The organism is Microbacterium gubbeenense DSM 15944, assembly GCF_000422745.1.
Classification (GTDB): domain Bacteria; phylum Actinomycetota; class Actinomycetes; order Actinomycetales; family Microbacteriaceae; genus Microbacterium; species Microbacterium gubbeenense.
On sequence record NZ_AUGQ01000002.1, the window covers coordinates 56,840 to 112,993 of the forward strand.

The following is a 56,154-nucleotide window of genomic DNA, read 5'->3' on the forward strand; positions in this document are numbered from 1 at the left end:
GGCACCGGCCCCGACCTCGCGCTGTACAACGGCGGCACCCAGCTGAAGAGCCGTGCCGACTCTCTCGTGCCGATCACGGATGAGGTCGCCGACCTTCAGGATCAGCTCGCCGGCTGGCCCGCGTTCGAGGCCGACGGCGAGACGTATTCGGCGCCCACCTTCCTGCAGGGCTTCCCCATCTACTTCAACAAGGCGCTGTTCGAAGAGGCCGGTCTCGACCCCGCCGCTCCCCCGGCGACGTGGGACGACCTCAGCGCGGCGTGCGAGCAGATTCTCGCGAACACCGACGCGTCGTGCTTCGCCCTCGGCAACAAGGAGGGGCTCGGCATCGAGTTCTTCCTGTCGGGCTTCGGATCCGGCGTGTTCACGCCCGACGAGTACGACGCCTGGATCGACGGCGACCGCGACTGGACGAGCGAGCACGCGACGCAGATCCTGCAGATGTGGGCTGACAGCGCCGCCGACGGCTGGTACAACGACGGGGCCAACTCGACCGCGATGTTCAACGATTCGTTCGACATCTTCTCGGCGGGCGATTCGGCCATGGTCGTCGCGCTGATGAGCGGCACCGCGCACTGGAAGCAGTTCGACGAGTTCCTCGGCGACGACCTCGGGTTCATGATGCCGGTCACCACCAACGACGGCACGACGATCGCTCTGCCCGCCGAGGGCGGCATCGGCTACGGCATCCTGAATGAGGACAAGAAGGACCTCGGCGTGGACTGGATCCGCGCGACCGTCGACCACGACGCTCTCGCCGCCTACTCGCTGGCGGGCGGACAGATCACCTCCGACACGACGATCACGCTCGACACCGACATCGCGTCGGCCAACGACATCGTCGCCGAGCTTCCGGGCAGCAAGCCGCTGCTGCACACCGCGCTCGGAGCCGACACCCTCGACCTGCTGCACCGCCTCGGCCAGCAGCTGTTGAACGACGATGTCTCGGTCGAGGATGCGGTGTCGCAGCTCGACGCCTCGGAGGGCTGATCCGCCTTGTCGAACCTCGCCACGGCGACCCGGACGCTCGTGACCGGACGGCGGGACGGCGGGCGCACGCGCGCCGCGCGCCCCGCCGTCCGCAAGCGGCCGTGGACGTTCGAGCGCCTCACGCCGTACCTCATGGTGCTGCCGGTCATCGCGATCCTCGCGGTGTTCCGGCTGTATCCGCTCGTGCTCGGCATCAACTTCTCCTTCACGGGAGACGGCGACCTCAACGGGCAGTTCGTCGGGCTCGACAACTACGCCTACCTGCTGCAGGATGAGCGCTTCCAGGCGTCGGCGCGCAACGTCATCGTGGTGCTGCTGTTCGTTCCGATTCCAGGTGTTCTTCGCCGGCATCCTGGCGACGTTCATCTATCTCAAGGTGCCGGGACATCGGTTCTACCGCAGCGTGTACTTCCTGCCGGTCGTACTCTCGCCGATCATCATCGGTGCGATCTTCAACATCATCCTGGCCGCCAACGGACCCCTGAACGGTGCCCTGAGCGTCATCAGGATCCCGACGGTCGACTGGCTCGGGCTGCCGGAGACGGCGCTGCCCACCGTGCTCGTCGTGCACATCTGGGCGACGTTCGGCATGGCGTTCACGATCTTCCTCGCCGGGTTCGCCACGCTCGATGCGGAGCTGCTCGACGCCGCGAAGATCGACGGCGCGAACCTGTGGCAGCAGATCGTGCACGTCATCATCCCGAGCCTCAGCCAGACCATCCAGTTCGTCTTCGTCACGACCACGATCGGCATGCTGACCGGTCTGTTCGCCCTGCTGTACACGATGACGGCCGGGGGCCCGGGCGCCGCCAGCTACCTCCCGGAGTTCCTGATCTGGAAGCTCAACGGCGAGGCGCGCCCCGCGCTCGCCTCGGCGGCGTCGGTGTTCCTCTTGGCAATCGTGCTCGTCATCGGGCTCATCCAGATCCGCGTGCTCCGGCGCGCCACGAAGGAGGCATGATGCGCCGCGAACGCGCCGCCCGGTTGGCCATCGCCGTCCCGATGCTGTTGCTCGCCCTCGCGACGATCTATCCGATCCTGTTCGGCCTCAACGTCTCGCTGAAAACGCGCAAGGACTACGTGCTCGACCGGCTCGGTGCGACGCAGACGATCAATCTGCAGAACTACACCGACGCGTGGGTCAACGCCGACATGGGGCGCTACTTTCTCAACACGATCACTGTGACCGTCGTGTCCGTCCTGCTGATCCTTCTGCTCTCGTCGATGTGCGGCTACGCGCTCAGCCACCTGTCGTTCCGCGGCAGCAAGGTCGCGTTCCTCGTCATCCTCGCGATGATGATGATTCCGTTCCAGGTGATCATGGTGCCGACCGTCAAGGTCATGAACGACTTCGGCCTCATCGATTCCTTCCCCGGCCTGATCATCGCGTACGTCGCGCAGTACCTGCCGTTCACTGTGTACTTCATGACGTCCTACTACTCGGGGATCCCGAAGGAGATGACGGAGGCCGCGCGCGTCGACGGCAACGGGCTGTTCGGCGTCTGGTGGCGCATCATGGTGCCGACCGGCAAGCCGGCCCTCATCTCCATGGGGATCCTGAACGCGCTGTTCATCTGGAACGACATCCTGATCGCCCTGCTGCTCATGCAGTCGCCGGAGAAGCGCACCGTCATGGTCGGCGTCAGCACACTGCGCGGGCAGTACCCCGACAACGTGCCGACATACATCGCGGGCGTCATGCTCGCGGTGCTGCCGATCATCGTCATCTATCTTGTGTTCCAGCGGCAGATCACCGCCGGTGTGACCGCAGGTGCGACGAAGGGCTGAACATATGAGCACCGACCGCATCGAGGTCTGGGTCGCGCCCGACGGATCCCCCTTCGCCGACGGCTCGCACGGCTACCCCGCGAACGACCTCGCGCACGGGCTCGCGCTCGTGAGGCGTCGCCGCGAGGGCGGGCAGCGCGCCGTGATCTGGATGGCGGGCGGCGAGTACGCCCACCCGGATCCCGTCGAGTTCGGCCCCGCCGACTCGTTCACGTCCGTCGTCGCCGCGGATCCGCGTCACCCGCCCGTGCTGCGCGGGTCCGTGCGGATCACCGGATGGCGGCCCGTCACGGTGAACGGGCGTCGCGTGTGGGCGGCGGCCGCCCCGCGCGCCACGGGCCGACGGCTGTACGTGGACGGCGCCGCCGCGCCGCGCCCGCGCTATCCGCGCGAGGGGTTCCTGCGCGTCGAGGAGCAGGAGGGGCTCGACCCGTCCGGCAGCTTCGTCGGCACGCTGTTCGACGGATCCGCCGCCTTCCGGTACGCCGAGGGCGACATCCCGCAGCTCGCAGAGGAGACGAGCGTCGAGGTCGTCGTGCCGCACTACTGGGTGCAGGAGCGCATGCCGATCGCGCGGATCGACCGCGAAGCGCGCACGATCACGAGCGACCTCACGAGCATCTTCGCCCTGCGCGACGATGCCGCGGCGCTCTTCGCCCGGTACCACCTCGAGAACGTGGCCGAGTCGCTCGGCGAGGTGCCCGGCGAGTGGTACCTCGATACGACCGGCGCCGTGTCCGGTTCGGACGGACCGCAGATTCTGCTCGCGGTCGACGACCCCGCAGACCTCGACGTCCGATTCCCCGTGACGGACGCGTTCGCGATCCTCACCGGATCCACCGACGCCCCCGTGCGCGAGGTTCGGTTCGAACACGTGCGCTTCGCCGAAGCCGACTTCGCGGAGGTGCCCGCGGCGGTGCTGCCGTTCGGCGTGCGCGAGGATCCGCAGCTCCCCTCAGACGGGCGCTACGCCGCCGACGTCCAGGCCGCGAGCACCGTTCCCGCCGCGCTGTGCTTCGGTCACGCGCGGTCCTGCGCGGTGATCGGCGGATCCGTCGAGCGCGTCGGCGGGTACGGGATCTCGTTCGGCCCTGGCTCGCGCGGCAACCTCGTCTCGGGCGTCGCCCTCCGCGACCTCGGTGCGGGAGCCGTCAGATCCGGTGGGGACATCGATGCGTCGTCTCCGGGCTTCAACCGCGCGAATGAGGTCTCCGACTGCACTGCCGAGCGCGGCGGACAGGTATATCGCGGAGCGGTGGCAATGCTGTTCCAGCACGGTTCGCACAACGTCATCGCGCACAACGAGATCCGCGACTTCCCGTACTCCGGGGTGTCGGTCGGCTGGATGTGGGATTACCTGCCCAGCACGTCCGAGGGCAACCAGATCATCGGCAACCACATCCACCGCCTCGGACAGGGCCGGCTCAACGACATGGGCGGCGTGTATCTGCTCGGGATCGCGCCCGGCACCGTGGTGCGCGGCAACCACATCCACGACATCGAATGCCAGAACTACGGCGGCTGGGGCATCTATCTCGATGAGGGCTCGAGCCACGTCGTCATCGAGGGCAACGTCGTGCACGACACGTCGAGCCAGTGCTATCACCAGCACTACGGACGCGAGGTGATCGTGCGCGACAACGTCTGGGCGCGCGGCCGCAACGGCCAGGTCTCGATCACGCGCCCCGAGGCCCACACGTCGTTCACGTTCCTGCGCAACATCGTCGTCGGATCCGGCACGCCCGCCTTCGTCGGCGCGGAGGGCACCCGCGATGCGCGCCGCTTCGGCGTCGACAGCGATCTCAACCTGTTCTGGGATCCGTCTCCCGTACCCGGCGCCGTGCGCGCCGCGAACGCCGTGCGGCCCGTACGCGACGACGGATCCGTCGGCTTCGAGATCGCCGAGGCGCTCGACGACGAGTGGGCTGCCCTCGGGCGCGATCGTCATTCGGTGACGGCCGGCCCTCTCCTCACGGACGACTTCCGTGTGGCGGACGACTCGCCAGCGCACGCGCTGGGGATCCGCGTGCCCGATGTCTCGGGCGCGGGACCGCGCGAGTGTGCGGACCGCCGGCACCCTCTCGCGGCCGGAACCCGGCCGGATCCGTTCCTGCCGACGCAGGGGTGAGGCCGGCCGATCAGCCGACGAGGTCTGCGGCGCTCGCGTCGGCGGCGTCCAGCCACCGAGCCTCGGCGTAGCGCCGGAACCAGCTGACCTGGCGGCGCGCGTAGCGCCGGGTGAGCGACTGCGTCTCGGCGATCGCCTCGGCCTCGGTCTTGTCGTTCGTCAGCTGGGCGAGGGCCTGCGCGTAGCCGATCGCACGGCTCGCGGTCTTCCCCCGCTCGAGGCCCGCTTCGCGAAGCCACTCGGTCTCCGTGAGGATCCCGTCGCGCCACATGCGCTCGACGCGGCGATCCAGGCGTTCGACGAGCGCGGGCCGGTCCAGGCCGAGCGCGGCGATCGTCGTCTCGCGCCAGAGTGTGGGCTTCTCGGGGAGCGCGGCACCGTGCCCTGAGCTTCCGAGGCGCAGGACCTCGAGTGCCCGCACGACGCGGCGGCCGTTGCGCGGATCCACGCGTTCGGCCGTCGATGGGTCTGCCGCGCGGATCTCCTCGTAGAGGGCTCCCGCCCCCTCCGCCGCCAGGCGCGCCTCGAGCTCGGCGCGCAGCGCCTCGTCACGAGGCGGGAACTGGAAATCGTAGACCACGCTCGAGACGTACAGCCCCGATCCCCCGACGAGGATCGCGTGCCGGCCGCGCGCGATCACGTCATCGATCACGGCGCGTGCGCGCGGCTGATACGACGCGACCGCCGCATCCTGGGTCACCTCGAGCACGTCGAGCATGTGGTGCGGGATGCCGCGGCGCTCTTCCGGCGCGAGCTTCGCCGTTCCGATGTCCATACCCCGGTACAGCTGCATCGCGTCGGCGTTGACGACCTCGGCGGGCTCTCCGCGCGAGGCGAGTCGCTCGGCGAGATCGAGCGAGAGGTCGCTCTTCCCGGTTCCCGTCGCGCCGACGACCACCCAGAGACGGGGGCCGTCAGATCCCGTCACAGGCCGACGCGGAGCGACGGGATGCCGAGGCCGACCGATGCGTCTGCCGCGCCGACCGCCGTGGGAACCGCGCAGCTCGCGGAGAGGCTGCGGTCGTACGCGTCGCCCGCGCGGGTGCGGCGCACGACGAGCGGCGCACCGTCGATGCTGTCCGCGAGGAGGTGCGACGGCGCGGCGTGCGTGACCTCCACCGACACGACGTCGCCCGGCCGCGGGGTCTCGGACCCCTCCGGCACCTCGAAATGCACGAGGCGGTTGTCTTCGGCGCGGCCGGTCAGGCGATGCGTGGCCGCATCCTTCTTGCCCTCGCCCGTCGACACGAGGACCTCGAGGCGGCGGCCGACCTGCTTCTCGTTCTCTTCGAGAGTGATGCGCTTCTGCAGCGCCATCAGGCGGTCGTAGCGCTCGGTCACGACGTGCTTCGGCACCTGGTTCGGCATCGTCGCGGCGGGCGTTCCCTCGCGGATCGAGTACTGGAAGGTGAAGGCGCTCGCGAATCGAGCCGCCTCGACGACCCGCAGTGTGTCTTCGAAATCCTCGTCGGTCTCGCCGGGGAAGCCCACAATGATGTCGGTCGTGATCGCCGCGTCGGGCATCTTCTCGCGCACCCGGTCGAGGATGCCGAGGAACTTCTTCGATCGGTACGACCGGCGCATGTCCTTCAGCACCTTGTCGCTGCCCGACTGCAGCGGCATGTGCAGCTGCGGCATGACGTTGGGAGTCTCGGCCATGGCGTCGATCACGTCGTCGGTGAAGGCGGCGGGATGCGGACTCGTGAAGCGCACGCGCTCGAGCCCCTCGATGTCGCCGCAGGCCCGCAGCAGCTTGCTGAACGCCTGACGGTCACCGAACTCGACGCCGTAGCTGTTCACGTTCTGGCCGAGCAGCGTGACCTCGATCGCGCCGTCGTCGGTCAGGAGCTTGATCTCCTCGAGGATGTCGCCCGGGCGACGATCCTTCTCCTTGCCGCGCAGGCTCGGCACGATGCAGAACGTGCACGTGTTGTTGCAGCCGACGGAGATCGATACCCAGCCCGAGTAGTGCGAGTCGCGCTTCGTGGGAAGCGTCGACGGGAACACCTCGAGCGATTCGAGGATCTCGAGCTCGGCCTCGCCGTTGTGGCGCGAGCGCTCCAGAAGCTGCGGGAGGGAGCCCATGTTGTGCGTGCCGAACACGACGTCGACCCACGGCGCCTTCTTCGTCACGACGTCCTGGTCCATCTGCGCGAGGCAGCCGCCCACGGCGATCTGCATGCCCGCGTGACGCTCCTTCACTGACTTGAGGTACCCGAGCGTGCCGTACAGCTTGCCGGCGGCGTTCTCGCGCACGGCGCACGTGTTGATGATGACGACGTCGGGATCGTGCCCCTCGGGGGCGGGCAGGTAGCCCGCGCTCTCGAGCGACCCGGACATGCGCTCGGAGTCGTGCACATTCATCTGGCACCCGAACGTGCGCACCTCGTACGTGCGGGCGCGACCGGTGGCGTCGACTGCTGCGGCAGAGGGCGCGATGAGCGTGGGGGCTGAAGATGGCGTGGTCATAACACAGTCGATTCTACGTAACCGCGGATCATCGGGCGTGTGAGAACCCCTGATCCGTGAGAAACGACGCGACTCATCTGAACCGTACGCGCGAGGTGCCGCCCGAACCGGTCTCATCGAGCGCCTGCTTCGCGACGCTCATGGCGAGAGAGCCGCCGTACCCCCGTCGCGACAGCTGCCCGACGAGGCGGCGCAGCGCGGTGTCGCGATCGAGCCGCGCGAGGCTCGAGGCCTTGCCGCGAGCGAACTCGAGCGCACGCTCGTAGTCGTCGTCGGGAAGCGATTCCAGGGCGCGGTCGATGGCCTCCCGCGAGATGCCCCGCTTCGACAGCGTCTGCTCGACGGCACGCCTGCCCTGATTCTTGCGCGTCACCGACTGGTACACGATCTGCTCGGCGACCACGTCGTCGTCGAGAGCGCCGGCAGCCGACAGCCGCTCGGTGATCTCGTCGACGTCATGCGGGTCAACCCCATCGCGCCGCAACCGATCTCGCGCCTCGCGCTCGGAGAGCCCGCGGCTGGCGATCGACCTCGTCAGCCGCGCCTCGGCGCGACGCAGCAGCTCCGCATCGTCCGAGTCGTCGCCGGACGGCTCGGCGCCCGACGACGACTCGGACGACGGTGCATCACCGACCATGGGCGCGTCCGCGCTGATCGGGCGCGCCGGCTGCGCGTTCCACGTCGTGTGCCAGCTGTTCTCGTCGCTCGGGCCGTCGGCCTGTTCCGGGTCCGCAGGGGGCGGAGCAGACGGCACCGGACCGCCGAACAGCGGCACCACGGGGGCGAGCTTCTCCTCGCCCCCGTGCGCGTCGTCACTCATGATGGCGATTACGCCGTGCGGCGGGTCGCGATGTCGTCGACCGGCGCGGCCTCGTCGTCGGCTGCGGCATCGGGATCGTCGAGGAGGCCGAGCTTGACCTTGATCTTGTTCTCGATCTCGAGGGCCACGTCGACGTTCTCCTTGAGGAAGCGTCGGGCGTTCTCCTTGCCCTGGCCGAGCTGGTCGCCGTCGTAGGTGTACCAGGAGCCCGACTTCTTGACGATGTTGTGCTCGACACCGAAGTCGATCAGCGACCCCTCCCGCGAGATTCCGCTGCCGTACAGGATGTCGAACTCGGCCTGCTTGAACGGAGGAGCCATCTTGTTCTTGACGACCTTGACGCGAGTGCGGTTGCCCACGGACTCTCCGCCGTCCTTCATCGTCTCGATGCGTCGGATGTCGAGGCGCACCGAGGCGTAGAACTTCAGCGCCTTTCCGCCCGCCGTCGTCTCGGGAGAGCCGAAGAACACGCCGATCTTCTCGCGGAGCTGGTTGATGAAGATCGCGGTCGTCTTGGTCTGGCTGAGGCCACCCGTGATCTTGCGCATCGCCTGCGACATGAGGCGCGCCTGCAGGCCGACGTGCGAGTCGCCCATCTCGCCCTCGATCTCAGCGCGCGGCACGAGTGCCGCCACCGAGTCGATGACGACGACGTCGATCGCGCCCGAGCGGATCAGCATGTCGGCGATCTCGAGCGCCTGCTCACCCGTGTCGGGCTGGGACACGAGAAGCGAGTCGATGTCGACGCCGAGCTTCTTCGCGTACTCGGGGTCGAGGGCGTGCTCCGCGTCGATGAAGGCGGCGATGCCGCCCGCTGCCTGCGCGTTCGCGATGGCGTGGAGCGTCAGCGTCGTCTTACCCGACGACTCCGGGCCGTAAATCTCGACCACGCGGCCGCGCGGGAGCCCCCCGATGCCGAGCGCGACATCGAGCGCAATGGAGCCCGTGGGAATGACTTCGACGGGGGCGCGCTCTTCGCTGCCGAGGCGCATGACCGACCCCTTGCCGAACTGACGATCGATCTGCGCGAGGGCCGTCTCGAGTACCTTCTCGCGATCTGCCGATGCTGCCATGATGAACTCCTTTTCGCTCGTAATCCGCCGCCCATAGGCTGTCGCGACCCGCCTCTGAGGGGCGGGTTCTTCGACAGGGCGCGTAGCCTCTGCGGCTGATCGCCACGTTACGGAGAACCACTGACAAACGAAGCCGTCGGTCACCGCAATGTGGAGAACCAGTACAGATTCCACGTTGGGAACGACGTTACGCCGCGCTGGACAAATATTCGAACGCGACGCGCCGACGTCGACTGATAATTCGAACGATCAGTCAGGCGCGGGGTGGTTTGAGTCCCGCGCCGTATCGCGCGGCCTCGGGAAGATCGGCCTCAGCGCACAGCGCGACCCACACCTCGCGGGGCGGAACGCCGCTGTCGATCGCGGCGCTCGCCGTCAGGCCGATGCCCGGCAGAACGAGGTCAGCGAGGACCCACGTCGCGCGCGCGCCGAAGTACTCGTCGACCGCACGCAAGAACTCGCTTCGCCTCATGCGGAGCGGATCAATGCAGCGACAGCTCGGGCTCGACCTCGGCCACGAGGTCGTCCGGAACCACGTCCGGGAACGCGTCCTCGATGCCCTCGAGCACGGCGAGACGATCGCCCACGCGGCGCATCACGCTCGACATCGAGACGCCGAGGGCGTCGGTCACAGCGGCGAGGATCTCACTCGAGACCTCTTTCTGCCCGCGCTCGACCTCGCTGAGGTAACCGAGTGCGACGCTCGCACGGCTCGCGACCTGGCGGAGCGTCTGGCCCTGCTGCTGTCGGAAATCCCGAAGCACGTCGCCGATCTCTTGACGAATCAGAATCATGACGGGCCCTCCCCCTCGTTATTCGCGTCTGTCGATGTGGTTCGCGCGGGGCCGGGGCTCCGCGCCAGGTCATACCAGCGTAGTCGAGAATCCTGGGTGGTGGACGTCATATCTCGAGTGATCACATGGGAGAAACGCACATCGCGACCCGGTTTATTCCCGTGCGGACGTCAGCGCCTCGACGGCGAGAGCGATGACGCCATGCGCCGCTCCGCGGCGGATCTCGTCGCGCGTGCCCGCGTACACGTGCCGGCTCCCCCAGTAGCCCTCCGGCGTCGAGACGCCGAGGTGCACGAGGCCCACCGGCTGACCGTCGGGCGATTCGGGACCCGCGATTCCGGTCGTCGCCAGCCCCACGTCCGCGTCGGATCCGTCGACGCGCAGAGCGCGTCGGACGCCCTCTGACATCTGCCGCGCAACGTCGGCGTGCACGGCGCCGTGGACCGCGAGCAGATCGCCGTCGACGCCGAGGAGTTCGCGCTTGACGCGCGTGTCGTACGCCACGACGCCGCCGCGCATTGCGGCGGAGGCGCCCGGAACATCGATGATCGCGGCCGCGACCAGGCCGCCCGTCAACGACTCAGCCGCTCCGACCGACCACCCGCGCCGCCGGAGCTCGACGAGCAGCTGCGCCGCGGCGGATCCGTCGTTGCGCGGCATCAGCGGGCCCGGGACCCGCGTGCCTGCGCAATGACGTAATCAATGCCGCTGACGACGGTGAGCACCACGACGATCCACAAGCCGACGGCCGTCACGGTCGTCCACGCCGTGGCGCCGATCAGCAGACCGAGCGGCAACAGCGCCCATCCGAGCACGACCCCTTGCACGGCCGTCTTGACCTTGCCGAGCCACGCGGCCGCGACGTCGTGCGTGTGCCGAACGACCAGCCGGTGCGCCGTCACGCCCCACTCCCGCACGAGAATCACGACGACCATCCACCAGGGCATCTCCGCGAGAATCGCCAGACCCACGAACGCCAGCCCCGTGAGGAGCTTGTCGGCGATCGGATCCCAGAGCTTGCCGAAGTCGCTCACGATCTCGTACTTGCGGGCGAGGAAACCGTCGACCCAGTCGGTCGAGATCGCGATGATGAACAGGACGGCCGCGACCCACCGCACCGCGATGTTCGCGTCGCCATAGGTGCCCCCGATCAGGAGGAGCACCACGAAGACCACCGCGAGAGGGATGCGGGCGATCGTGATCGCGTTGGGAAGCTGAGGATGAATCGCCATGGGTCAAGTCTCGCAGGCGCGCTCAGTCGCGGCCTGTCAGGCCCCACGCATCTTCGTCATCGCTCTCGTCGACCACGGGAAGGCCCTCGTACTGCGCCTCGATCGGATCGGTGCCGTAGCGGTCGCTGGCGAGCGGCGCCGTCTGCGCCTCGGCCGGTGCCGCCGCCGCGGGCGTCGGGGCCGGAGCCGGAGACCTCGGCGGCTCCTCTCCCTTCAGCTGTGCGAGGACTGTCGCCAGCTGGTCGGGGGCCACGAGCACGTCGCGCGCCTTGGATCCCTCGCTCGGGCCCACGATCTCGCGGGACTCGAGCAGGTCCATCAGGCGGCCCGCCTTCGCGAACCCGACGCGCAGCTTGCGCTGCAGCATCGACGTCGACCCGAACTGGCTCGATACGATCAGCTCGGTCGCGGCCAGGAGCACCTCGAGGTCGTCGCCGATGTCCTCGTCGATCTCCTTCTTCGGGGCCTCGAGCGCCTCCGCGACATCAGCCCGGTAATCGGGCCGCGCCTGCTTCGTCACGTGCTTGACGACCTCATCGATCTCGGCCTCGGTCACCCATGCGCCCTGCAGGCGGAACGGCTTCGACGAACCCATCGGCGAGAACAGCGCGTCACCCTGGCCGATGAGTTTGTCGGCGCCCGGGCCATCGAGGATCACGCGCGAATCGGTGACGCTCGTGACCGCGAACGCCATGCGGGAGGGCACGTTGGCCTTGATCAGGCCCGTGACGACGTCGACGGACGGGCGCTGCGTCGCGAGCACGAGGTGGATTCCCGAAGCACGAGCGAGCTGCGTGATGCGCACGATCGAGTCTTCGACGTCGCGCGGGGCGACCATCATGAGGTCGGCGAGCTCATCGACGACGACGAGCAGGTACGGGTACGGCTTGAGCACGCGCTCGGAGCCGACCGGCAGCTGGATCTCGCCGGCCACGACCGCCTTGTTGAAGTCGTCGATGTGGCGGAAGCCGAACGACGCGAGGTCGTCGTACCGCATGTCCATCTCTTTCACGACCCACTGCAGCGCCTCGGCCGCCTTCTTCGGGTTCGTGATGATCGGCGTAATCAGGTGAGGAACCCCGGCGTAGCTCGTGAGCTCGACCCGCTTGGGGTCGACGAGCACCATGCGCACCTCGCTCGGCTTGGCGCGCATCAGCAGGCTCGTGATCATCGAGTTCACGAAGCTCGACTTACCGGACCCGGTGGAGCCGGCGACGAGCAGGTGCGGCATCTTCGCGAGGTTCGCCACGACGAAGCCGCCCGAGACGTCCTTGCCGACGGCGATCGTCAGGGGGTGCGTCGACCGCTGGGCCGCGGGCGAGCGCAGGATGTCGCCGAGCGCGACGGTCTCGCGATCGGCGTTCGGGATCTCGATGCCGATCGCGCTCTTGCCCGGAATGGGCGCGAGGATGCGCACGTCGTTCGAGGCGACGGCATAGGAGATGTTGCTCGACAGCTGCGTGATCTTCTCGACCTTCACGCCCGGGCCGAGCTCGACCTCGTACTGGGTGACGGTCGGGCCGCGCGAGAACCCGGTGACCCTCGCGCCGACCTTGAACTCCTCGAAGACCTTCTCGATCTGTGCGACCGTGCGGTCGTTCGCCTCGGAGCTGACGACGGCCGGCGGACCCGCCGCGAGCGCCGCCGGAGACGGGAGCACGTACGGCGCCTCGGGGGGCTGCGGACCGCGAGCGCCCGGGCCGTCGGTGCCGAAGCCCGAGATGCCGCCGAAGTCGCCGTCCGACCCGTCGTCGCCATCGCCGATCAGGCTGAAGCCGGTGTCCTCCGAGCCGCTCGAGCCGCGCAGCCGGTCGAGGGCCGGGCTGTTGAGCACCTCGGTGACCTGGTCGGCCGGCGCCGCGGCGGGCTCATCGAATGGCGCGAACGTGGGGTTCGTCGGTGCGTCGACCGCGACGACCGCGTTGTCGTAGCCGCGATCGGTCTGCTTGCCGAGCAGGTCGGTGAGGTGCTCGGGGTCGGTCACGACGTCGACGTCCTCTTCGCGACCGGAGGCGTTGCGCCGCCACCAGGGCAGTTCGTCGGCGCCGTCGAACAGCTCCGACTCGTCGGACTTCTTGCGGCGACCGCGACGACCGCGTGCGGGCTTCTCCTCGAGCACCTTCGTGGCCGTCTCGTCGGCCGACGCATCTGCCCGGTCGTCTGAGCGCGGGGTGTCGTCGAACATCCACGTGTACAGGTCGCCGAGGCGGCGCCCGATGCGGTTGGGCGGGGTCTTGGTGATGATCAGCAGACTGAGGAGCACGAATATGCCGAGCACGGCATACGCGCCGATCGGTGTGATCAGGAGCGCGAGCGGCTCGCCGAGCATCCAGCCGAATAGGCCGCCCGAGGCACTGAGCGCCGGCATGCCGTCGGCCGGGGCGGGGCGGTCGAGTGCGACGTGGCAGATTGCAGCCACCGAGATCGTGAAGAGCGCGAACCCGATGCCCACGCGACCGTTGTCGTTGACCGACGCGGGGTGGCGGAACAGCCAGCCGGCCAGGAAGAGCAGCAGCACGGGGAAGACGAACGCGGCGCGCCCCATCACGAGCCCGAACGTGAACGCGCTGATGTTGCCGGCGACCTCGTCGCCGATGAAGAACCACTCGGTGACGGCGCCCGCAATGGCGAGCAGCACGAGCAGGAACGGAAAGCCGTCGCGGCGATCGTCGCGCTCGAGGTCTTCGGAACCGAACGCGCGGAACACGCCGCCGACCGCGTGGGCCAGGCCGTTCCACATGCGCACCGGCACGGCCGGGCGCTCGGGATCGTCGATGTGTTTCTTCGGCGCGGGCGCGGCCTTCTTCGACGCCCCCTTGCCGGAGGCGCGCGAGGAGTTCTGACCGGCGCTCTTGGGCGCGGTTGACGAGCGTGCCATGGGTTATACCGTACGCGCGACCCCCGACATTCTCAGGGAGGACGCGCAAAGCCCGGGCGAACCCGCAGGTGCCCGGGCCGTGCGCTTCGGCGGCCTACGCCTCGATGACGAGCGGCACGATCATCGGGCGGCGGCGCAGACGCTGACCGACCCAGCGGCCGATCGTGCGGCGGATGATCTGCGACAGCGCGTGGTTGTCGCGCACGCCCTTCTGGCCGGCCTCTTCGAGCGCGGCCGCGATCTTCGGACGGATCTTGTCGAAGACCTTGTCGTCCTCCGCGAATCCGCGGGCGTGGATCTCGGGGCCGGTCACGATCTTGCCGGTCTTCGAGTCGACCACGACGATGATCGAGATGAAGCCCTCTTCGCCGAGCGTGCGGCGATCCTTAAGATCGGCGTCGGTGATTTCACCGACGGACGAGCCGTCGACGTAGACGAAGCCGAGGTCGAGCTGACCCGACACCCATGCCTCGCCGTCCTTGAGGTCGACCGACGTGCCGTTCTCGACGATGAAGACGTTGTTCTCGGGGATGCCGGTCTGCTGCGCGAGAGCGGAGCTCGCGGCCAGGTGGCGGTACTCGCCGTGCACCGGGATGACGTTCTTCGGCTGCAGGATGTTGTAGCAGTACAGCAGCTCGCCGGCCGCCGCGTGGCCCGACACGTGCACCTTGGCGTTGGCCTTGTGCACGACGTTGGCGCCGAGCTTGGTGAGCCCGTCGATCACGCGGTAGACGGCGTTCTCGTTGCCCGGGATCAGGCTCGAGGCGAGAATGACGGTATCGCCCTCGCCCGGCGTGATCGCGTGGTCGCGGTTCGCCATGCGGCTGAGCACGGCCATCGGCTCGCCCTGCGAACCGGTCGACATGTACACGATCTTGTCGTCGGGGATGTCGTGCGACTTCTTGTAGTCGACGAGCGTGCCGTCGGGAACCGTGAGATAGCCGAGCTGCTGCGCGATCGTCATGTTGCGCACCATGGAGCGGCCGAGCAGCGCGACGCGACGGCCGTTCACGACGGCCGCGTCGATGATCTGCTGCACGCGGTGAACGTGGCTCGAGAAGCTCGCGACGATGACGCGTCCGGCGGTCTTCGACATCACCTGCTCGATGACGGGGCCGATCTGGCTCTCGGTGGGCGTGAAGCCCGGAACCTCGGCGTTGGTCGAGTCGGGCAGGAACAGGTCGATGCCCTCCTCCCCCAGCCGTGCGAACGCGCGCAGGTCGGTGATGCGGCCGTCGAGCGGCAGCTGATCCATCTTGAAGTCGCCCGTGTGCAGCACGAGGCCGGCGTCGGTGCGGATCGCGACCGCGAGCGCGTCCGGGATCGAATGGTTCACCGCGACGAACTCGAGCTCGAAGCCCGCGACCTGGCGGATCTCGTTCTCGCGCACGACGTGCGTGACGGGGGTGATCCGGTGCTCCTTGAGCTTCGCGGTGATGAGCGCGAGCGTGAGCTTCGATCCGTAGATCGGGATGTCCTCCCGCATGCGAAGAAGGTACGGCACCGCGCCGATGTGGTCCTCGTGGCCGTGCGTGAGCACGAGGCCCACGATGTCGTTCAGGCGATCGCGCAGCGGCTCCATGTCGGGCAGGATCAGGTCGACGCCGGGCTGGTGCTCCTCGGGGAACAGCACGCCGCAGTCGACGAGCATGATCTTGCCGTCGAACTCGTACATGGCCATGTTGCGGCCGACCTCGCCGAGGCCTCCGAGAGGCGTGACGCGCAGGGCGCCGGATTCGAGTGAGGGCGGGTCGAAGACAGGGGTAGTCATTGTGCCTTTCCGCGCTGTCGCGCAGGGGTGGTCGTCACCGTGTGGTGCCAGGCACCTTGGGCAGCGCACCGCCCGCGGCCGCATTGCGGTCGGGGCGGAAGTTCGAGAGATCCACGCCTTCGATGTCCGTCACGAGGGCGAGTTCGTCCTCGATGACGGCGGCTTCCCACTCCTCGGGCCCCACGAGCGGCAGGCGCACGCGGGGACTCGAGATTCGGCCGAGGCCGTGGAGAATGTATTTCGCGGATACCGTGCCCGGCACGTGAGTCATCACGGCGCGGACGAGCGGCTCGAGCTTCTTGTGCTGCTCGGTGGCGGTTGTGAGGTCGCCGCGGTTGACCGCGTCGACAATGGTTCGATATGGACCGGCGGCAATGTTCGCCGTGACGCCGATGAGGCCCGAGGCGCCGATGGAGAGTGCCGGCAGCGCATTCGCATCGTCGCCGGAGAAATACATGAGGTCGGTCTGGTTCAGAACGCGACTGACCTCGCTGAAATCACCCTTCGCGTCCTTGACCGCGAGGATGTTCGGGTGCTTCGCGACGCGCAGGAACGTCTCGTAGTGGATCGGCACGCCGGTGCGGCCGGGAATGTCATAGAGGATGACCGGAAGATCGGTCGAGTCGGCGATGAGCCGGAAGTGGGTGAGGATGCCCGCCTGCGTCGGCTTGTTGTAGTACGGCGTGACGATCATGATGCCGTCGGCGCCGGCCTTCTCGCTCTTCTTGTACAGGTCGATCGCGTGGGCGGTCTCGTTGGATCCGCCGCCCGTGATGATCTTCGCGCGCCCCGCGGCGACGCTCTTTCCGACCTCGACGAGCTTCAGCTTCTCGGGGTCGGTCAGCGTTGAGGTCTCGCCCGTCGTGCCCGTGACGACGATGCCGTCGGCGCCGCCGACGATGACCTCGTCCATGAGCTTCTCCGTCGCGTCCCAGTCGACTTCGCCGTCGGCCGTCATCGGCGTGACGAGGGCGACGAGAACCTGACCGAACGGGTTAGCGGGTTGCGTCATTGCTCTAGGCTAGCGCGCGCGGCTGAATGCTCGTATCCGACGAAGCGATATCGCGTTCCCGTTCGGCTCGTATGCCACCCGGTCTCCGGGTCGCTCGAGGAGCGGATCCATTCGGGCCCGATCTGCGGCGCGCGGGTGTCGCCGGATACGTCCAGGTCGATCTCGGTGACGGAGATCCCCGCGAGGCGATCCATCGCCTGCGCATAGATCTGCCCGCCGCCGATCACCCAGGCGTCCTCGACCGCCATGCGGATCGCCTCGTCGAGGGATCCCGCGATCTCGCCGCCCGGCGCGCGGAAGGACGGATCGCGGGTGACGACGATGTTGCGCCGATCGGGCAGCGGACGGAACCGCTCGGGGAACGACTCCCACGTGCGGCGCCCCATGATCACGGCGGATCCGGCCGTCACGCGCTTGAAGTACGCGAGGTCTTCGGGCACGTGCCACGGCATGCCGCCGTTATCACCGAGGATCCCGCCGCGGGCCTCGGCCCAGATCGCCCGGAGCACCACGGGTCAGACCGCGACGGCGCCGCGGATCGCGGGGTGGTGCTCGTAGCCGACGAGGTCGAAGTCCGCGAAGGCGTAGTCGAAGATGCTGTCGGCGCGGCGCATCGCGAGCGTCGGGTACGGGTACGGGTCCCGCGTGAGCTGCTCCGTGACCTGCTCGCGGTGGTTGTCGTAGATGTGACAGTCGCCGCCCGTCCACACGAACTCGCCCGGTTCGAGACCCGCCTGCTGCGCCATCATCATGGTGAGCATGGCGTAACTGGCGATGTTGAAGGGCACGCCGAGGAAGAGGTCGGCACTGCGCTGGTAGAGCTGGCAGCTGAGCTTGCCGTCGGCGACGTAGAACTGGAACATCGCGTGGCACGGCGGAAGCGCCATGTCTTCGATCTCCGCGGGGTTCCACGCCGACACGATCATCCGACGCGAATCGGGAGTCTGCATGATCTGATCCATCACCTTCTGGATCTGATCGATGTGGCCGCCGTCGGGGGTCGGCCAGGACCGCCACTGCACGCCGTACACGGGGCCGAGGTCACCATTGTCGTCGGCCCACTCGTCCCAGATCTTCACCCCGCGCTGCTGCAGCCAGCGCACGTTGGAATCACCGCGGAGGAACCACAGAAGCTCGAGCGCGACCGACTTGAAGTGCACGCGCTTCGTCGTGACGAGCGGGAAGCCCTCCGACAGGTCGAACCTGAGCTGGCGGCCGAACACGCTCGTCGTGCCGGTGCCCGTGCGATCGGACTTGTGCGAGCCGTTCTCCATCACATCGCGGAGCAGGTCTTCGTACGGTGTTCGAATCGCAACGGCCATGTTCCCACTCTACGAGAATCGCATCGACGACTAGGTTGGATCCTGTCAGCTGACAGCGAAGGAGCAATCGTGGCAGAAGTCGTCATCGTATCCACCCCTGCCGATGCGGGCCGGCTCGCGGCTGAGAGCATCGAGCGCCGGCTCGCGGAATCGGAGCGTCCCGTCCTCGGCGTCGCCACCGGATCCACTCCCCTCGCGACGTATCGCGCGCTCGCCGAGCGCGGCACGGATCTTGCGGGTGCGACGGCGTTCGCGCTCGACGAGTACGTCGGGCTGCCCGACGGCCATCCGGAGGGCTACCGCGCCGTCCTCGAGCGCGAGTTCTGCGAGGTGACCGGATTCGATTCGGCGAACCTCCACGTGCCCGATTCGGATCCTGCACGGCTCGAGACCGCGGGGCCCCGCTACGAGGCGCTGATCCGCGAGGCCGGCGGCGTCGACGTGCAGATCCTCGGCATCGGCACCGACGGCCACATCGGCTTCAACGAGCCCGGGTCGAGCCTCGCGAGCCGAACCCGAGTGAAGACCCTCGCCACGCAGACCCGCCGCGACAACGCCCGGTTCTTCGACTCGATCGACGACGTGCCGATCCACTGCGTGACCCAGGGCCTCGGCACGATCCGCGACGCCGGGCACCTGATTCTGCTGGCGTTCGGCCCGTCGAAGGCGAACGCGATCCGGTCGGCGCTCGAGGGTCCCGTGTCGAGCTCGGTTCCCGCGTCGCTGATCCAGCTGCACCCGAGCGTGACCGTCCTGGTGGACGAGGCCGCCGCCGCGAAGCTCGAGCACGCCGCCTACTACCGCACGGCCTACGCCAACAAGCCGGCGTGGCAGAGCCTATGACCGAGAAGATCCTCATCGAGGATGCGGATCTCATCGATCACGACGGCCGGCGCCCGGGATGGCTGCTGCTCGCGAACGGCCTGATCGCCGATTCGGGATCAGGCCCCGCGCCGGGCGCCGACCGCGTGATCGACGCGGCGGGCGCCGTCGTGACCCCGGGCTTCGTCGACCTGCACAACCACGGCGGTGCCGGGGTCTCATTCGACGACGAGGCCGATCTCGAGCCCGCCCTCGCGTTCCACCGTTCGCACGGCACGACCAGGCAGCTGCTCAGCCTCGTGTCCGCGCCCATCGATCGCCTCGAGCGCGGCCTCGCGCGGATCGCCGCGGCGACGCGCGCGGATCCGCTCGTCCTCGGCGCGCACCTCGAGGGACCGTATCTCGCCGACGCCCGCCGCGGCGCGCACGACCCCGCGGCCCTTCGCGACCCGGAACCGTCGGACGTCGACCGCCTGCTGGCGGCCGGTGACGGCGCGCTGCGCATGGTCACGCTGGCGCCCGAGCGCGAGGGATCCGCCGCCTGCCAGACGATGCTGCAGGACGCGGGCGTCGCGGTCGCCGTCGGCCACACCGATGCGGGTTACGACGAGGCTCGGGCCGCGTTCGACCGCGGCGCGAGCATCCTGACCCACGCCTTCAACGCGATGCGCGGGATCGGGCACCGTGCGCCGGGCCCCATCATCGCGGCCGTCGATGCGGGCGCCGTGCTCGAGCTGATCCTCGATGGCATCCACGTGCACCCCTCCGTCGCGGGCGCGGCCTTCAGGATGGCGCCGGGGCGCCTCGCGCTCGTCACCGACGCCATGTCGGCCACCGGGTGCGCCGAGGGTGCATACGCGCTCGGCGGCCTCGACGTCGTGGTCGCCGACGGATCCGCGCGGCTAGCCGGGACGTCGACGCTCGCGGGATCCGTGCTCACGCAGGACGTCGCGCTCCGGCAGGCGATCGAGCACGCCGGCGCGGATCCGGTGGCAGCGGTGACCGCGCTCACGGCCACGCCCGCGCGGGCCGTGGGGCGCCCCGATCTCGGGTCGCTCCGTGCCGGATCGCGCGCCGACGTGCTGATCCTCACGGACGAGTGGTCGCCCGCCGTCGTGATCGCGGATGGCCATCGGCTGAACACGGTCCGCTGACGCCCGATGGTCGATAGGCTGGCCGAGACCCGCACATCTCAACCCCGTCGAGGAGTCACCATGTCTGTCACCAGCGAAGCCACATCCACCTGGTCGGGAAGCCTGCCCGAGGGCTCCGGATCCGTCACCGCCGCGAGCGGCATCGGCACGTTCCCCATCAACTGGAAGGCGCGCAGCGAGGGCGGCGAGCCGACAACGACGCCCGAGGAGCTCATCGCCGCCGCGCACTCGTCGTGCTTCAACATGGCGCTGTCCAACGAGCTCGGGCAGGCCGGGTTCACCCCCGAGAACGTGCGCACAACCGCGTCGGTCACGTTCGTGCCCGGCACGGGCATCACCGGCAGCCACCTCAATGTGTCTGCGTCGATCCCCGGCATCTCGGCCGAGAAGTTCGACGAGATCGCGAACGGCGCGAAGGCCGGCTGCCCGGTCTCGCAGGCGCTCGCGGGCGTCGACATCACGATCGAGGCCACGCTGGCGTAACGCGTCGAAAAGCCCCCACCGCGCTCGGCGCCGTGGGGGCTTTTTCCATCGCCGTCAGCTGATCCCTCGGCGCTCCAGACGGATAGCCTCGCGGGTCGCCGACCGCGCACGCTTGCGGTCGCCGGCGGCGTCGTAGACGACCCCGAGGCGGAACCACGCCCGCCAGTCCTCGGGCGCCTCCTCGACCGCCGACTTGTACGCCGGGAAGAGCGCATCGGCATCGCTCTGGAGCACGCGTCCCGACGGTCGCAGCTCGACCTCCTCGTCCGGGAGGAGGCCTTCGGCGCCGAGGCGCTTCGCGAGCTGCTCTCCGCGCCAGCCGAACCACAGTTCGCGTCCGAGCGCCCAGGCGCCGATGAACGGGAAGATGACCAGCGCGATGCCCATGATGAGCGCGACGGGCTCGCCCTTGTCGACCCCGACCCGGATGAAGGAGATCGCCAGTCCGCCGAGCAGCCAAATATACAGCGCGAACGCCAGCGCCATGACGACGACGCCGATGCGTGTTGCCATCAGGCGCCGAGGCCCAGGTCGAGGAAGTGCTCCAGGCCGACCGTGACGCCCGAGGCCGAGGCGGCACCGGCGAGCGCGACGCGGATGCCCGGCGCGTATGCCGACGCGGAGTCGGACGTGTCGTGCAGGATCGTGAGCGACTCCCCCGGCCCGGACATGATCGTCTGCTGCTGCGCGATCACTCCCGGGCGGCGGAGCGAGTGCACCGGCACTCCCGCGACGAGTGTGCCGCGCGCTGGCTGGTCGGCGTTCGGCGCGCTCACCGGCGTCTCGCGGGCGGCGCCGATCAGCTCGGCCGTGCGCACAGCCGTGCCGCTCGGCGAGTCGACCTTCGTGTCGCGGTGCGCCTCGATGATCTCGGCGGAGTCGAAGAAGCGCGACGCGGTCGCCGCGATCGCGGATCCGATGACCGATCCGAGCGAGAAATTCGGGACGAACACGACGCCCGTTCCGGCGCGCTCGACGGCGGGGCGGATCCGTTCGATGCGATCGGCCGACCACCCGCTCGTGCCGACGAGCACGTTCGCGCCGCGCTCGAGCGCGGCGGCGAGGATCCGTTCGCTCGCCTCGTAGTTCGTGGCATCGACCACGAGGTCGGCGCCATCGAGCTCGGTCAGCTCGCTCGCCGACGTCAGAACGGCCGACAGCTCGTACCCGGGCTCTGCCTCGATGACCGAGCGGATGATCCTGCCGAGCTTTCCGGTGCCGCCGGCCAGTGCCACGAGAGTCATGCTCTAAATCTTAGACCGGGGGAACCTCGGGGAGTCCGGTGCGCAGTTCGTACGGAAGGTGGGCGATGTCGTTGTGGCTCACGAGGCTCCACGGGCGGCCCTTCTTCTGGGCGAGCACCGTCAGGCCGCAGTGCGCCTGATTGAGAGTGAGCCACCGCCACTCGTCCGCCCCCATGATCTCGCGCACGAACCACGAGATCACGAAGTTGTGCGTGATGAGCAGCTCGTGCACGTCGCCTGGCTTGCGCACGAGGAACTCGTTGATCGCGTCGGCCATCTGAGCCTTGCCGGCCTCGAAGTCGTCGTCGCTGAAGCTGCCGAAGAACGGCTCGAACACCGTCGGGGTGTCCTCCGTCATGCCCGTGGGCACGCAGTCGAACAGCAGCGCGTTGGGCTGCGGGTCGATCGCCGGCATGCGGTCCGCGAGGATCCGCGCCGTCTCGGTGGCCCGCACGAGCGGCGAGTGCCAGACGGCATCGAACGGCAGTCCGGAGAGGCGGTCGGCGAGCAGCGCCGCCTGGCGCACACCGCGCGGAGACAACGGGCCGTCTTCCAGCCCATGCTCCGCGTCCTGATGCTCACCGTGGCGTACGAGATATAGGTAATGCGTCACAGCAGCCCGCTTCGTCGAGGTCATTCCGGGCGCGGAGGAATCTGACATACTGCGCCCTGGACAACCTTACCGTGACCCGAGGCCGGTGGGCTCGGGCTTCCTATGCGAAGCGCCCGCCGGCCCCGAGAACGGGATCGGCGGGCGCTTCGTGCGAACGACGAGAATCAGGCCTCTTCGGCAGCTTCCGTCGTCTCGCCCTGCTCCTGGACGAGCTCGAGCGAGAGCTTGCCGCGGTCATCGACCTTGGAGATCTTGACGAGCACCTTCTGGCCGATCGAGATCACATCTTCGATGTTCTCGACGCGGTTGCCGCCGTTGAGCTTGCGCAGCTCGGTGACGTGCAGCAGTCCGTCCTTGCCCGGGAGGAGCGAGACGAACACGCCGAACTTCGCGATGTTCACGGCCGTACCGAGGTACTGCTCGCCCACCTCGGGGTTGGTCGGGTTCGCGATCGCGTTGACCTGGGCGCGGGCGGCATCAGCCGTCGGGCCGTCGGTCGCACCGATGTAGACGGTGCCGTTGTCCTCGATCGAGATCGTGGCTCCGGTCTCGTCCTGGATGCCGTTGATCGTCTTGCCCTTCGGGCCGATCAGCTCGCCGATCTTGTCGACGGGGATCTGCACGCTGATGACGCGCGGCGCGGTCGGCGCCATCTCGTCGGGAGCGTCGATCGCCGAGTTCAGGACGTCGAGGATGCGCAGACGCGCGTCCTTCGCCTGGGTCAGCGCGCCGGCCAGAACCTCGGACGGGATGCCGTCGAGCTTCGTGTCGAGCTGCAGAGCCGTGACGAACTCGCTGGTACCGGCGACCTTGAAGTCCATGTCGCCGAGCGCGTCCTCGGCGCCCAGGATGTCGGTGAGGGCCGCGTAGCGCGTCTGCCCATCGACATCTTCGGACACGAGGCCCATGGCGATGCCCGCGACGGGCGCGCGCAGCGGCACACCGGCGTTGAGCAGCGACAGGGTCGAGGCGCAGACCGAGCCCATTGACGTCGAACCGTTGGAGCTGAGGGCCTCAGACACCTGGCGGATCGCGTAGGGGAACTCCTCGCGCGACGGCAGCACCGGCACGAGCGCGCGCTCGGCGAGGAAGCCGTGACCGATCTCGCGACGCTTCGGGCTGCCCACGCGGCCGGTCTCACCGGTCGAGTAGGGCGGGAAGTTGTAGTGGTGCATGTAGCGCTTCGACGTGACCGGCGAGAGCGAGTCGATCTGCTGCTCCATCTTGAGCATGTTCAGCGTGGTGACACCCATGATCTGGGTCTCGCCGCGCTGGAAGATGGCCGAACCGTGCACGCGCGGGATGACCTGGACCTCCGCGTCGAGCGGACGGATGTCGGCCAGACCGCGGCCGTCGATGCGCGCGCCCTCGGTGAGGATGCGGCCGCGCACGACCTCCTTGGTGACCGACTTGTAGGCACCCGAGACCTCGCCGTTGGCGGAGGCCGGCAGCTCGCCCGCCTCGACCTTCGCGGCGACCTCGCCCTTGACGCGATCCTTGAGCGCGTCATCGGCAGTCTGGCGCTCGACCTTGTCGGCGATCTGGTAGATCTTCTTGAGCTCGTCGAGGGCCGAGTCGCGAACGGCCTGGAAGACCTCGTCGCCGTAGGGCGGGAAGACGGGGAACTCGAGCGGGGCGCGCGTCGAGGACGCGGCCATCTCGGCCTGCGCCGCAACGAGCTGCTTGATGAAGGGCTTCGCGGCCTCGAGACCGCCGGCGACGATCTCTTCGTTCGGCTTCACGGCACCGCCGCGGATGAGGTTCCAGGAACCCTCCGTGGCCTCGGCCTCGACCATCATGATCGCGACCTCGCCGTTGTCGAGCACGCGTCCCGCGACCATCAGGTCGAAGACGGCCTGGTCGAGCTGCTCCACGTTCGGGAACGCGACCCACTGGTCTTCGTGCTGACCGAGACCCGGAACGAGCGCGAGGCGCACGCCGGCGATCGGGCCGGAGAAGGGCAGGCCGGAGATCTGCGTCGACGCGCTGGCGGCGTTGATCGCGAGGGCGTCGTAGAACTCGCCCGGCGCGATCGAGAGCACCGTGACGACGATCTGGACCTCGTTGCGCAGGCCGCTCCGGAAGGAGGGGCGCAGCGGCCGGTCGATCAGGCGGCAGACGAGGATGGCGTCGGTCGACGGGCGACCCTCGCGGCGGAAGAACGAACCGGGGATCTTGCCCGCGGCGTACGAGCGCTCTTCGACATCGACCGTCAGCGGGAAGAAGTCGAAGCCCTCGCGGGGGTGCTTTCCGGCGCTCGTGGCCGAGAGGAGCATCGTCTCGTCGTCGAGGTACGCGGCGACCGCGCCCTGCGACTGCTGGGCCAGGCGGCCCGTCTCGAAACGAATCGTGCGTGTACCGAAGCGGCCGTTGTCGAGAACGGTTTCGGCTGCGGTGATTTCAGGACCTTCCAAGAGGTCTCTCTCTTTCTGTCATGCTCGGCAGAGCGAGCGTGCGTCAAGAGCAGGAGAGGAGATACCTGCTGGCCACCAGGAGAAATCCACCGGAATATTCCGGGAGATCACTTCTAGAGACCAGCTCCTGCGTGCCTGCTCCATATTGATGTGAAGTTATTACCGCTGAGCCTATCAGTGCGGGGTGCAACGGGTCCTGGATAGACTTCCGGCCATGGGGACCACGCGGCGCGACGAGCTCGTTCGCGCCCTCGACGACTCCGATGCCCGCGCAGCCTCGCGTGCGGCCGCCGCGCTCGTCGAGTCGGGCGAGCCCGACATGGCGCTCGAGGCCCTCGCCGAGCGTGCGGCTGGCAGCCGCGCGGCGCTCGACGCCCTCGTGGAGACCCTCGACGCGTCGCGAGTCGTGCACCGCTTCGCCGGATCCATGCTGCTCGACCGTGACGCCATCGACGACGTCGCCCAGGACACGCTGATATCGGTCGTGCAGTCGATCGCCTCGTATCGGGGCGGCGGCAGGTTCACCAGCTGGGTGCATCCGATCGTCAGACGTCGCGTCGCGGACCATCTTCGCCGCCAGCGCGAGACGTCGCCGCTGAATGAAGAACTGCTTCCCTCGGCGCGGATGAGCTCGATGATCGCTACGCGTGCGACCGTGCAACAGGCACTGGCGGATCTGCCCGACCTCTACCGCGTCCCCGTCGTTTTGCGCGACGTGCACGGGCTCTCGTATGCGGAGGTTGCCGAGCGGCTCGAATTGAGCCTCGGCACCGTGAAATCTCAGATCAGCCGCGGTCGGGCGATGGTCGCCGGCATGCTGACAGAAGACGAGGACCATTCGTGACGTCGCGCCTTTCCCATTACCTGATCGAGGAGACGATCGGCGCGGGCTCGTTCTCGTCGGTCCACCGCGCCGTCGACGAACGCCTGGGCGACACGGTGGCAATCAAGATCCTCGCCGAGAACCACAGTCTGAACCCCGAGATCCGCGAGCGGTTCATCGCGGAGGGGCGGGCGCTCCGGCGGGTCGGCGGGCACGGCGTTCCCGCGGTCTACGACATCGGCGAGTCCGACCGGCAGCAGCCCTACCTCGTGCTCGAGCACGCCGACGGCGGATCCCTCCGCGTGCGCGTCGAGGCCCTGCGCGCCGGCGGATGGCGTGCCGAGCGCCACGACCTGCTCGCCCTGGCGCGTCCGCTCGCCGCAGGCATCGCCGACGTGCATCGCGCGCGGATCGTGCACCGCGACCTCAGCCCCGGCAACCTGCTGCTCGCCTCGCGCGCGTCGTCGGGCGAGGAAACGGGGCTCGGATCCCACCTCGTGCGAGACGACGAGCGGCTGCTCATCTCTGACCTCGGAATGTGCAAGGATCTCGCGCTGAACTCGGGCCTCACCGTCGCGGGAGGCACGAGCGGATTCCGGCCTCCCGAGCAGAATGCGCCCGGGACCGTCGACACGCGTGCCGACATCTGGGCGATCTCGGCGCTCATGAGCTGGGCCGCGGAAGGAGCCACGCTCCCGGCGGAGCTCACCCGGGTGCTCGCGCGCGGGCAGGCGAATCGGCCCGCGCGGCGCCAGCCGGACGCGGGCACGTGGCTTCGCGAGGTGGAGGCCGCGCTTGCGCCGCCCGAGCCCGCCCCCGTGGCGCCCCAGCCCGCTCCCCCCGCACGGTCGACGAAGCGGCGCCGGATCCTTGCGGGATCCGCCGCGTTGGTCGCGCTCGTCTGCGGGCTCGTCATCGGGCTGTGGATCGGACACGATCCTGCCCTGCCGTCTGCGGCGTCCGGCGCGTCGATCAGCATCTCCGGCCCCACGGAGATCTCGGTCGGCGAGGAGGCTGTATTCACGGCGTCGGTCGACGGCGTGGACTCGTGGTCGTGGGCGCTGCCGAGTCACCAGTTCGTCGCCGACCAGGCGGAGGTCACCGTGACGCCGACGAGCGCGGGAACGGGCGAGATCGTGCTGCGCTCGCTGGCCGGTGACGGCACGGAGCTCGAGGCGCGCCGCACCGTGCGCGTCGTCGAGTGAGAACTTTTTCGGATCCGTTGCAACCTTTCCGTCGCGGAGCGCGACATACATACGAACCATCCACGCATCGGAGGAAGAGATCATGACCTCAACGACCACCCGCACCCTGTTCATCCGCTCGGGCGCCGGCCTCGCCGCGCTGTCCATGCTCGCGCTCGCCGGGTGCGGATCCGCGAATGACGCCGCCACGTTCCAGACCGGCGCGGGCGGCGCTTCCGAGGAGATGTCGGCGACGCCTGCGCCGACCGAAGAGGCCGCGGCCGGCGGCGAGTCCGTCGAACCGGGTTTCGTGTACGACGACATCTCCAAGAACGTCACCTCGACCGCGAACCTCCGTCCGGAGAACGACCAGGTCGTGGTGCCGAACGGCACGCTGACCATCAACTCCGTGCAGGAGGTCTCCACAGTGAAAGGCGAGGATCTCGGCCTCGGTACCGTCGACGGCGGTTACGGCGCCCCAGAGGGCGAGGCTCTCCGCGTCGTGGATGTGTCATTTGCGCCGAACGAGGAGTTCCCCGACAGCGACGCGCCGACCTCCGACCTGTCGATCGAGGTCGGCGGCGCCCAGGAGCACCTGTACACCCTCGACGGAGAGCAGGATCACCGGATCCTCGTCTCGGCGGCCGAAGACGGCACGACCCAGCTCATCGTCTCGTCGGAGGGACACGAGCAGCAGGTCGACGTGCTCACCGGCGAGCGCGCCGATGACGACGTCGCCGCCGCCTACTACCTCTCCACGCCCCGCCAGGAACCGCACCACGAGTTTCCGATCGAGAGTGATCGCTTCCCGACGAAGTCGACCACCGGCCCCGACGAGGATGTGACGACTGCGTACTCGTTCCAGGTCGACTCGGCGACGCTGTCGGCCTGGACGGCGGAGGACGGGTGGGCCGAGCCCGACCAAGCGTGGCTCGTCGTGGATTGGAAGTACGAGGTCACGGCCGAGCACTCCATCATCTCGGGGCGCATCGACCGATTCGACGCGGCCCTCGCGATCAAGGTCGGCGATGACGTCACCCAGGACAAAGTGCACGACGAGGACAAGAATCGTCATGCCGAAGGCAACCGCTCGACGTCGGTCTCCGTACCGATCGAGACGACTGACGTGACCGTCAGCGTGTCGGGCGGCGTCGTGATCAGCATGTCCGGCGGTTCCGGCCTCCAGATGGCCGGCGAGACGACGGGCGAGTTCGCCTCGGACGAGCTGAAGCTGTCGTTCCCGCAGGAATAACCGGCTGAACCCGCTCCCGTGACGCAAACGGATCCTCGTACGAGCAGGAGCGTACGTTCGCGTCACGGGAACGGGTCAATCGGCGCGGCGCCCGGAGAACCCACCCGGTTCTCAGAGCAGTCGGCGTCAGGCTGAGGCGGGGTCGCGCTGGAGGTCGAGGCCGAACGCCCGGGAGCCCTGGGGCGCCGTCAGCTCCTCGAAGCCCGCCTTCGGGTAGAACGCCGCGGCGCCGACGTTCTCGGCCGACGCGACCGCGTGCACGCCCGGAACGCCGCGATGGCCGAGCGCGACCGCGAGGTACGAGATGAGGGTCGTTCCCCATCCCTTCCCCTGCGCGTCCGGCAGCAGGTCGATGTGCAGGTGCGCGGGATGCGTCCCCTCGTGCGCCCAGACCCCGGGGGCGCGGCTGTCGGCCGAGGCCACGAGATCCGCCTGGTTCTGATCGCGGGATGCGGCGTACGCGGCCCGCCTCGGCGGCCACCACTCGTCGCGGAACCATGCCTCGAACGCATCGGTGTCGTCCGTCGCGACGATGTAGCCGTGCGCGCGCCCGCCATCGTCCTCGACCACGAACGCGAGATCCGGGTGGCGCTCGAGGTACGGCAGCAGGTACAGCTCGGCCCAGAGCAGGTCGTCGTCCAGCAGGCCGGTGGCGTCTGAGCCGTTGTCGGCCGTGCCGATGCACACCTCGACGAGGTCATCGAGGTCGGAGGGATCGTACGGGCGAACGGTCATGCGCGACTCCTTCGACGGGTGAACGTCATGATACTCAGCTCGAGGATCCTTCGTCATCGGCTAGCGTAAAAACAATGTCTGACGTCGAGTCCTTCTTCATTCTGTTCGCGATCGGCGCGATCGCTGCGGTGATCTCCCTCGTCATCATCGCGATCGCGCACCCGATCGCTCGGCACATGCCGAAGGCGCCCGTGATCGAGTTCCTGCCGCCGCCCGGCGATATCATCACGCACGGCCTCGCGGTGCGGGCCGATCGCCGCGTCGTGACCGCGGTGATCATGCAGCTCGCCGTCGCGGGCAAGATCCGCGTGCTCGCCCCGCGCGGCACGCACGGTCCCGTCGCGATCGAGGCCCTGCCGGGCACCGGCCTGTCGGCCGACGATCACTTCTTCCTGCAGGCGCTGCGCCCTCGGAAGATGAACAAGCGCCGGACCCGCCGGTATCTGGCGGCCCTGCGCGAGATCGGCATCAGCGTCACGCGCATCGAGGACGCACCCGACATCACCTTCCTGCGCGGCCGCGGGGCCTTCCGCGGATTCCAGCAGCGCAGTCTCGCCGAGCACCTCGACCGCGCGCGCACTCGCGCGAAGACGGCCGGCCTCGCGCGCCGCTTCTCCGGCAGCGTGCACCTCTACCTGCTGTCGCTGTTGTTCCTGGTCTCGACCATCGCGACCCTGCTGTTCGCGCTCGGCGCCGTCCTCAACGGCGTCACCTGGGGCGCGCTCGGCGCGCTCGTCGGCATTGCGGCGATGTTCTGGGTGCTCGCGCTCGCCCCGCCGCCGATCATGCGCTTCACCCCCGAGGGGCACGCGCTGCGCGTGCGCCTCTCGGGTCTGCGCGACTACATGCGCCTCGCCGAGCAGGACCGCATGCGAGTGCTGCAATCGCCGCAGGGCGCGCTGCGCACCCCGGCCGGCGCCCTCACGCCGGGAGGTCAGGCCCTCGGCCTGCGCCCCGCACCGACGGCCGGCGACCCCGTCGCGCAGTCGGAGCTCGACCGCTTCGTGCTCATCGAGCGCCTCCTGCCGTACGCCGTCCTGTTCCGCCAGGAGCGCGAGTGGCAGCGCGAGCTCGAGCACCTCGGCGGCACCGTGGAGTTCTCACAGAACATGCGCGTGCTCGGGTCGACGCTCGAGGGCCTCATGGCGATTCTGCAGGTGCTCTCGGCGATCGGCCAGGTGCTGCGCGCCGTCGGCGCCGTGTTCTCGCTGTTCGCGCGGACTTGATCCGTCAGGCGTCCGCCGGCTCGCCGTCGAGGCGACCGCGCGGAATCACGACGTAGTCGCTGTGCTTGGCGAGGATCCCGTCGCCGGCGGTGCGCCCGTGGAGGCGTCGCCAGACCCACGGGATCGCGTGCGTCGTCAGCCACGGTCGGCGAGGATCCTCCCCCTCGGTGTGGAACGCATCGTCGAGGTCGCCGAGGTGGGCGGCGTCCGGCACACCCAGCACGTCGGCCGCGCGGTAGGACAGCAGCCGGTGGCCGCGGCTCGCGAGGTGCACCCTGTCGGCCGAGAACATCTCGAGCTCGCTCAGCTCCGGCAGCGCCTCGGCGTCGACCAGGTAGCAGCCCGTCTCCCGCGCGATGCGGCGCAGCTCATGGGCGAAGCGGGCGAAGCGCCGCGCGAACACGCGGGCGGCCCGCCGCCGCGGCAGGAACGGTGTCACGAGCAGCACATCGGATCCGGCCTCCCGCAGTCGCCGCACCCCGCTCTCCAGCTCGCGCGCGAGCCGCACGGGGTCCGCGCCGTGGCTGATCAGGTCGTTGGATCCCATGAAGATCGCCGTGAGATCCGGTCGCAGATCAAGCGCATCGGGGATCTGCACGTAGGTGAGGTCGCGCACCCTGCGACTGCGCACGGCGAGGTTCGCGTAGAGGAAGTCCTCGCCCGCACTCTCGGCGAGCATCGTCGCGAGGCGGTCGGCCCAGCCTCGGTACTGGCCGTCGAGCATGCGCGAGGTGTCGCAGAGCCCCTCCGTCAGCGAGTCGCCGAGCGCGACGAACCGTCGCCAGCGCGGGGCCGCGTCCGGGATCGCGGGCGCGATCGGGCGCGTCAGCGAGCGGACCACGAGACCGTCGTCGAACCGGCGCAGTCGCTCCGCCTCGACGTAGTGCGCCACGAGCTGCTCCGTGAGCGCGCGCCAGGTTCGCGGCGTGACGCTCTCGCGTGCGGCGGTGCCGAAGGATCCGCGCTTCGCGTCGTCGCCGAGCAGATCGAGCACGCGGGCGCGCATGTCGTCCAGATCGCCCGGCGCGTACAGCCAGCCGTCGATCGAGCTGCGCACAAGGTCGACGGGCCCGCCGGATCCCGTCGCCACGACGGGAACGCCGCTCGCGAGGGCCTCCTGCACGGTCTGGCAGAACGTCTCGGCCTCCCCCGGATGCACGAACACGTCGAAGCTCGCGACGGCGCGGCCGAGGTCGTCGCCGCCGAGGAAACCGGTGAAAACCGCGCCCGGCAGATCGCGCTCGAGGCGCTGGCGCTCCGGTCCGTCCCCGACGATCACGAGCCGCGCGCCCGGGATGTCGTTCAGCGCGCGCAGGTCCTCGACCTGCTTCTCGGGCGCGAGGCGGCCGACGTACCCGATGATCCGTTCGCCCGGGGCGACCTCGTTGCGCCATGCCTCCGAGCGTCGCTCCGGGGAGAAGCGGTCGGCGTCGACGCCGCGCCCCCAGCGCCACATGCGGTCGATGCCGAGCGCGTCGAGCTGACGCTCGGCCGCGCTCGAGGGCACGAGCGACATCGTGGCGCGGCGGTGCAGCCTGGCGACGTGGGACTCCGCGAGCGCCGCGATGCCACGCACGCCGTACTTCGCCGTGTACGCGATGACGTCCGTCTGATAGATCGCGACGGTGGGCAGGCCGAGCGCGTCCGCCGCGACCACGCCCTGCCAGCCGAGCACGGCGGGAGAGGCGAGGTGCACGACGTCGGGATCGAACGCCGTGAGGATCCGCTTCAGCTGCGCGACGGGGGCGAGCGCGACGCGCACGTCCGGATACGTCGGCAGCGCGACCGAGGCGAGCAGCGTCGTCTCGGGGATCGGGATGCCGACCACGTCGGCCGGCTGCCCCGGCGCCTTCGGTGCGATGACGAGCACCTCGTGGCCCAGGTCCCGCAGATGAGACGACACCTGCAGAACGGATCCGGTGACACCGTTCATGTGCGGAAGAAAGCTCTCTGTCACGATCGCGACGCGCATGCCTTCAGGATGCCCCCGAGGAGCGACCGCGTCGTGCCGTTTCGCCGCCTGTTCACGGAGTGCGCCGTGAGAGTTCTCCCCCCGTTCACCGCGGCGCGCGCGATGACGGCGCGCCGCACCCGATGAACTCGCGCCCCGGGCGGACTAGGCTGACGCCATGAGCGCATCAGATGAGGACGTCACCCCGTCCGACGCCATGAAACGGAAGTTCCGCGAGGCGCTGGAGAAGAAGAACGCGCAGCATCGCGAGGGCGAGGCCCACCTCGACGGCGATTCCGCGATCCACGAGAAGCACCAGGCCCACACCCAGCGCCAGTTCCGCCGCAAGAGCGGCTGACGCCTGAAAATGACTGTTGCGGCTCTAGATCGCGAGTTTTAGAGCCGCAACAGTCATTTTCGGAGCATTCGTGCCGGAGCGGCCTCAGCGACGGTACTTGGCCGCGGGGTGGTCGTCGCGCACGCGGCGCTGGCCCGCGCCGTACAACCGCTCGCGAGCGGTCGTCGACTCGTCGTAGTCCGTCCAATAGCGGCCGCGCGCCTGGAGCTCGGGCACCACGAACTCGATGAAGTCCTCGAACGTTCCCGGCGTCACCGCATAGGCGATGTTGAAGCCGTCGATGTCGGCTTCGTCCGCCCACCGCTCGAGCTCATCGGAAACCGTCTGCGGCCCGCCGACGATGACGGGCCCCATCGCGCCGATCCCGACGAACTTCGCGACCTCATCGGCCGTCCAGGTGCGGGACGGATCCGCCTTCGAGAAGATCTCGAGGGCAAATCTCGCGGAGTCGGTGTCGACGTACTCGAGCGGCTCGTGCGGGTCGAGCTGCGAGAGGTCGATCCCCGTGATCCCGGCGTAGAAGGCGAGCGCTCCCTCGTAGTCGGTCCACGTGAGCATCTCCTCGTACTTCTCCTGCGCCTCCGCGTCGGTGGCCGCCGTGACGATGCAGACCTCCGTGCACACCTTCACGCTGCGCGGGTCGCGGCCCGCCTCCGACGCGACGCGCCTGATGTCGTCGACGTAGCCTCGCAGGATCTCGGGTGTCGGGGCGACGGTGAACACCGACTCCGCGTTCCTGGCGGCGAACGCGCGCCCCTTCGTCGACGTCCCCGCCTGCCAGATCACCGGTGTGCGCTGCGGCGACGGCTCCGCCAGATGGATACCGGGAACGGAGAAGTACGTCCCCGTGTGCTCGATGGGATGGACCTTGGCGGGATCAGCGTAGATCTGGTTCTCCCGGTCCTCGACGACCGCGTCGTCCTCCCAGGATCCTTCCCAGAGCTTGTAACAGACGTCGACGACCTCCTGAGCGAGGTCGTACCGTTCGTCGTGAGACATCTGCCGGTCCATGCCGAGGTTTCGCGCCGCACCGTCGAGGTAGCTCGTCACGATGTTCCACGCGATGCGCCCCTTCGTGAGGTGGTCGAGCGTCGAGAAACGACGCGCCAGCGCATAGGGCTGCTCGTACGTCGCGGACACGGTGATGCCGAAGGCGAGCTTCGTCGTCGCGGCCGCCATCGCGGAGACCGGAATCACCGGATCATGCACGGGCACCTGCATTGCCCGACGGATCGACGCGTCGGCCGACCCTTGATACGTGTCGTACACACCCAGCACGTCCGCGATGAAGAGGCCGTCGAACTTCGCGTCCTCGAGCAGCTTCGCGAGATCGACCCAGTAGTCGAGGTCCTTGTACCGCGTCGATTGGTCGCCCGGTCTCGCCCACAGGCCCGGCGACTGGTGCATGATGCAGCTCGTGTCGAAAGCGTGGAACTGAATACGGCGCGACGTCATCGTTGTCCTCTCGTAGGGCGGTGCGTCGTCACCGTAGCCGCTGAGCGATCTGCCGCCCTGGCCCGTCCGTCACATGCCGAAACATTCGCTCACCGTCGACGCAGGATCTCGCGCAGGTCGGGCCGAGGAGGGGCGAACACCTCCGAGCGCAGGAGCTCCGGCATCACCTCGCCCGTGAACAGCTCGACGGCCTCCCAGGATCCGTACGGCAACGCGATGATGCCGTCGGCGGCACCCGCGCGGATCCGGCCGAGGATCTGCTGCGACGCATCGGCGGGCGTGCCGACGATCGTCCAGTGACGGGCGCCTCCGCCACCGCCCGCCGCCTCGAAGCGTTCCCATGCCCGGTCGCGGGTCGCGCCCAGGCAGAGCACGACGCCGGGGAGCACTCGCGGGGTCGCGCGCTCGCCGGCGAGTGCCGCGAGGCCTCGCCGGAGCTCCTCCCCCGCGGACGCGCTCTCCGTCATCGCGAAGACGGCGTCCGCATGGCGCGCGGCGAGGGTGAGCGAGGCCGGGGATCCGCCGGCGTGCAGCAGCGGCAGCGGTTCGTCGCGGACGGCGGGCACCGTGAGCGGGCCCCGAACGTCGAACCGTTCGGTCCGCTCGATCTCGGCGATCAGCGACGCGTCCGCGTACGCGCCCTCCCGATCCGCGAGCACCGCCCGCGCCGGATAGCTGGCGTGCAGCCGCCGCACGGTCTCGATGACCTCGCGGGCGCGCCCGTAACGTTCGTCGGCCGACGGCTGCTCGCCCGACATGTTCCGGCTGCCGCCGAGGGAGGTCACCGCGTTCCAGCCCGCCCTGCCGGCCGAGAGCTGATCGAGGGTCTGCAGCTCGCGGGCGACGAGATACGGCTCGGCGAACGTGGTCGAGTATGTCGGCACGAGTCCGATCCGGCGCGTCTCGCGCGCGATCGCCGACATCAGGACGAGCGGATCGGGGCCGGTCTGTCCCGGCCATTCGGTGAGCACGGACGCATCGAGCTCGAGGGAGTCGGGCTTGAACGCGAAGTGCACGCCCGCGCTGTCGGCGAGGCGCGCGGCGTCCACGAGCGCTTCGCCCGACGCGAGGTCCTCGATGCGGCTGCCGATCTCGCGCCAGGCCCCGCCCCGCCACCACGTCGGCGAGAGCGAGAGCCCGACCACCGCCGTGGTCATGTGCGCGCCCGGCTCGCGATCGGCACCACGAGCGGCGTGCCGAACACCGGGTCGTCGATCACCCGGGCCTCGAGCGCGAACACGTCGGAGAGCAGCTCCTCCGTGAGGATCTCGCCCGGGCTGCCGTGCGACGCAACCTCGCCGTCCTTCATCACGATGAGGTGGTCGGCGAAACGCGCCGCCTGATTCAGGTCGTGCAGCACGACGACGAGGGTTCGCCCCTCCTCGCGGTTCAGGCGCCGGACGAGATCGAGGATGTCGAGCTGGTGCGCGACGTCGAGGAACGTGGTGGGCTCGTCCAGGAGCATCACGGGGGCGTCCTGGGCCAGCAGCATCGCCACCCACACCCGCTGGCGCTGGCCGCCGGAGAGCTCCTCCACGCTCCGGCCCGAGAGCTCCGCGATGTGCGTCGCAGACATCGCGCGGTCGACGGCCCGTTGGTCATCGGCGGACCACTGCTGCAGCATCCTCTGGTGGGGGAAACGACCGCGGGCCACAAGATCTCCCACGGTGATGCCCGCCGGCGCCTGGGAGCTCTGCGGCAGCAGCGCGAGGCGGCGGGCGAACTGCTTGCCGTGCATGCGGCGCACGTCGGCGCCATCGAGGAGCACGGTGCCCTCCCGCGGCGTGATCAGTCGCGAGAGCGCGCGCAGCAGCGTCGACTTCCCGCACCCGTTGGGGCCGACGATGACCGTGACCCGGCCGTCGGGGATCCGCACGTCGAGGCCGCGCGAGATCGTGCGGGCATCGTAGGAGAGCGTGAGGTTCTGTGCTTCGAGGGCGGTCATACGCGCACCCGATCCTTCCTGGTGAGCAGCCAGATCAGATAGCAGCCGCCGATGATGCCCGTGACGCGGCCTATCGGTACGTTGGCGTCGATCGGCAGCAGTTGCGACACGATGTCGGACACGACGAGCAGGCACGCCCCCATCGCCGCCGCGCCGACGACTGGCAGGCTCTGGGATCCCGTGAGGCGCCTCACGAGCTGGGGCGCGGCGAGGGCGACGAACGCGATCGGCCCGCACGCCGCGGTGGCAGCGGCCGCCAGCAGCACGGCGGCGAAGATGAGGCTCACGCGCGTGCGCTCGGTGCGCACGCCGAGCTGGCGGGCGATGTCGTCGCCCATCTCCATCAGGCTCGCGCGCCGCGCGAGCACCGCGATGAGCGGAACCAGCAACGCGCACGCGGCGCCCGCCGTGACAACGTGCACCCATCCCCTCAAGTAGAGCGAGCCCGCGAGCCAGACGTTCGCCTGGATCGCCTGGTCGAGCCCGCCATAGGCGAGCAGGAACTCGTTGACGGCCTGCAGGATCGCCCCCACGCCGATCCCGGTGAGGATGAGCTGGTACCCGCCGCTCACGCGACCGCGCACGGAGAGCAGATAGACCACGAGCGCCGTCAGGACGCCGCCCGCAAGAGCGCCGATCGCGATCCGCACCCCGCCGGCGTCGTACAGCACGATCTGCATGATCGCACCGGTCGCGGCCCCGGTCGTGAAGCCGATGATCTCGGGGCTGCCGAGCGCGTTTCGCGAGACGGATTGGAAGACCGCGCCCGAGACGCCGAGCGCGGCGCCTGCGAGGATCGCGGTGAGCATGCGCGGCAGGCGCACGGTCTGTACGACCTTCACGGCGGCATCCTCGCCCGTTCCCCCGAGCGCACGCAGCACCTCGCCCGGGGTGAGCGCCAGCGTGCCCGTCGCCATCGCCACGACGGCGGCGGCGAGCGCGACGAGGATCAGTACCGCGGTCACGACCACCGCGCGGGGATGGATCACGAGGGCGATGCGCCCGATCCGGATCAGGCGTCCGGTGGGCGGGCGAAGGGCGGTCATAGGGCGTGGATCTTCCTGCTGCGCACGATCCATACGAAGAACGGGCCCCCGATGATCGCGATCATGATGCCGACGCCGATCTCGTGACTGGGTGAGACGACCCGCCCCAGCGTGTCGGCGACGAGGATGAGCAGCGCGCCGATCAGGGCGGAGTACGGCAGCACCCAGCGATGACTCACCCCCACGATCAGGCGGGCGAGGTGCGGGGCGGCGAGCCCCAGGAAGACGATCGGCCCCGCCGCCGCGGTGGCCGCCCCCGAGAGCAGCACGACCGCGATCCCGGCGGTGGCCCACACCCGCGCGGGATTCGCGCCGAGTGCCTTCGCGGCGTCCTCGCCGAGCACGGCCGAGTCGAGCACCCGCGCGAGGCTCGAAGCGACGAGGATGCCGACGACGCCGAGGATCGCGACGGCGCCGAGCACGGCGTAGTCGCGGCCGGACAGCGAGCCGATCATCCACGCGCGGTAACGGTCGTAGACGTCGCTCGTGGCGTTCAGCAGCACGGTCTGCGACAGCGCCAGGAGCACCGCCGTGACCGCCGACCCCGCGAGCACGAGACGCACCGGGTTCGTGCCGCGCCGGGCGCCGCCGAGCAGGAAGACGACGGCGCCCGCGACCGCGGCACCGATCAGCCCGAGCCACATGTACCCCTGCACATCCGTGATCCCGAAGAACGCGATGCCGCACGCGATCGCGCACGCGGCACCGCCGTTGACCCCGAGGATGCCCGGCTCGGCGAGCGGATTGCGCGTGAGCGCCTGCATGACCGCGCCCGCGAGCCCGAGGCAGGCGCCGACGAGCACGGCGAGGATCGTGCGCGGGACGCGCTGCACCTGCGCGAGCAGGTGCGCCGTGCTGCCGGGGTCGTACGCGACGAACGACTCCCACGTGTCGCGGACCGGGATGGTGACGACGCCGACGCCGACGCTCACGAAGCCCACCCCGACGATCGCCGCGACCATGATCGCGGCCCCCACCGCACGACGACCGCCGCGCCCCGTGCGGGGCGCGGCGGTCGCGACGTTCGTCACTTCTCGCTACTCCGCGAAGACGTCCGCGATGTGCTCGACGATCTCGGTGGCGCTGAACTTGTCGACGCGGAACGAGTTCGCGCCGAGGCCGTACACCTGGCCGTTCGCGACGGACGGAACGTTCGCGAGCACCTCGTCGGATCCGAAGCCCTCCTCGGCCGCCTGGTCGTCGGCCGACAGGACGAACGTCGTGTCGGCCGTGAGCTCGGTGAGGTGCTCGTAGTCGGCGAAGACGAAGTCGGCGCGGGGCTCGGGCTGCGTGTGCCAGTCGGCGTCGGGCTCCTCGATCGTGAAGCCGAGCGCCTGCAGGATCGAGCCGTGCGGGCCGTCGGCGTGGCCGATCGGGTTCGAGCCGCCCGGGCCGTTGTACGAGACGATATTCGCCTCGCCCTCCGGAACGGTGATCTTCTCGGCGGTCTCGGTGACGAGCGCGTCGAACTCGTCGATCGCCGACTGCGCCTCGGTCTCGAGACCGGTCGCCTCGCCGAGCTCGAGCGCGAGCTCCTCCCAGGTGCCCTCGCCGTAGTCGATGACGATGGTCGGGGCGATGTCCTGCAGGTCGGCGACGGCGTCGGCCATCGCGTCCTGGCCCGTCATCGCGACGACGATGAGGTCGGGCGCCGCAGCGATCGCGGCCTCGATGTCGGGGGCTCCGGCCGGCCACGCCTTCTCGACGCCCGCGGCATCGGCCGCGTCGGCCCACTGCGGGAAGAAATCGCCGTTCGCGTCGGTCGCCGTCACGGTCACCGGCGCGTCGATCGCCAGGAGCGTGCCGGTGGTGCTCACCGTCGTCGACAGGATGTTCTCGGGCTGCTCCGCGATCTCGGTCGTCGTGCCGTCGGCGTTCTCGAAGGTGCGGGGCCAGTCGCCCGAGCTGTCTGAGCCCGACTCCTCCGCGGGCGCGTCGCTCGCGGACGCGTCCGGTTCGTCGGATGCGCCGCAGCCGGCGAGCGCGAGCGCACCGGCGCTGAGGACGGCCGCGGCGAGCAGGGTGCGACGGGATCGGTGAGCGCGGGGCAGAGTCATGGTGGCCTTTCGGAGCACGTACGATGGGACGAGGTAAGCCTACCCTCACTTCATCGACCGGGAGAACCACGACGTGATCGACGCCGCCTTCGCCGCGCGCCCCGATTCCGCGGACCGACGCGCACTGACGACGCCGCCGCACACCCCGCGCCGGGTCGGCGTGGAGCGCGGCTCGTCTCCCGCCGTCGAGGCCGTCCGCGATGACCCCTCGTCCGCCGAGGAGTTCTGGGAGCGCATCGTCCGCGACGGAACGCCGCTCGTGGAGGGCACGGGATCCGTGCGGGAGTACACGTGGGCCCATCGCGGCGAGGCGGAACGCGTCGCGCTCGTGGCCGGCAAGCTCACGGACGACACGACGATGGACGACGTGATGTTCGAGCGCCTTCCGGGAACCGACCTGTTCGCGCTCACGCTGCGGATCCGCTCGGATTGGCGCGGGACCTACGCGCTCGCGGTCGACGACGGCTCGCCCGCGGAGCCGTCCCCCGCGCTCGCCGAGCGGCGCGCGCGGGCGCTCGGCGTCACGGACCCCGCGCGCCACGACCGCGTGACCGCCTGGTACGAGCTCGTGATCCGTTCTCGGCCCGACCCGCTCGCGCGCGAACAGTTCCGCGGGGCGTCCGTCGCATCCGGCCCCGACGCGCCGCCGCTCCCGGAGCGCGCCTCCTCCGACGAGGCCTGCCACATCTTTCCCGCCCGGATCCCGTCGGCCTCCGGCGGCGTCCGGGAAGCCGTGTGGTACCTCCCGCACGGCATCGCGCGCGCCGGGGGCGTGATCGTCATGCTCGACGGCGACCGGCGTCTCGCCGATGGCGAGGCCGAGTTCGCGGCCTGGGCCCGCGCGCATCTGGCCGCGGACACGGCCGTGCTGCTCCTCGGTCACGGATCCCTCGCCGAGCGCGACGCGGACCTGACCTGCAACCCGGCGCTCGTGGACGACCTCCGTGCGCTGCTCGCCGATGCGCCCATCGAGATCCCGGCGCATCCGGAGCGCACGGCGATCCAGGGATCCTCGCTCGGCGGCCTCTCCGCGCTCTACGCGCAGTGCGTCGCCCCCGAGGTCTTCGGCACCTCGATCTGCCAGTCGCCGTCGTTCTGGTGGCCGAACGCGAAGAGCGGGCACGATCCGGAGTGGCTCACGACGGCACTGGCGTCGTCCGCGGCGCGGCTGCGGAACGTGCATCTCTCGGTCGGAAGCGACGAATGGGTGCTCCTCGATCCCGTCCGGCGCATGCGGGATGTCGTGCGCACGCGCGCGGACCGCCTGGACTACGAGGAGTTCGCAGGCGGTCACGACGTGCCGTGCTGGGAGGCGTCCCTTCCCCGGGTGCTGCGCGCGTTCGGGGTCTGAGCCGGGCCTCAGCCGCGCTGCGGGAGATCCGTCAAGAGGTCCTCGAAGGATCCGCCGCCGAGGTAGGCCGCGGGGTCGTACGGGTCGGGCCGCTCGGTCGGCGCGGATCGCGTCAGGCGATCGGCCAGCTCGCGCGCGGCGCGATCGATGCGCTTCGCGAGCGGCGCGACCTGGTCGGCCTCCGCGCCCCAGTCGGAGCTGGCCGCGAACACGCCGGTCGAGATCGGCTCGGCATGCAGATACGTGAACAGCGGGCGCATCGCGTAGTCGATCGCGAGCGAGTGGCGCGCCGTGCCCGCCGTCGCCCCGAGCAGCACGGGCGTGCCGTCGAGCGCATCGCGGTCGAGCGCGTCGAGCCAGCTCTTGAACAGGCCCGAGTAGCTCGTCGAGAAGATCGGCGTGACGGCGATCAGCGCGTCGGCGCCCGTCACATACGCGTTGACGTCGGCGAGCGCCTTCGGGGCGAAGCCCGTCAGGAGGTTGTTCGTGATGTCGTGGGCGACGTCGCGCAGCTCGAACACACGCGCCTCCCGCTCCTCGCCGCGCGCGTCGAGCTCGGTGAACACCGCCTGCACGATCCTGTCGGCGAGCATGCGCGTCGACGACGGGTCGGATAGCCCCGCGGAGACGACCGCGATCTTCCTGGTCATCGGTCTGCCGCCTTTCCGAATGCGCTCTCGCTGTCTTGGTACGGGGATCCGCCGGTGACGTTGTCGCCGCGATTCGCGTTCGGCCGCGGCTGACGCGGTGCGGCGTCGCCGTACTTGGCGGTGACGAGCGCCGCGTGCGTCGGACCATCGGGCACATTCGCCGGCCGGTTCTTCTGCAGCTCGCGGCGCAGCACGGGCACGACCTCTTCGCCGAGGAAGTCGATCTGCTCGAGAACGATCTTGAGCGGCAGGCCGGCGTGGTCCATGAGGAACAGCTGGCGCTGATAGTCGCCGAAGGTGTCGCGCATGGCCGCATAGCGGTCGATCACCTGCTGCGGGGATCCGACGGTGAGCGGCGTCATCTCGGTGAAGTCCTCCATCGCGGGGCCGTTGCCGTAGACCGGAGCCGCGTTGAAGTACGGGCGGAACTGGTCGACCGCATCCTGCGAGTTCTTCGCCATGAACGCCTGACCGCCGAGGCCGACGATCGCCTGTTCGGGGGCGCCGTGGCCGTAGTGCGCGAAGCGCTGACGATACAGCGCGATGAGCCGCTGGTAGTGCTCCCTCGGCCAGAAGATGTTGTTCGCGAAGAAGCCGTCTCCGTAGTACGCGGCCTGCTCCGCGATCTCGGGCGTGCGGATGGAACCGTGCCACACGAACGGCGGCACATCATCGAGGGGGCGCGGGGTCGAGGTGAACCCGTTCAGCGCCGTGCGGAACTTCCCGTCGAAGTCGACGACGTCCTCCCGCCACAGGCGGTGCAGCAGCTGGTAGTTCTCGATCGCGAGGGGAAGGCCCTGGCGGATGTCCTTGCCGAACCACGGGTAGACCGGACCAGTGTTGCCGCGGCCCATCATGAGGTCCATGCGGCCGCCTGACAGGTGCTGCAGCATCGCGTAGTCTTCCGCGATCTTCACGGGGTCGTTCGTCGTGATGAGCGTCGTCGAGGTCGAGACGATGAGCCGCTCGGTCTGCGCCGCGATGTAAGCCAGCGTCGTAGTGGGCGACGACGAGAAGAACGGCGGGTTGTGGTGCTCGCCGATCGCGAACACATCGAGCCCCGCGTCCTCCGCGTGCTTCGCGATCGTGACAGCGTCGCGGATGCGCTGGGCTTCGCTCGGCGTCTCGCCCGTGACCGGGTTCTGCGTGACGTCGCTCACGCTCATCAGCCCGAACTGCATCGCCTGCGAGGTGGTGGTGTCGCTCATCGTGTCTCCCCTACTTTCCATGCAGCTGAATATACAAGATGAAACGCGCTCGCCGCTGAACTATTCCCAGGAACGCGAAAACCCGCCTCACACCGTGAGACGGGTTTTCGAGAAGTCGATTGAACGCTGGGCGCTCTGCTTCTGCTGCTACTGGTTCGTCGTTAGCGACGAAGGCCCAGGCGCGCGATCAGCGCACGGTAGCGTGCGATGTCGACGCGCTGGAGATAGCCGAGCAGACGGCGGCGCTGACCGACGAGCAGGAACAGGCCACGACGCGAGTGGTGGTCGTGCTTGTGCTCCTTGAGGTGCTCCGTCAGGTCGAGGATGCGACGCGACAGCATCGCAACCTGCACCTCGGGGGATCCGGTGTCACCGGGGTGCGTCGCGTACTCTTCGATGATCGACTTCTTGACTGCTGCTTCAAGTGCCATAGAAATTGATCCCCTCTCTGCTTGTTGCGCGGTGCCCTGCGCCTGATGCGCGAGCTCTCTTTATCCGCGGCCGTTGGACGGCAACCTCAGAAGTTTACCCTACGAACGCGCGCGAACACTCCACGCATGCAAAAGGCGGGGACCCGTGAGGATCCCCGCCTTTGCGCCTCGCGTCTTACGCGTCGATCAGATCGATGATGAAGATGAGGGTCTTGCCGCCGAGGAAGTGGCCGGACCCCGCGGGGCCGTATGCCAGTGCCGGCGGGATGGTCAGCTTGCGGCGACCGCCGACCTTCATGCCGGGGATCCCCTCCTGCCAGCCCTTGATGAGCATGCCGAGCGGGAACTGCGCGGCCTCGCCGCGGCTCCACGACGAGTCGAACTCCTCGCCGGTGTCGTACTCGACGCCGGCGTAGTGGATCGTGACGGTGGCGCCGGGCTTCGCTTCGGATCCATCACCGACGATGATGTCCTGGATCTCCAGCTGATCGGGGGCCGGCCCCTCGGGTGCGTCGAACTCGGGCTTCGTGCGATCTGCAGTCATGCCTCTATCTTCACCGAACGCCCGCTGAAGGTGAACCGAATGCGCTATGGGCGAAACCCGCCCCACAAAAGAACCAGCACCTGGGTCTCGGCAAGGCCGGAGAACCTGTCAGGTGCTGGTCTATGCCCAATACCATCGCCCATCCGCCGACGCGTGTCAAGAGCCCGCGATCGAAAGGTTATGTGCCGATCGGTGCCAACAGCTCGGCCCGCGTGAGCATCATGCGCTGCAGCAGCGCCCGTTCGTCGGCGGCCGCTCCCGGATCCTTGCCGGTCAGGGCGCGCTGGCGCGCCCATGCGAGGCGAGCGCCGTCGAAGATGAACTGCTCCATAATGGGGCGGCGGTCCCCCGGCAGCGAACGAGCCCACAGAAGGCCCGCCCTGCGCCCGTGCGAGGTGGAGAGCATGTCGGCCTCGTGAGAGGTGAACCACCCGGCATGCACGTAGTCCTGCAGCCGTTCGCGCCGGATCTGCAGCTCCTCGCTCCGGATCCGGATCGCGACGATCAGGAACACGACGAACAAGGGCACCTGCAGCAGAACGTACGGCAGGTAGAACCCCGCGAACTGCGCCGACGCGTTCCAGAACGCGTGCAGCGCGATCGCGACGAGCAGGCCGAGGAACCAGGGCAGCCACACAGGCCTCGCGCGGCGCACCGCGAGCCCGACGGCGAAGCCGCACGCCGCCGTGAACATGATGTGGGCGAACGGCGAGAGCACGGCACGGATGAAGAACACGGCGGTGAGCCCGCCAACGCCGCCTTCGGCGAGCGCCTCGATGAAGTACTTCACGTTCTCGCCGAGCGCGAAGCCTGCGCCGATGAGTCCGCCGTAGATGATGCCGTCGAGCGCCCCGTCGAGAGCGCGGCGCGCCATCGCGAGCACCACGAGGATCCCGGCGCACTTGAGCGTCTCTTCGACGATCGGCGCCTGCACGACCCCGCTGAACCACTCGATGTCTCGCACGATGGGGAACGAGCGCCACACGAAATCGCCGATGATGATCGTGACGATCACGGCGACGAACGCTCCCCACGCCGCGGCGACGAGCATCAGGCCCTTCGGTTCGGGCTCCCACCGATCGAGCCACATCAGCCCCATCACCACGCCGCCGAAAGGGACGAACGCGAGGATCGAGGCGAGCACCGGCGCGACCGCGCCGTAGACGGTGACGAAGAACCCGAGCGTTGCGAGGGCGAAGATGCCGACGAGGAGCCACACCCACGGCCACACCGTGCGCCCCTGACGCAGCAGGCGCGGCGGCGCGACCGGGAGGTGCGGCTCGCCGACCGGCGCATCAGAGATGAGCGCACCCGCCCGCCGACGCCGGCTGGAGAAAGCGCGCCCGTCGGATCCCGCATCGAAATAGGCCATCGGCTCGAATTCTATGGGGAAGCGACACCCTCTGCGATCAGCGCCGCCGATAGGCTGGATCCATGCGTTTCGCCCACGTCGTGCTTCCTGATTCAGACTCTCCCGTGCTCGCACACGTGACCGACGACGGCGTCGTCGCCGTTTCGTCGCTCGTGGCGGGAGGACCGTCGACGCTCGAGCAGCTGATCGCGGGCGGCGATGACCTGCTGCGCAGCGTCGAGCGCGCCGCGCAGAGCGCCGAGCGGATTCGCGTCGAGGACGTCGCGTTCGGGCCCGCCGTGCTCGCTCCCCCGTCGATCATGGCGGTCGGGCTGAACTACTCGGCGCACGCGGGCGAGCTCAGCCTCAAGAGCGACGACACCCCGACCGTCTTCACGCTCTGGCCGAACTCGCTGGCGGCACACGAGGGCACCACCACGTGGTCGCGCGCGCAGACCGAGTCGGTCGACTACGAGGCCGAGCTCGGCGTGATCATCGGCCGCGCCGCGAGGGACGTCTCGGTCGAGGACGCCCTCGACCACGTGTTCGGATACACCGTCGTCAACGACATCTCCGCGCGCAACATCCAGTACTCCGAGGCGCAGTGGTGCCGCTGCAAGTCGCTCGACGGCTTCACCCCCGTGGGCCCGTACGTCGTGACGGCCGACGAGATCCCCGACCCGCAGGCGCTGAAGATCTGGACCCGCATCGGCGACGAGATGCTGCAGGACGCGACAACGGCGCAGATGATCCGCTCGGTCGCGACGCTCATCTCGCACCTGTCGCGGGGCATCACGCTGCTTCCGGGAACGCTCATCTCGACGGGTTCCCCCGGCGGATCCGGGTACTCGCGCACGCCGCAGGTACTGCTCGCCGACGGCACGACCGTCTCGGTCGGCGTCGAGCACATCGGCGAGCTGACCACCCACTGCCGCACGACGGAGTAGCTCCGTACCGTGTCCCACTTGGTGCGGCTCTGAGCGCCCTGCTCCCGCGCCGAGCGGAACACGATAGAGGCGGGGTTACGGCAGGTCTTCGGGGGCGATGATCGGGATCGCCGTGGTCGCCGGCTCGAGGCCGATCAGGCGGCCGGGGCGCAGCCGCTTCGTGACCTCCGCGCGATCCATCAGCCCCGCCTCGACGACGAGGTCGGCGACGTCCTTGCCGGTCAGCAGCGCCGTCTTCGCGAGCGCCGCCGCCGAGGAATAGCCGATGTACGGCGTCAGCGCCGTGATGACGCCGACGCTCTGGCCGACCATGGCTCCGAGGCGCTCGGTGTTCGCGGTGATGCCGTCGACGCAGTTCACGCGCAGCGTGCGCATCGCCTGGCGCATCCAGGTGATCGACTGGAACAGCGCGTGCCCGATGACGGGCTCGAACGCATTCAGCTGCAGCTGACCGGCCTCGGCCGCCATCGTCACCGTCATGTCGTTGCCGACGACCGCGAACGCGACCTGGTTGACGACCTCGGGGATCACGGGGTTGACCTTGGCCGGCATGATCGAAGATCCGGCCTGCTTCGCGGGCAGGTTGATCTCGCCGAACCCGGCCTGCGGCCCCGACGACAGCAGCCGCAGGTCGTTGCAGATCTTCGACAGTTTGATGGCCGAGCGCTTGATCGAGCTGGAGAACGACATGAACGCGCCGGTGTCGCTCGTGGCCTCGATGAGGTCGCCCGCGGTGCGCAGCGGCAGGCCCGAGATCTCCGAGAGGTGGCGGCGCACCGACTCGCCGTAGCCCGGCGTCACGTTGATCCCCGTGCCGATCGCCGTCGCGCCCATGTTGATCTCGTGCAGCAGCACGGAGTTGTCGGTGAGCCGCTGGAGGTCCTCGCGCAGCGTCGTCGCGAAGCCGTGGAACTCCTGCCCGAGCGTCATCGGCACCGCATCCTGCAGTTGGGTGCGCCCGACCTTCAAGATGTCGTTGAACTCGCGCCCCTTGGCGCTGAACGCCTGGCTGAGTTTGTCGAGCTCCTCGAGCTGAGAGACGTGCGCGAGCAGGATCCCGATCTTCAGCGCCGTCGGGTAGACGTCGTTCGTCGACTGCGATCGGTTGGTGTGATCCGTCGGCGACAGGTAGGCGTAGTCGCCCTTCTCGCGCCCCGCCATCTCGAGCGCAACGTTCGTGATGACCTCGTTGGCGCACATGTTCGTCGATGTTCCGGCGCCGCCCTGGATCACGCCGACCGCGAACTGGTCGTGGAACTCACCGTCGATCACCCGCTGGCTCGCCCGGTCGATGAGGTCGGCGCGGTCGGCATCGAGCGCACCGACCTGCTTGTTGGCGCGCGCCGCGGCCTGTTTGACCATGGCGAGGGCCGTCACGAGCTCGGAGTAGACCGAGATCTCGCGCTTCGTGATGTCGAAGTTCTCTCGAGCTCGAAGGGTGTGTATGCCCCAATAAGCATCGGCGGGGATCTCCCGCGAGCCCAGGGAATCGGATTCTGTACGCGTCGTCGCGATGTGTTCCATGCCCTCAGGATAGGTGACGTTCAATGTCGAATCTCCTGCCGCGCGGGCCCGCGCGCCGGTGCCCGTCACGCGCGCTTGCGCGAGAAGAAGTCGAGCCGTTCTTCCGGCGTCATCGCCTCCAGGCGCTGGTACCACGCAGGGGTGAAGAACTCCGCGGGATCCGCGGCGGCGACCGGCACGACCGTACTGGTCACCTGATCGTCGTACACGTGCACGAGATGGAACGACTGCCCCGCGTCCATTCCATTGATCTGGCGCGAGGGTCGGGCCACGTCCATCGTGTAGCAGCTCGCCGCGGCCACGAACGTCGGGACACCCGCGAAGCTGCCGCTCATCGAGTAGTGCAGGTGCCCCGCGAGGATCGCGCGCACGTCGGATCCTTCGATCGCCTCGGCGAAAGCCGTTTGGTTCTGCAGTTCCAGGATGTCGAACATCGGCACGTGGCTCGGCAGCGGCGGGTGGTGCAGCGCGAGGATCGTGCCGCGCGGCGCGGGCTTGTTCAGCTTGTCGCGCAGCCAGTCGAGCTGTTCGTCGTCGATGCGTCCGTGGTGCCAGCCCGGGACGGTGGAGTCGAGGGCGATGAGTCGCAGGCCATCGAGGTCGAATGCATGGCGGATCGCCTTCTGCGAGTAGTCCTCCCCCAGCAGGTCGCGGCGCATCTCCGGGCGCTCGTCGTGGTTGCCCGCGATCCACATGATGGGGATCCCCATCCGCTCCGCGACCGGCTCGACCATGTCCTTCAGCGCGCGGTATGCGTCTGGCTCGCCGAGCTCGGTCAGGTCGCCGGTGATGACGAGGGCGCTGGCCCCCTCGACCCTCTGGATCCGGTCGAGCATCGCACGCAGATTCGCTCGGGTGTCGTACTCGCCGCCGAGCAGCCGATCGCCCGCCAACAGGTGTGTGTCGCTGATGTGGATGAGCGTGTGGTGCGCGGGTTCGTGCTGACCGAACTTCATGCCACCAACGGTAACGTGGACATGGTGACTGCACCGATTGCCCCGCGCGTTCCGACTGTACGAATCCACCACGGTCGAGAGTTCTCGGATCCGTACGAGTGGCTGCGCGACAAGGACTCGCCCCAAGTCATCGAGCACCTCGAGGCCGAGAACGCACACACCGACGAGCAGCTCGCTCACCTCGAACCGCTTCGCGACCGGATCTTCAACGAGATCAAGGGCCGAGTGCGCGAGACCGACCTCTCCGTGCCGCTGCGGCGCGGTGACTGGTGGTACTACGGCCGCTCCATCGCGGGCAAGGAGTACGGCGTGCAGTGCCGGGCGCCGATCACGGATCCGGACGACTGGACGCCGCCGACGCTGAGCACGGACGACGACGTGCCGGGCGAGGAGATCCTGCTCGACGCGAACATCGAGGCGGGCGGCAACGAGTTCTTCTCGCTCGGCGCGTTCGGCGTGACGCTCGACGGATCCCGCATGCTGTGGGGCGTCGATCTCGCGGGCGACGAGCGCTACTCGGTGCGGGTGCGCGACATCGCCACGGGCGAGGTGCTGCCCGATCTGCTCGAGGACATCTCCTCCGGCGCATCGTTCACGCCCGACGGGCAGTTCATCCTGTACTCGACCGTCGACGAGGCGTGGCGTCCGGATCAGGTGTGGCTGCACCGCGTCGGCGAGCCCGGCCGCGAGAACGACGTCATGCTGTTCCACGAGACGGACGAGGCGTTCTGGGTCGGCGCGGGCTTCACCCGCAGCCACGAGTTCTTCATGATCGTCTCCGGATCCAACACCACGAGCGACGTCTCGCTCTTCCGCGCCGCCGATGTCGAGCGGCTCTACGCCGGCGAGGAGGTCGAGTCGTACTCGGTGTTCGCGCGCGAGGACGGCGTGGAGTACTCGGTCGATCACGCCGTCGTCGACGGCCGCGACTGGTTCTACGTGCTGCACAACCAGGACGCCGAGGACTTCGCCCTCGTGCGCCTGCCCGTCGATGACCCAGCCGCAGCGCCCGAGACGGTGATCCCGCACCGCCCCGGCGTGCGCCTCGAAGACGCCGACTGCCTGCGCGACTTCGCGATCGTCGAATACCGCTCCGGCGGAATCGCGCGCATCGCGATCCTTCACTACCCGGGTCACGACGTGCGCGAGATCTCGTTCGACGAGCCGCTGTTCACGGCGGGAGCGTCGGGCAATCCCGAATGGGCGCAGCCCGTCGTGCGGCTGAACTACGACTCGTTCACCTCGCCCAGCACGGTGTTCAATTATCACGTCGCGACGGGCGAGCTGACGGCGCTGAAGCGCGCGGAGATCCTCGGCGGGTACGACCGCGACGAGTACGGCCAGGAGCGCGTGTGGGCGCCCGCCGCCGACGGCACGCAGATCCCGGTCTCGCTCGTATGGAAGCGCTCGTTCGGGGCGCCGGGCGAATCCGTGCGGCCCGTGCACCTGTACGGCTACGGGGCGTACGAGCACTCGATCGACGCCCACTTCTCGATCGCGCGGCTGTCGATGCTCGACCGCGGCGTCGTCTACGCGATCGCTCACGTGCGCGGCGGCGGCGAGATGGGCCGCGCCTGGTACGAGAACGGCAAGCTCGAGCACAAGCGCAACAGCTTCACCGACTTCGTCGACGTCGCGCGCCACTTGGTCTCGGACGGCATCACGACGGCCGACAAGATCGTCGCGGAAGGCGGATCCGCGGGCGGCCTCCTGATGGGCGCGGTCGCGAACATCGCCCCGGACGCGTTCGGCGGCATCCTCGCGGACGTGCCGTTCGTCGACGCTCTCACGACGATCCTCGATCCGTCGTTGCCCCTCACCGTGATCGAGTGGGAGGAGTGGGGCGACCCGCTGCACGACGAGGCGTTCTACGACCTGATGGCGTCGTACTCGCCGTACGAGAACGTGCGCGAGAACGCGACGTACCCGCGGATCCTCGCGATGACGTCGCTCAACGACACTCGTGTGTTCTACGTCGAGCCCGCGAAGTGGGTGGCGCGCCTGCGCGAGGTCGGCACCGACGTGCTGTTCAAGTGCGAGATGGTGGCCGGCCACGGCGGCGTCTCGGGCCGCTACAACTCCTGGCACGAACGCGCCTACCAGCTCGCCTGGATCCTCGACGTGATGGGGATCTCAGAGTAGAAGGTGCGGGCCTCGCCTTTCAGCTCCCTGCCGCGTCCCAGGGTCAGCCGAAGAGGGCGGAGGCCTCTTCGTAGCGGGCGTAGGGGACCTCGTTGAGCTCGCCCAGCGCGTCCTCGAACGTTACGCGCTCGATGTCCGTGCCCTTCATGGCGACCATCTCGCCCCAGGCTCCGTCGACGACCCCGTCAGCGGCGTGCAGGCCGAGACGGGTGGCGAGGACGCGGTCGAACGCGGACGGGGATCCGCCGCGCTGAATGTGGCCGAGCACCGTCGAGCGCGTCTCGATGCCGGTCGCCTTCTCGATCAGCGGAGCAAGGACCTCGCTGATGCCGCCGAGGCGCGGGCGGTTGAAGGCATCGAGCCCCTTGTCGGAGTATGCCTCTTCCTGGCCCTTGATCTTGAAGCCCTCGGCGACGACGACGAGCGGCGCGCGCCCGCGCTCGGAGGCCGAGGCGACCTGCTCGCAGATGTCGTCGAGCGTCAGCGGCACCTCGGGGATGCAGATGATGTGCGCACCCGCGGCCATGCCCGAATGCAGCGCGATCCAACCGACGTGACGACCCATGACCTCCGCGACCATGCACCGCTGGTGCGAATCGCCCGTCGTGCGCAGGCGGTCCATCGCCTCGGTGGCGATGTTGACGGCGGTGTCGAAGCCGAACGAGTAGTCGGTGGCCCGAAGGTCGTTGTCGATCGTCTTCGGCACGCCGAGCACCGGAACGCCGTCGTTCCAGAGACGGTTGGCCGCCGCCAGTGTGCCCTCGCCGCCGATCGCGATGATGCCGTCGATCTTGTGCCCGTACATCGTCTTCTTGATGTTCTCGGCGCCCCCGCGATCACCCTCGTACGGGTTCGTGCGGCTGGTGCCGAGGATCGTGCCGCCGACCTTCGACAGGCCCTTCACCTCGGTGCGCTGCAGCGGGAAGAAGTCGGCGTCGACGAGACCGCGCCACCCATCGCGAATGCCGACGAATTCGATGCCGTACTTCCGCGAGCCCTTCAGCACGGCTCCGCGAATGACAGCGTTCAGTCCAGGGCAGTCTCCGCCCGACGTGAGGATCCCGATCTTCATACTCCGAGACTATTGCCTGACGCCGACATCCGCATCGCGATCGCCCCGCGCGCGTCGCCGATTCGGGTTAGATTGACGGATCCCCTCGCTTTCGACGAACGGATCACCGCCATGACCGACACCGCCCACGCCTCCCTCGTCATCGGCGAGGCCCTGATCGACGAGGTGGCGCTGCCGGACGGATCCGTCTCGCGCACGCCCGGCGGCAGTCCCTTCAACGTCGCGATCGGGCTGTCGAGACTCGGGGTGAACACCGGTTTACTCGCGCACATGGGCGACGACGACGACGGATCCGTACTCGCCGCCCGCCTCGCGTCTGACGACGTGACTGAGATCGGGGCTCGGCACGGATCCACCTCCGTCGCGCACGCGACGATCGCAGACGACGGCTCTGCGGCGTACGACTTCCGCGTCGCGTGGGATCCGCGCCCGACGTCGGACTGGCTCGAGCGCCAGTGGACACACGTTCACGTCGGATCGTTCTCCGCCTACCGCGATGGAACGAGGCGGCTGCTCGAGCGCGCGCTCGACCGACCCGAGGCGCCGCTCGTCACGTTCGATCCGAACATCCGAGCCTCGCTGATCGGCTCGCGCGACGAGGTGCGGGCGCGCGCTCAGGAGCTCGCACGCCGGTCGCAGGTCGTGAAGCTGAGCGACGAGGATGCCGACTGGCTCTCCCCCGGTGTCGCGCTCGACGACGCCGCCGACCGCCTGCTCGCGATGGGACCCCGTGTGGTCGCCATCACCCGGGGCGGCGACGGATCCGTGCTGGCGACGCCCGATGCTCGGGTCTCGCTCGGCGCGCCGCGCACCGAGGTCACCGACACGATCGGCGCCGGAGACAGCTACATGGCCGCGCTGATCGCGCACCTGCTCGCCCACGGCCTGCCGGTGACCGCCGCCGAGCTCGAAGCCGCGGGATCCTACGCGCAGCGCGCGGCGGCGATCACCGTCTCGCGACGGGGCGCGAATCCGCCCACCGCGGCCGAGATCGCCTGAAACGACGCTGCGGGGCCCGCCTCACAAGAGCGAGCCCCGCAGCATGATCCGTCTACCCGCCGAGCGCGTCCCGCAGAATCGACTTGAGCGCCGACAGCTGCACCGACTCGACATCGCCATCCGGCACCTGAGCGCCGTCGAGGGCCCGCGCCGCGAGACCCTCCTTGCTGTCGATCAGCTCGGCGATCTTCTGGTCGATCGTGTGCGCGGCGATGATGCGCCACGCCGTGACCGGCTCGTCCTGCCCGATGCGGTGCACGCGGTCGATCGCCTGCGTCTGCTCGGCAGCGGTCCAGCTGAGCTCTGCGAGCACGACGTTCGACGCCGCCTGCAGGTTCACACCGACGCCGGCCGCCGTGAGCGAACACACGGCGACGCCGACCTCGGGATCGTCGTTGAACGCGTCGATCGCCTGCTGGCGCGCCGTCGCCGACTGCTCGCCGCGGATCGAGACCGACTTGATCCCGTCCTCCTTGAACTGGCGCTCGGCCTGATCCATGACGTCGACGTGCTTCGCGAAGAACACGACCTTGCCGACGGAGCGCTGCAGCTGAGCCGCATACTCCGCAGCGAGCGGGGCCTTGCCCTGACCGATGCGGCGGACCATCGAGAACACATTCGTGCCGTCGGTCCCGGCGGCGCGCGACTCTTCCAGCTCACCGTTCGCCACGAGGTTCACGATGTCTTCATCGATCTCGCCTTCGGCGAGGCCGCGGTCGCCGCGCGCCTCGATGATGCGGCGGTACCGGTCGGCCAGGCGGCGCGCGAGCTCGCGCTCGGCCTGCGCGATCGAACGGCCGAACTCGTCGTCGAGCTGCACCGGCATGTCGGCGATGAGCTTGTCCGGCAGATCCTTCGCAACGTCCTTCTTGCGACGGCGAACGATTCCCAGATCGATCACTGCCTGGCGCGCGGCCGGGTAGAAGCCCTTATCGGCCGGCGTGAAACCGGCCTCATCGAGGCGCTCCATCAGCTCGGGGCCGGGCTTGGTGCCGTCCGTCCACCCGAGGAAGCGCCAGATCGCGTCGAAGTCTTCGACGTCGTTGATGAGCGGCGTTCCCGTCAGCGCCATGAGCAGGGGGTCCCCGCCCGGCGCCGTCTCGATCACGCGCTGCGCGAGCGCCAGCACGTTCTGCGAGCGCTGCGACGACAGGTTCTTGATGAAGTGCGCCTCGTCGACGACCATGCCCCTGAGGCCGACCTCGCTCAGCCAACCGAGGTGGCGATCGAGGATCTCGTAGTTGACGATGAACACGTCGGCGAAGGCATCGACGTCCTTACCGTCGCCCATGATCACGCTCGCGCGGCGCTGCGGCGTCCACCGCTCGACCTCGCGCGCCCAGTTCATCTTCACGACGTTCGGGACGACGACGAGCAGCGGGTACGCACCGGCGACCGAGGCCGCCAGCACCGACTGCGCCGTCTTGCCGAGGCCCGGCTCATCGGCGAGGAGGAACCGGCGATGGCCCTCGCGGACCGACTCGAGGAAGCGCGACTGGTGCTTCATGACCTCGAGGCCCTTGGGCGAGAGGCGATCGAACTCAGGAAGCTCGGGAAGCGGCATCGTCGCGGATCCGCCGCCCGCGCCCTGCGCGAACGCCTTGTACAGCGGCCCCATCAGCTCCCAGCTGTCGAGCTGACGACGGGGCTGATCGGCGTCGTGGATGCGCGTGGCATCGGGCGCGAGGAATGGGTTCGACTCGATCCGTGCGTCGACCTGCACGGGACGCACGGCGCGCTCCGTCGCAACGGCCGGCACGATCGGCGCGCTCGCGACCTGAGGGGCGTCGTCGATCACGAGCTCCTCGGGCGGCAGATCCACCCCCGCGTCGAGCAGCCAATCACGACGCATGCGCCGCGCCACCGGGCTCGTCGCCTGGTCGGCCTCGAGCAGCTGGATCAGCGACGTGTCGCGGGCAGCGGTCTTCGCGAGGATCGTGGCCACGCCGTCGAGCCGCTTCAGCAGCTCGGCGCGCGAGCTGTCGCTGAGCGCCGTATCGGCCTTCACGCGCGCGCGCTCTTCGCGCACGAGGAAGGCGATGACCTGGAACTTCACCCGGTTCGTCGGTCCGAGCTTGTTCTTCTGGGCCTTCGCCTCGATCTCACGCACTTTGCGCGCAAGGATCGGAATGATCGGCGCCCCATCATCGCGTCGAGCGGACGAGGTCTTCTTGCGCTGTCGCGCGGGTGCCGTAGTCGGCATGCTCCTCCTGAGCCAAATCACCGCTGACGAGAGGCCAACGGCCGTGAGATCGTGCGTCGCGGGTCGTGGTGGCGAACCGAACCGGTGCGGGCGAATCGCCCTGCGCACCCGCCCCCGCGGATAACGAGCACTATTCTACGGCATCAACCCGCGAATCGCGCGTGGACGTGATCTGAGAAGCGACCACGCGGTCTCGACATCGTTCTGCATCTGCGCCTTGAGCGGCTCCATGCCGTCGAACGCGACCATTCCGCGGATCCGATACGAGAAGCTCACGTCGACCGTGCGATCGTAGAGATCGAGGTCATAGCGCCCGAGAACGTGAGCCTCGACGACCCGCTCCGGCACATCGTCGAACGTCGGATTCGTTCCCACGGAGATCGCCGCGGGGAACTGCGCCCCGATCGCGAGGTCGCCATCGGGCGGCATGACGGCCACCCACCCCGCATATACGCCGTCGGCCGGGACGAAGCCCGTGAGGTCGGGCGCGAGGTTCACGGTCGGAAAGCCCAGTTCGCGCCCGCGCTGCAACCCGCGCACGACGCGCCCGCGGACCGCGTGGGCATGGCCGAGGATCTTCGCCGCGCGCTCGACGTCGCCCTCGGCAAGAAGCTCGCGGATCCACGTGGACGACACGCGCCGCCCCGTCGCCTGGTCGCCGCTCGCGACGTCGGCGATGACCGCGACCGTGAACCCGTGCTCCTTGCCCATCTCGGCGAGCATGTCGGGGTTGCCCTTGCCGCCCTGCCCGAACCGGAAGTCTTCCCCCACGAGCACGCGCGTCGCACGCAGCCCGTCGACGAGGTAGCGCCGCACGAACTCCTCCGCGGGAACGGCCGCGAGGCGCTGATCGAACTCGAGCACGAGCGTCGCATCGAGCCCCGTCGCCGCGAGCAGGTCGATCTTCTGGCCGACGCCGACGACGGGCTCGGGGCAGTGCTCGGGGGCGATCGTCGCGAGCGGGTTGCGGTCGAAGGTCACGGCCACGGTGCGCGCGTCGCACGAGGCGGCATCGATCAGCAGGTGGTCGATGATCGTGCGGTGCCCCGCGTGCACGCCGTCGAACTTGCCGATGGCCACGACAGTGTCGCCGAAGTCGCTCGGCAGCTCTGATGGGTCGCCGACGACGATCATCGCATCTCCTTCTTCCGCTGTGAAGCCAGGTACCAGATGCCGAACAGCGGCAGTACGAGCGGGATCCACACGTAGCCGCTGCCATAGTTCGACCAGACAGTCGCGTCGGCGTGGAACACGTCGGGCAGCACGATGCTCAGCGTTCCCACGATGACGACGCCGGCGAGTTCGAACAGCACCGCGAACCACGCCGTGCGGTACCAGCCGCGGCTGCGCGAGAGCAGCAGGGCGATCGTCGCGAGGATGTAGACCACCGCAGCGGCGGCGCTCAGCAGGTACGGCACCGGCGCCTGCTCGAAGCGGCCGGCGATCTGCACGAACGAACGACCGGTCGCGGCAAGCGCCATCACGGCGTAGACGAATGTCAGGACCGTGCCGATCCCGGTGATGCGGCGCGACGAGCGGGTGTCAGTCATATCAGTCACAGTTTATGGCGTCACGCGAGCGGCATCGTCCAGATGACGTGCATGCGGTACGTCATCACGGCGACGGCGAGCGCGAGAACGCCCATCACAACGACGCTCCACTTGCCGCGATCGACGAACGCCCAGATGATGCCGGCGATCGGCAGCACCGCGGCCGAGACGAGATAGGTCCAGAACT

Annotated in this window: 53 protein-coding genes (2 of these 53 only partly in view); 16 read left to right on the top strand and 37 right to left on the bottom strand. The window is 69.0% G+C overall.

Annotation, left to right across the window (positions count from 1 at the left end):
• The 4 genes from G510_RS0102260 to G510_RS15105 form a co-directional block, all read left to right on the top strand.
• Window positions 1–990, top strand: partial view of an ABC transporter substrate-binding protein gene (locus G510_RS0102260; RefSeq protein WP_029152271.1) — the 3' portion only. Its footprint begins 285 nt before the window's first position; the window shows 990 of its 1,275 coding nt (coding positions 286–1,275); its start codon lies beyond the left edge, outside the window; it ends in the stop codon at window positions 988–990.
• A 271-nt stretch (window positions 991–1,261) separates the two neighbouring features.
• Entirely contained in the window at window positions 1,262–1,951 is a 690-nt protein-coding gene (locus G510_RS15100; protein WP_211219139.1) for a carbohydrate ABC transporter permease, read from the top strand.
• Window positions 1,951–2,778 carry a carbohydrate ABC transporter permease gene (locus G510_RS0102270; RefSeq protein ID WP_029152272.1) on the top strand — a complete coding sequence of 276 codons (828 nt, stop codon included), beginning with the start codon at window positions 1,951–1,953 and terminating at the stop codon, window positions 2,776–2,778. The genes G510_RS15100 and G510_RS0102270 overlap by 1 nt, the downstream gene beginning before the upstream one ends.
• 4 nt (window positions 2,779–2,782) lie before the next feature.
• Complete coding sequence (locus G510_RS15105) at window positions 2,783–4,906, top strand: right-handed parallel beta-helix repeat-containing protein (RefSeq protein ID WP_036321681.1); 2,124 nt, start codon at window positions 2,783–2,785, stop codon at window positions 4,904–4,906.
• A gap of 10 nt (window positions 4,907–4,916) precedes the next feature.
• Here G510_RS15105 and miaA read toward each other — a convergent pair whose 3' ends face one another.
• The 13 genes from miaA to G510_RS0102340 all read right to left on the bottom strand — a co-directional run bounded on the left by miaA (window position 4,917) and on the right by G510_RS0102340 (window position 18,277).
• A complete protein-coding gene (gene miaA / locus G510_RS0102280) occupies window positions 4,917–5,834 on the bottom strand; it encodes a tRNA (adenosine(37)-N6)-dimethylallyltransferase MiaA (protein ID WP_029152273.1) in 918 nt (305 codons plus the stop codon).
• Window positions 5,831–7,375 (bottom strand): tRNA (N6-isopentenyl adenosine(37)-C2)-methylthiotransferase MiaB, encoded by a 1,545-nt coding sequence (gene miaB / locus G510_RS0102285; RefSeq protein ID WP_029152274.1) that lies wholly within the window; start codon window positions 7,373–7,375, stop codon window positions 5,831–5,833. Before miaB ends, miaA begins: the two co-directional genes overlap by 4 nt.
• 73 nt (window positions 7,376–7,448) lie before the next feature.
• On the bottom strand, window positions 7,449–8,195 hold the full coding sequence (locus G510_RS0102290; protein ID WP_029152275.1) for a regulatory protein RecX: 747 nt from the start codon (window positions 8,193–8,195) through the stop codon (window positions 7,449–7,451).
• 8 nt (window positions 8,196–8,203) lie between these two features.
• The gene (gene recA, locus G510_RS0102295; protein ID WP_029152276.1) at window positions 8,204–9,268 is read right to left on the bottom strand and encodes a recombinase RecA; all 1,065 of its coding nucleotides are present in this window, start codon (window positions 9,266–9,268) and stop codon (window positions 8,204–8,206) included.
• A gap of 253 nt (window positions 9,269–9,521) precedes the next feature.
• A complete protein-coding gene (locus tag G510_RS0102300; RefSeq protein ID WP_029152277.1) occupies window positions 9,522–9,740 on the bottom strand; it encodes a DUF3046 domain-containing protein in 219 nt (72 codons plus the stop codon).
• Between the two features lie 10 nt (window positions 9,741–9,750).
• Window positions 9,751–10,062, bottom strand: a complete 312-nt coding sequence (locus G510_RS0102305; RefSeq protein WP_029152278.1) for a helix-turn-helix domain-containing protein — start codon at window positions 10,060–10,062, stop codon at window positions 9,751–9,753.
• A 153-nt stretch (window positions 10,063–10,215) separates the two neighbouring features.
• Window positions 10,216–10,722 carry a CinA family protein gene (locus G510_RS15110; protein ID WP_036321686.1) on the bottom strand — a complete coding sequence of 169 codons (507 nt, stop codon included), beginning with the start codon at window positions 10,720–10,722 and terminating at the stop codon, window positions 10,216–10,218.
• Window positions 10,722–11,294, bottom strand: coding sequence for a CDP-diacylglycerol--glycerol-3-phosphate 3-phosphatidyltransferase (gene pgsA, locus G510_RS0102315; protein ID WP_029152279.1), 573 nt, complete (start codon window positions 11,292–11,294; stop codon window positions 10,722–10,724). Before pgsA ends, G510_RS15110 begins: the two co-directional genes overlap by 1 nt.
• A 22-nt stretch (window positions 11,295–11,316) precedes the next feature.
• Complete coding sequence (locus tag G510_RS0102320; RefSeq protein WP_029152280.1) at window positions 11,317–14,172, bottom strand: FtsK/SpoIIIE family DNA translocase; 2,856 nt, start codon at window positions 14,170–14,172, stop codon at window positions 11,317–11,319.
• Window positions 14,173–14,266: 94 nt separating this feature from the next.
• A complete protein-coding gene (locus G510_RS0102325) occupies window positions 14,267–15,943 on the bottom strand; it encodes a ribonuclease J (RefSeq protein ID WP_029152281.1) in 1,677 nt (558 codons plus the stop codon).
• Between the two features lie 34 nt (window positions 15,944–15,977).
• Window positions 15,978–16,955: a 4-hydroxy-tetrahydrodipicolinate synthase gene (gene dapA, locus G510_RS0102330; protein ID WP_029152282.1), complete on the bottom strand. Its 978-nt coding sequence runs from the start codon at window positions 16,953–16,955 to the stop codon at window positions 15,978–15,980.
• On the bottom strand, window positions 16,952–17,464 hold the full coding sequence (locus G510_RS0102335; protein ID WP_084644177.1) for a dihydrofolate reductase: 513 nt from the start codon (window positions 17,462–17,464) through the stop codon (window positions 16,952–16,954). The genes dapA and G510_RS0102335 overlap by 4 nt, the downstream gene beginning before the upstream one ends.
• Before the next feature lie 6 nt (window positions 17,465–17,470).
• Window positions 17,471–18,277 (bottom strand): thymidylate synthase, encoded by an 807-nt coding sequence (locus G510_RS0102340; RefSeq protein WP_029152284.1) that lies wholly within the window; start codon window positions 18,275–18,277, stop codon window positions 17,471–17,473.
• A gap of 69 nt (window positions 18,278–18,346) precedes the next feature.
• Here G510_RS0102340 and G510_RS0102345 point away from each other — a divergent pair, with 69 nt between their 5' ends.
• The 3 genes from G510_RS0102345 to G510_RS0102355 are packed head-to-tail and all read left to right on the top strand — an operon-like array spanning window position 18,347 to window position 20,736.
• The gene (locus G510_RS0102345) at window positions 18,347–19,120 is read left to right on the top strand and encodes a glucosamine-6-phosphate deaminase (RefSeq protein WP_029152285.1); all 774 of its coding nucleotides are present in this window, start codon (window positions 18,347–18,349) and stop codon (window positions 19,118–19,120) included.
• Complete coding sequence (locus G510_RS15115) at window positions 19,117–20,253, top strand: N-acetylglucosamine-6-phosphate deacetylase (RefSeq protein WP_036321687.1); 1,137 nt, start codon at window positions 19,117–19,119, stop codon at window positions 20,251–20,253. The genes G510_RS0102345 and G510_RS15115 overlap by 4 nt, the downstream gene beginning before the upstream one ends.
• Before the next feature lie 60 nt (window positions 20,254–20,313).
• On the top strand, window positions 20,314–20,736 hold the full coding sequence (locus G510_RS0102355; RefSeq protein WP_029152286.1) for an OsmC family peroxiredoxin: 423 nt from the start codon (window positions 20,314–20,316) through the stop codon (window positions 20,734–20,736).
• Between the two features lie 54 nt (window positions 20,737–20,790).
• On the opposite strand, the gene G510_RS0102360 is transcribed toward G510_RS0102355, so the two are convergent.
• From G510_RS0102360 to G510_RS0102375, 4 genes are all read right to left on the bottom strand, one after another.
• Entirely contained in the window at window positions 20,791–21,249 is a 459-nt protein-coding gene (locus G510_RS0102360; protein ID WP_029152287.1) for a tetratricopeptide repeat protein, read from the bottom strand.
• Complete coding sequence (locus tag G510_RS0102365; RefSeq protein ID WP_029152288.1) at window positions 21,249–21,980, bottom strand: 4-hydroxy-tetrahydrodipicolinate reductase; 732 nt, start codon at window positions 21,978–21,980, stop codon at window positions 21,249–21,251. Before G510_RS0102365 ends, G510_RS0102360 begins: the two co-directional genes overlap by 1 nt.
• Before the next feature lie 10 nt (window positions 21,981–21,990).
• Window positions 21,991–22,593 (bottom strand): histidine phosphatase family protein, encoded by a 603-nt coding sequence (locus G510_RS0102370; RefSeq protein WP_029152289.1) that lies wholly within the window; start codon window positions 22,591–22,593, stop codon window positions 21,991–21,993.
• A 164-nt stretch (window positions 22,594–22,757) separates the two neighbouring features.
• Entirely contained in the window at window positions 22,758–25,007 is a 2,250-nt protein-coding gene (locus G510_RS0102375) for a polyribonucleotide nucleotidyltransferase (RefSeq protein WP_029152290.1), read from the bottom strand.
• A 214-nt stretch (window positions 25,008–25,221) separates the two neighbouring features.
• Here G510_RS0102375 and G510_RS17380 point away from each other — a divergent pair, with 214 nt between their 5' ends.
• From G510_RS17380 to G510_RS0102390, 3 genes are all read left to right on the top strand, one after another.
• A complete protein-coding gene (locus G510_RS17380) occupies window positions 25,222–25,851 on the top strand; it encodes an RNA polymerase sigma factor (protein WP_051216220.1) in 630 nt (209 codons plus the stop codon).
• Window positions 25,848–27,035: a serine/threonine-protein kinase gene (locus G510_RS15125; protein WP_036321689.1), complete on the top strand. Its 1,188-nt coding sequence runs from the start codon at window positions 25,848–25,850 to the stop codon at window positions 27,033–27,035. Before G510_RS17380 ends, G510_RS15125 begins: the two co-directional genes overlap by 4 nt.
• Before the next feature lie 82 nt (window positions 27,036–27,117).
• Entirely contained in the window at window positions 27,118–28,266 is a 1,149-nt protein-coding gene (locus tag G510_RS0102390; RefSeq protein ID WP_029152291.1) for a hypothetical protein, read from the top strand.
• Between the two features lie 126 nt (window positions 28,267–28,392).
• On the opposite strand, the gene G510_RS0102395 is transcribed toward G510_RS0102390, so the two are convergent.
• On the bottom strand, window positions 28,393–29,001 hold the full coding sequence (locus G510_RS0102395; RefSeq protein WP_029152292.1) for a GNAT family N-acetyltransferase: 609 nt from the start codon (window positions 28,999–29,001) through the stop codon (window positions 28,393–28,395).
• 74 nt (window positions 29,002–29,075) lie between these two features.
• Between G510_RS0102395 and G510_RS0102400 the strand changes: the two genes are divergently transcribed.
• Complete coding sequence (locus G510_RS0102400) at window positions 29,076–30,227, top strand: DUF2207 family protein (RefSeq protein WP_029152293.1); 1,152 nt, start codon at window positions 29,076–29,078, stop codon at window positions 30,225–30,227.
• A gap of 4 nt (window positions 30,228–30,231) precedes the next feature.
• On the opposite strand, the gene G510_RS0102405 is transcribed toward G510_RS0102400, so the two are convergent.
• Entirely contained in the window at window positions 30,232–32,199 is a 1,968-nt protein-coding gene (locus G510_RS0102405; protein WP_029152294.1) for a GDSL-type esterase/lipase family protein, read from the bottom strand.
• Window positions 32,200–32,356: 157 nt separating this feature from the next.
• Between G510_RS0102405 and G510_RS0102415 the strand changes: the two genes are divergently transcribed.
• Window positions 32,357–32,536 (top strand): DUF5302 domain-containing protein, encoded by a 180-nt coding sequence (locus tag G510_RS0102415; protein WP_029152295.1) that lies wholly within the window; start codon window positions 32,357–32,359, stop codon window positions 32,534–32,536.
• Window positions 32,537–32,620: 84 nt separating this feature from the next.
• Here G510_RS0102415 and G510_RS0102420 read toward each other — a convergent pair whose 3' ends face one another.
• The 6 genes from G510_RS0102420 to fepB all read right to left on the bottom strand — a co-directional run bounded on the left by G510_RS0102420 (window position 32,621) and on the right by fepB (window position 39,039).
• Entirely contained in the window at window positions 32,621–33,991 is a 1,371-nt protein-coding gene (locus G510_RS0102420; RefSeq protein WP_029152296.1) for an LLM class flavin-dependent oxidoreductase, read from the bottom strand.
• 89 nt (window positions 33,992–34,080) lie between these two features.
• Window positions 34,081–35,148, bottom strand: coding sequence for an LLM class flavin-dependent oxidoreductase (locus G510_RS15130; RefSeq protein ID WP_029152297.1), 1,068 nt, complete (start codon window positions 35,146–35,148; stop codon window positions 34,081–34,083).
• On the bottom strand, window positions 35,145–35,936 hold the full coding sequence (locus G510_RS0102430) for an ABC transporter ATP-binding protein (protein WP_029152298.1): 792 nt from the start codon (window positions 35,934–35,936) through the stop codon (window positions 35,145–35,147). The genes G510_RS15130 and G510_RS0102430 overlap by 4 nt, the downstream gene beginning before the upstream one ends.
• Entirely contained in the window at window positions 35,933–36,982 is a 1,050-nt protein-coding gene (locus G510_RS0102435; RefSeq protein ID WP_029152299.1) for a FecCD family ABC transporter permease, read from the bottom strand. The genes G510_RS0102430 and G510_RS0102435 overlap by 4 nt, the downstream gene beginning before the upstream one ends.
• Complete coding sequence (locus tag G510_RS0102440) at window positions 36,979–38,013, bottom strand: FecCD family ABC transporter permease (protein ID WP_211219140.1); 1,035 nt, start codon at window positions 38,011–38,013, stop codon at window positions 36,979–36,981. The genes G510_RS0102435 and G510_RS0102440 overlap by 4 nt, the downstream gene beginning before the upstream one ends.
• A gap of 6 nt (window positions 38,014–38,019) precedes the next feature.
• Entirely contained in the window at window positions 38,020–39,039 is a 1,020-nt protein-coding gene (fepB, locus tag G510_RS0102445) for a Fe2+-enterobactin ABC transporter substrate-binding protein (protein ID WP_051216222.1), read from the bottom strand.
• Window positions 39,040–39,112: 73 nt separating this feature from the next.
• Here fepB and G510_RS0102450 point away from each other — a divergent pair, with 73 nt between their 5' ends.
• Entirely contained in the window at window positions 39,113–40,390 is a 1,278-nt protein-coding gene (locus tag G510_RS0102450; protein ID WP_029152302.1) for an enterochelin esterase domain-containing protein, read from the top strand.
• A gap of 8 nt (window positions 40,391–40,398) precedes the next feature.
• On the opposite strand, the gene G510_RS0102460 is transcribed toward G510_RS0102450, so the two are convergent.
• The 5 genes from G510_RS0102460 to G510_RS15135 all read right to left on the bottom strand — a co-directional run bounded on the left by G510_RS0102460 (window position 40,399) and on the right by G510_RS15135 (window position 44,595).
• A complete protein-coding gene (locus G510_RS0102460; RefSeq protein WP_029152303.1) occupies window positions 40,399–41,040 on the bottom strand; it encodes an FMN reductase in 642 nt (213 codons plus the stop codon).
• Window positions 41,037–42,248 (bottom strand): LLM class flavin-dependent oxidoreductase, encoded by a 1,212-nt coding sequence (locus tag G510_RS0102465; protein ID WP_029152304.1) that lies wholly within the window; start codon window positions 42,246–42,248, stop codon window positions 41,037–41,039. Before G510_RS0102465 ends, G510_RS0102460 begins: the two co-directional genes overlap by 4 nt.
• Before the next feature lie 161 nt (window positions 42,249–42,409).
• Complete coding sequence (gene rpsO, locus G510_RS0102470) at window positions 42,410–42,679, bottom strand: 30S ribosomal protein S15 (protein WP_029152305.1); 270 nt, start codon at window positions 42,677–42,679, stop codon at window positions 42,410–42,412.
• 175 nt (window positions 42,680–42,854) lie between these two features.
• The gene (locus tag G510_RS0102475; protein ID WP_029152306.1) at window positions 42,855–43,223 is read right to left on the bottom strand and encodes an FKBP-type peptidyl-prolyl cis-trans isomerase; all 369 of its coding nucleotides are present in this window, start codon (window positions 43,221–43,223) and stop codon (window positions 42,855–42,857) included.
• Between the two features lie 178 nt (window positions 43,224–43,401).
• Window positions 43,402–44,595, bottom strand: a complete 1,194-nt coding sequence (locus G510_RS15135) for a PrsW family intramembrane metalloprotease (RefSeq protein ID WP_084644162.1) — start codon at window positions 44,593–44,595, stop codon at window positions 43,402–43,404.
• Between the two features lie 62 nt (window positions 44,596–44,657).
• Here G510_RS15135 and G510_RS0102485 point away from each other — a divergent pair, with 62 nt between their 5' ends.
• Window positions 44,658–45,521, top strand: a complete 864-nt coding sequence (locus G510_RS0102485) for a fumarylacetoacetate hydrolase family protein (RefSeq protein ID WP_029152307.1) — start codon at window positions 44,658–44,660, stop codon at window positions 45,519–45,521.
• A gap of 75 nt (window positions 45,522–45,596) precedes the next feature.
• Here G510_RS0102485 and G510_RS0102490 read toward each other — a convergent pair whose 3' ends face one another.
• Window positions 45,597–47,045 carry an aspartate ammonia-lyase gene (locus G510_RS0102490; protein WP_029152308.1) on the bottom strand — a complete coding sequence of 483 codons (1,449 nt, stop codon included), beginning with the start codon at window positions 47,043–47,045 and terminating at the stop codon, window positions 45,597–45,599.
• 65 nt (window positions 47,046–47,110) lie between these two features.
• Window positions 47,111–48,001 (bottom strand): metallophosphoesterase, encoded by an 891-nt coding sequence (locus G510_RS0102495; RefSeq protein ID WP_029152309.1) that lies wholly within the window; start codon window positions 47,999–48,001, stop codon window positions 47,111–47,113.
• Between the two features lie 21 nt (window positions 48,002–48,022).
• Between G510_RS0102495 and G510_RS0102500 the strand changes: the two genes are divergently transcribed.
• Entirely contained in the window at window positions 48,023–50,143 is a 2,121-nt protein-coding gene (locus G510_RS0102500) for a S9 family peptidase (RefSeq protein WP_029152310.1), read from the top strand.
• Window positions 50,144–50,186: 43 nt separating this feature from the next.
• Here the strand turns inward: G510_RS0102500 and G510_RS0102505 are convergent, their stop codons facing one another.
• Window positions 50,187–51,215 carry a 6-phosphofructokinase gene (locus G510_RS0102505; protein WP_029152311.1) on the bottom strand — a complete coding sequence of 343 codons (1,029 nt, stop codon included), beginning with the start codon at window positions 51,213–51,215 and terminating at the stop codon, window positions 50,187–50,189.
• A 111-nt stretch (window positions 51,216–51,326) separates the two neighbouring features.
• Between G510_RS0102505 and G510_RS0102510 the strand changes: the two genes are divergently transcribed.
• On the top strand, window positions 51,327–52,214 hold the full coding sequence (locus tag G510_RS0102510) for a carbohydrate kinase family protein (protein ID WP_029152312.1): 888 nt from the start codon (window positions 51,327–51,329) through the stop codon (window positions 52,212–52,214).
• Between the two features lie 52 nt (window positions 52,215–52,266).
• Here G510_RS0102510 and G510_RS0102515 read toward each other — a convergent pair whose 3' ends face one another.
• The 4 genes from G510_RS0102515 to G510_RS0102530 form a co-directional block, all read right to left on the bottom strand.
• Window positions 52,267–54,417, bottom strand: coding sequence for a DEAD/DEAH box helicase (locus tag G510_RS0102515; RefSeq protein ID WP_029152313.1), 2,151 nt, complete (start codon window positions 54,415–54,417; stop codon window positions 52,267–52,269).
• Window positions 54,418–54,552: 135 nt separating this feature from the next.
• The gene (locus tag G510_RS0102520) at window positions 54,553–55,551 is read right to left on the bottom strand and encodes a bifunctional riboflavin kinase/FAD synthetase (RefSeq protein ID WP_029152314.1); all 999 of its coding nucleotides are present in this window, start codon (window positions 55,549–55,551) and stop codon (window positions 54,553–54,555) included.
• The gene (locus tag G510_RS0102525) at window positions 55,548–55,967 is read right to left on the bottom strand and encodes a hypothetical protein (protein ID WP_029152315.1); all 420 of its coding nucleotides are present in this window, start codon (window positions 55,965–55,967) and stop codon (window positions 55,548–55,550) included. The genes G510_RS0102520 and G510_RS0102525 overlap by 4 nt, the downstream gene beginning before the upstream one ends.
• 20 nt (window positions 55,968–55,987) lie before the next feature.
• On the bottom strand, window positions 55,988–56,154 hold the end of the coding sequence (locus tag G510_RS0102530; RefSeq protein ID WP_029152316.1) for a hypothetical protein. The gene runs 202 nt beyond the window's last position; the window shows 167 of its 369 coding nt (coding positions 203–369); its start codon lies off the right edge, out of view; its stop codon occupies window positions 55,988–55,990.

Bases quoted from the DNA above. Each gene is read 5' to 3' on its own strand.
- G510_RS15100 (WP_211219139.1), top strand. From the start codon at position 1,262: ATGAGCGCTTCCAGGCGTCGGCGCGCAACGTCATCGTGGTGCTGCTGT.
- G510_RS0102270 (WP_029152272.1), top strand. From the start codon at position 1,951: ATGCGCCGCGAACGCGCCGCCCGGTTGGCCATCGCCGTCCCGATGCTG.
- G510_RS15105 (WP_036321681.1), top strand. From the start codon at position 2,783: ATGAGCACCGACCGCATCGAGGTCTGGGTCGCGCCCGACGGATCCCCC.
- miaB (WP_029152274.1), bottom strand. From the start codon at position 7,375: ATGACCACGCCATCTTCAGCCCCCACGCTCATCGCGCCCTCTGCCGCA.
- G510_RS0102290 (WP_029152275.1), bottom strand. From the start codon at position 8,195: ATGAGTGACGACGCGCACGGGGGCGAGGAGAAGCTCGCCCCCGTGGTG.
- recA (WP_029152276.1), bottom strand. From the start codon at position 9,268: ATGGCAGCATCGGCAGATCGCGAGAAGGTACTCGAGACGGCCCTCGCG.
- G510_RS0102300 (WP_029152277.1), bottom strand. From the start codon at position 9,740: ATGAGGCGAAGCGAGTTCTTGCGTGCGGTCGACGAGTACTTCGGCGCG.
- G510_RS0102305 (WP_029152278.1), bottom strand. From the start codon at position 10,062: ATGATTCTGATTCGTCAAGAGATCGGCGACGTGCTTCGGGATTTCCGA.
- G510_RS15110 (WP_036321686.1), bottom strand. From the start codon at position 10,722: ATGCCGCGCAACGACGGATCCGCCGCGGCGCAGCTGCTCGTCGAGCTC.
- pgsA (WP_029152279.1), bottom strand. From the start codon at position 11,294: ATGGCGATTCATCCTCAGCTTCCCAACGCGATCACGATCGCCCGCATC.
- G510_RS0102320 (WP_029152280.1), bottom strand. From the start codon at position 14,172: ATGGCACGCTCGTCAACCGCGCCCAAGAGCGCCGGTCAGAACTCCTCG.
- G510_RS0102325 (WP_029152281.1), bottom strand. From the start codon at position 15,943: ATGACTACCCCTGTCTTCGACCCGCCCTCACTCGAATCCGGCGCCCTG.
- dapA (WP_029152282.1), bottom strand. From the start codon at position 16,955: ATGACGCAACCCGCTAACCCGTTCGGTCAGGTTCTCGTCGCCCTCGTC.
- G510_RS0102340 (WP_029152284.1), bottom strand. From the start codon at position 18,277: ATGGCCGTTGCGATTCGAACACCGTACGAAGACCTGCTCCGCGATGTG.
- G510_RS15115 (WP_036321687.1), top strand. From the start codon at position 19,117: ATGACCGAGAAGATCCTCATCGAGGATGCGGATCTCATCGATCACGAC.
- G510_RS0102355 (WP_029152286.1), top strand. From the start codon at position 20,314: ATGTCTGTCACCAGCGAAGCCACATCCACCTGGTCGGGAAGCCTGCCC.
- G510_RS0102360 (WP_029152287.1), bottom strand. From the start codon at position 21,249: ATGGCAACACGCATCGGCGTCGTCGTCATGGCGCTGGCGTTCGCGCTG.
- G510_RS0102365 (WP_029152288.1), bottom strand. From the start codon at position 21,980: ATGACTCTCGTGGCACTGGCCGGCGGCACCGGAAAGCTCGGCAGGATC.
- G510_RS17380 (WP_051216220.1), top strand. From the start codon at position 25,222: ATGGGGACCACGCGGCGCGACGAGCTCGTTCGCGCCCTCGACGACTCC.
- G510_RS0102390 (WP_029152291.1), top strand. From the start codon at position 27,118: ATGACCTCAACGACCACCCGCACCCTGTTCATCCGCTCGGGCGCCGGC.
- G510_RS0102395 (WP_029152292.1), bottom strand. From the start codon at position 29,001: ATGACCGTTCGCCCGTACGATCCCTCCGACCTCGATGACCTCGTCGAG.
- G510_RS0102400 (WP_029152293.1), top strand. From the start codon at position 29,076: ATGTCTGACGTCGAGTCCTTCTTCATTCTGTTCGCGATCGGCGCGATC.
- G510_RS0102405 (WP_029152294.1), bottom strand. From the start codon at position 32,199: ATGCGCGTCGCGATCGTGACAGAGAGCTTTCTTCCGCACATGAACGGT.
- G510_RS0102415 (WP_029152295.1), top strand. From the start codon at position 32,357: ATGAGCGCATCAGATGAGGACGTCACCCCGTCCGACGCCATGAAACGG.
- G510_RS0102420 (WP_029152296.1), bottom strand. From the start codon at position 33,991: ATGACGTCGCGCCGTATTCAGTTCCACGCTTTCGACACGAGCTGCATC.
- G510_RS15130 (WP_029152297.1), bottom strand. From the start codon at position 35,148: ATGACCACGGCGGTGGTCGGGCTCTCGCTCTCGCCGACGTGGTGGCGG.
- G510_RS0102430 (WP_029152298.1), bottom strand. From the start codon at position 35,936: ATGACCGCCCTCGAAGCACAGAACCTCACGCTCTCCTACGATGCCCGC.
- G510_RS0102435 (WP_029152299.1), bottom strand. From the start codon at position 36,982: ATGACCGCCCTTCGCCCGCCCACCGGACGCCTGATCCGGATCGGGCGC.
- fepB (WP_051216222.1), bottom strand. From the start codon at position 39,039: ATGACTCTGCCCCGCGCTCACCGATCCCGTCGCACCCTGCTCGCCGCG.
- G510_RS0102460 (WP_029152303.1), bottom strand. From the start codon at position 41,040: ATGACCAGGAAGATCGCGGTCGTCTCCGCGGGGCTATCCGACCCGTCG.
- G510_RS0102465 (WP_029152304.1), bottom strand. From the start codon at position 42,248: ATGAGCGACACCACCACCTCGCAGGCGATGCAGTTCGGGCTGATGAGC.
- rpsO (WP_029152305.1), bottom strand. From the start codon at position 42,679: ATGGCACTTGAAGCAGCAGTCAAGAAGTCGATCATCGAAGAGTACGCG.
- G510_RS0102475 (WP_029152306.1), bottom strand. From the start codon at position 43,223: ATGACTGCAGATCGCACGAAGCCCGAGTTCGACGCACCCGAGGGGCCG.
- G510_RS15135 (WP_084644162.1), bottom strand. From the start codon at position 44,595: ATGGCCTATTTCGATGCGGGATCCGACGGGCGCGCTTTCTCCAGCCGG.
- G510_RS0102485 (WP_029152307.1), top strand. From the start codon at position 44,658: ATGCGTTTCGCCCACGTCGTGCTTCCTGATTCAGACTCTCCCGTGCTC.
- G510_RS0102490 (WP_029152308.1), bottom strand. From the start codon at position 47,045: ATGGAACACATCGCGACGACGCGTACAGAATCCGATTCCCTGGGCTCG.
- G510_RS0102495 (WP_029152309.1), bottom strand. From the start codon at position 48,001: ATGAAGTTCGGTCAGCACGAACCCGCGCACCACACGCTCATCCACATC.
- G510_RS0102500 (WP_029152310.1), top strand. From the start codon at position 48,023: ATGGTGACTGCACCGATTGCCCCGCGCGTTCCGACTGTACGAATCCAC.
- G510_RS0102505 (WP_029152311.1), bottom strand. From the start codon at position 51,215: ATGAAGATCGGGATCCTCACGTCGGGCGGAGACTGCCCTGGACTGAAC.
- G510_RS0102510 (WP_029152312.1), top strand. From the start codon at position 51,327: ATGACCGACACCGCCCACGCCTCCCTCGTCATCGGCGAGGCCCTGATC.
- G510_RS0102515 (WP_029152313.1), bottom strand. From the start codon at position 54,417: ATGCCGACTACGGCACCCGCGCGACAGCGCAAGAAGACCTCGTCCGCT.
- G510_RS0102520 (WP_029152314.1), bottom strand. From the start codon at position 55,551: ATGATCGTCGTCGGCGACCCATCAGAGCTGCCGAGCGACTTCGGCGAC.
- G510_RS0102525 (WP_029152315.1), bottom strand. From the start codon at position 55,967: ATGACTGACACCCGCTCGTCGCGCCGCATCACCGGGATCGGCACGGTC.